Here is a 56,177-nt window from a genome sequence, read left to right as displayed (position 1 = left end):
GAGGCGGTTTTGATCTTTTCGGGGTCAACGTCTTTCAGGAGGTCGGGATCGTCGGCGTAGACGGAGATGAGGGCTGAGCCTTTTTCGACGGCGTCGTTCTGCTTGGCCACGAACCAGTCGGGCACTTCCTTAAACACGTCGAGATCAGCGTGGGTATAGCGGATTTTGCTGAATTTTTCGTCGCTGTAATTGATGCTGACGTCTCTGGCGCCAGCTTTGTAGGCTTCTTCGGCCAGGGCTCTGGCGAACTCGCTGCACTCGATGGGGGAATTGACGACCAGGTTCTGGTCCTTTTGAATGTTGACGCCGATGCGGACAGCCAGTTTAGCCAGCTTTTGTAAATTTTCTTTCTGCATGATTATCTCCTTTATAGATAGTAGGGTTTTTCACCATAGAGTAAATTCTGTAAAAAATCGAGGGTATCGGCATCGGGCATGGTTTTGTTGGAAAGCTCCTTGTCAAAAACCATGAGCTGCCGGGTTCTGGTGTTGTAGAAGGGCCAGAACATCATATTTTTGTATTCGCCGCCGGTATTGGGATTGCCGGTTTTCATAAAATTGGTCCAGTGGGTCTGCATCTGGTCGGACAGGATGCTGATTTTGCTGATCCGCATTTTTCCGATGGCGTTGCCGAAAACAAAGGGCAGCTCCAGGGAGTGGGCGGTGTCGAGTCCGACGATTTTAAGGATTGCGGGATCGTAGTTAAAGTTGTAAAAAAACACATTGCGCCCGGCGTCGGCAAAGTAATCGGCGATGATGCGCATGCCCAGAATAAAGCCGGTATGGGTAAAGATGGCTTCGAGCTGGCGTTCGGCTTTGCGCTCGTCCTCGATGGGGAAGCGTTCAAACACAGCTGGGGCGTTGTCGGCGCCGAAGAGATCATAGATCATCATCTGGTAGGAGCCGAAGTTGTTGTTGCTCTTGAAGAACAGGGTGGCCTCGTTGGTGTTGTAGCCGATGAGCAGATCGACGGCGTTGTAGTCGCCGTTTTTCAGGGCCTGCATGGGGTCTTTTGGCAGGATGACGCCGTCGAATACGGGCCAGAAGGAAAAGCGCAGGGGCAGGGCGCGGTCGGCCTTGATCATGGACAGGTAGGCCATGGCCTCTGCCGGGGCTTCCCGGAGTTTTTCAAGCCCCTCTGGGCTGTCGTCTGCGCCGAAGATCTGGGCAAAGTCTTTTCCCATGGCAATGGATTTTGCAAGGTTGCCTTTGGCCCGGGTGCAGAAGGCTCCGATGGACAGGATGGAGCCGCTCTCGACGATGGCCCGGTGGAACAGGCCCTTGGCCAGCGGGCTGAGCAGCAGGCCGGTTACACTGAAAGCGCCGGCGGATTCGCCGCCCAGGGTGATGTTTTCGGGATCGCCGCCGAAGGCTTCGATGTTTTCCCGCACCCACTTCAGCGCCTGGATCTGGTCGAGGAGGCCGAAGTTGCCCGCGCTGCCGGATTCCTCTTCCATGGCCCCAAGGGTTAAAAAGCCGAAGGCGCCGAGGCGGTAGTTAAAGGTAACGACCACCACGCCCCGCTCGGCCATATTGGTGCCGTCGAACATGAGCTCGGAGCCGGAGCCGGTGGCAAAGCCGCCGCCGTGGACGTAGACGTAAACGGGGCGTTTTTCCCCAGGCGCGGTGGCCGGGGTCCAGACGTTGAGGTACAGGCAGTCCTCGCTTTTTCCGATGGCGCTGTACATGGGCGGGAGATCGGCCAGAATGCCGCCGAACTGGAGGCATTTATCGCTGAATTCAAAGCATTCGCGCGGGCTGATCCAGGCCGGGGCGGGCTCTGGCGGCCGGAACCGCAGGGGGCCCACCGGCGGTTTGGCAAAGGGAATGCCCTTGTAGCTGGTGACGTTTTTTCGGAAAACGCCGGTGACGGGGCCGCAGGGCGGATAGATGGTGGGATTGGGGGGCAGGGGGGCTTCTGCGTTGGGGATAATGCTAAAATTCAGATTCATAAGGCCTCCTTTTCGGCTATGATGACAGGGTTTTGGGTGTAATCGCGGTGGTAGCGGTACTGCTTTTCGCAGAACAGGCTGAACAGGTCGGTGGCGCGGGCGTCGAAATCGAAGCAGGCGCGCTGGTCGGGGCTCAGCCTTGTGATATTGGCGCGGGTGTTGGTGATGACGGGCAGGCCGTCCTGCTCGCGGATGGCCTTTAGCAGCGCCCGTCCCTTTTCGTTAAAGCCCAGAACCCGGAGGCAGGGCACGAAGCCGGGGGCTGCGAAACGGCTGAGATCGCGGGCCTCAAAGCCCATGGACAGGTTCATTAAAATTCGCCGTATCCGGCTTTTGGGCGCGCGTTTTGAGGTAAGGGTATCCACAATGCTGTCATAGCTTCCGCTTGCGCCCAGGGCCTTTTTAAGCTTAAATTCGAGGCCTTTCTCCATATAGGGCAGGGTTCTGAAGCGGGCCAGATCCTGGGAGTGGATCTGGCTGAGCAGGGCCTTGGCGTAGCTTTCCTCCCAGGGAACGCGCGCTTCTTTAAGATAGCTTAAGAGCAGGGCGGGGTCGTAGGGGAGCAAGGGTTTTAGCGCCTGGGCGCCAGCGCCGGGGGCGGCCAGCAGCTGCCGGATGGCGGTGGCGCTGGCGTAGCGGCTCTGGGCCTGGGTGTCGTGGTAGGCGTTTCCCTGCCGTTTTATGGTGACGGGCCGGATGGCGCTGTGGGTGCGGCGCAGGGCTTTGAGATATTCTATACCCAGAATATTGTTGGGCTCCCGCAGATAAGATGCGGATTTTTCGCCATCGGTGGCTTTAAAAGCAAGCTCCCTGGCCTTTGGAAAGGCCAGGCCCTGGCCGAGAAAGGCCTTGAGGGCCTCTCTGAAGGCGGGCGTCTCAAAGGCGAGGCTCTGGGCCACTGCGCTCAGTGCCTCGAGGTCGCCGGCCTCGGAGCCAAAGCAGAGGGTGTCGCACACGCCGGTGGCGTTTAAGATTTTGACGGCGCCGGCGGCAAAATACTCGGCGCTCTGGGCGGCGTAGCAGAAGGGGAGCTCGCAGACCAGATCGGCCCCGGACAGCAGGGCGGTGCGGGCGCGCAGCCATTTATCGGCTACGGCAAAGGTGCCCCGCTGGACCACGCTTCCGCTCATGAGCGCCAGGGTATGGGTGCTGCCGGCGGCCTCTTTTCCCGCCTGTATCTGGTAGGCGTGGCCGTTGTGAAAGGGATTGTATTCGCAGATGATGGCCTGGGTTTGCATGCTTTCCTCCAACTGAGCAATAATTTAGCCCAAAAAAACAAAAAAATAATGGCATTATTGGTTTGTTACTGTTATTATATACTAGTGTAGTTCAATTATAAATTGTTTATCTGAAAAAGACAATAAAAGGAGAAAAAATTTAAAAATGAATGTACTTGTTATTAATTGCGGTAGCTCATCACTGAAATATCAGTTGCTGGATATGGACACTGAAACAGTGTTGGCAAAAGGTTTAGCTGAGAGAATCGGTATTGACGGCGCTGTTGTGGTTCACCAGCCGGCTGGTAAAGATAAGGTTAAGTTTGAACAGCCAATGGAAACACACAAGGAAGCTCTGGATATTATTATGGCGGCCCTGGTTGACGCGGACCACGGCGTGATCAAGGATCTTAAGGAAATTGACGCTGTCGGTCACAGAACCGTTCACGGCGCTGAAACTTTTGCGAGCTCTGTTGTTATCAACGATGAAGTGATTAAGAAAATGGAAGACTGCTCTGAGCTGGCGCCGCTTCACAATCCTGCCAACTTAATCGGGATTCGTGCCTGTGAAGAACTGCTACCGGGCGTACCGATGGTCGGCGTGTTTGACACGGCTTTCCACCAGACCATGCCGGCAGAAGCTTATATCTACCCGCTGCCGTATGAAATGTACGAAAAATACAGAATCCGTAAATACGGTTTCCACGGCACCTCCCACCGTTTTGTCAGCCTGACGGCTGCTGAGCTGCTGGGTGAAAACATCGGCAACTTAAAATTAATTTCCTGTCACTTAGGAAACGGCGCGAGTGTGGCTGCGATCCGCTACGGCAAATGTATTGACACTTCCATGGGCTTAACCCCGCTGGCTGGCCTTGAAATGGGTACCCGCTGCGGCGATATTGACCCGGCCATCATTCCTTTCTTATGTGACAAAGGCTATACTGTGGATCAGGTCAACACCATGATGAACAAGGAATCCGGCGTGCTGGGCGTTTCCGGCGTAAGCTCGGACTTCCGTGATGTTGAAGCGGCGGCTGAAGCGGGCAATGAACGCGCTAAGCTGGCCCTGGATATCTTTATCTACCGTGTAAAAACCACCATCGGCGCTTATGTAGCGGCCATGGACGGCGTTGACGGCATTATCTTTACAGCCGGCCTGGGTGAAAACTCTTCCAAGGACCGCGCAGCGGTCTGCAGCGGCTTAAAATACCTGGGCATCCAGTTGGACGAAGAAAAGAATAGCAAACGCGGCGAAGCGCTTGTGATCTCGACTCCGGACTCCAGAACCAAGGTAATGGTGATCCCGACCAACGAAGAATTAATGATCGCCCGCGATACCGTTGAATTAGTTGGTTAATCATAAATAAAACAATCACACAGAGATGGCGTGTCGTATGGGCACGCCATCTTAGTGTCCGGAGGCATAAAAATCCCGTATTTTTAAGCTTTCGTCAGCCTTTGAAATTTGTGGCCCGTTTGTAAAGATTTTTACTTGACAAAATGGGCAATCCTATATATAATGAGGATTGCCCATTTGGAGTTATGAAATGATTATTAATGTTTTAAAATTATTAAATGATGAAACCCTGAATTATGAATTTCGTCTGTTTCAGGATGATCTCAAAGGATATGGGGACGATTATGAGGGAAAGCTGGATGAAAACGGCGCTTTGGTGAAGGGCAGCATTAAAAAGCTCGGGGCTACTGAGTTTTTGATGAAGTTTACTTTGACCGGAGTGATTGTTTATCCCTGCGCCCGCTGTCTTACACCCACCCCCGTTAGCAGTGTCTTTGAATTCGAGGATACGATCGAAACGGACCCGGGTACGGAGACCATTGATATGGTGCCCTATGTTGAGGAGTGTCTCTTTATCAACGAGCCGTTTAAGGTTTTGTGTGACGAAGACTGTAAGGGGTTATGTCCAAGTTGTGGAGCAAACTTAAATCAAGAACAATGCAGTTGCGGGGATGACTCGGATATTGATCCGAGGATGGAAGCCCTTAAAAAGCTACTGTAAGATGTGACTTAAACATAGGAGGTGTAAAAGATGGCAGTACCAAAGAGTAAAATTTCTAAATCTAGAAGAGACAAGAGAAGAACACATTACAAACTGAATATCCCTGGTATGAGCGTATGCCCAAAATGTGGTGAAATCAAATTACCACACCGCGTATGCAAATCCTGCGGAACCTATAAAGATGTAAATGTAATGATTGAAGACTAAACAGAGTTCCGACTCTGTTTTTTCTCTATACGGAGTTATTTTTAGGAAGGTGTTAACGTGAATATATTCGTCGATGCAATGGGCGGCGACAACGCGCCGGTCGAGATTGTCAAAGGCGCAGTGGACGCAGTCAAGGAATACGGTGTGGCCCTCACCCTTGTGGGTAAGGAGGACATCGTAAAGCAGGAGCTGGCAAAATATACCTATCCACAGGATAAGATAAAGGTGCTCCACGCGCAGACCGTCATCGGTTTTGACGAGGAGCCGGCAATGGCGATCCGCAGAAAAGAGGATTCCTCACTGGTGGTGGCCTTAAACGCCATGAAGGGCGATCCTGACAGCGTGCTCATTTCAGCGGGCAGCACAGGCGCGCTGCTTTCCGGCGGGCTTCTTAAACTGGGGAGGATCAAGGGGATCAAGCGTCCGGCGCTGGCGGCTGCGCTGCCAAAGGACGGCGGCGTGGTGCTGCTCATTGATACCGGGGCCAATGCAGACTGCAAGTCCGAGTATCTGGAACAGTTCGCCATGCTGGGACATGTCTATTTTGAGAGCGTTTTGGGTAAAAAGAATCCTAAGGTAGGCCTGGTCAACATTGGCTCTGAGGAGGAAAAGGGCAGCATCATGGTCAAGGAAGCTTACCAGCTGCTTAAAAACAGTGACCTGAATTTTGTGGGCAATGTCGAAGCCCGGGATATTCCCACGACCGATGTGGATATACTGGTGTGTGACGGCTTTACAGGCAACATTGTGCTCAAGCTGCTCGAGGGTCTGTCCAGCTACCTGATGAAAGGGATCAAAAAATCCATCATGGGCTCTGCCAAGGGCAAGATCGGCGGGGCGCTCATCAAAAACGACCTGAAACAGTTCAAGAAGCAGTTTGACTCAGACGAAGCCGGCGGAGCACCGTTTTTGGGCGTGAAGGGCGGCATCATCAAGGCCCACGGTAGCAGTGGCGCCTATGCCATCAAAAACGCCATTAACCAGAGCATTAAGTTTATTGACAACGATGTTCTGGGCAAAATCACTGCCAAATTACAGGAAGAAAAGGCAGCTAAGGAACAGGAGAAAGAATAATGGAAGAAAAATTTGCAAAAGTTCAGGAAATTATCGCGGAACAGCTGGAGCTTGATCCGGCAAAGATCACCATGGAGTCCTCTCTGATGGAGGACCTGGAAGCAGACTCTTTGGACGTCATTGAGCTGGTCATGGCCTTTGAGGAAGAATTCGGCGTTAAAATGCCGGATGAAGAGCTCGAAAACATTAAAACCGTTGGTGATATCGTAAACGCACTAAACTAAACAAAAGTCCCTTTGCGGACTTTTCTTTCGTTTTGGCCTGAATTTAACAGGTTTTACTTATATGAAAAGGCTGGCCGCCCGGGGGAAGGCGGCCGCCGCACTAAAAAGTGAGGTGGAAAAGAATGAAGAGAATTGAAGATCGCATTGCTTACACATTTAAGGACAAGGAACTTCTGAAGGTGGCGCTGACCCACAGCTCACATTCAGGAACGACCACGAACAATGAACGCCTGGAGTTTTTGGGGGATGCAGTATTGGAACTGATTATCAGCGAGTATTTGTATAAATACAACAAGCTTTCCGAGGGAAAGATGACGAAAATCCGCTCCAATATTGTATGTGCCGAATCCTTGTCCCAGGCCGCCTCTGACCTGAATCTGGGGGAATATATGCTCCTCGGCAAGGGGGAAATTGTAACCGGGGGCAGAAAACGCAAATCCAATCTGGCCAACGCCTTTGAGGCAGTGATGGGCGCGGTATTTTTAGACAGCGACTATGACACCACCAAAAAGGTCGTGCTGGGAACCCTTGAAAAAAACATCGAGCTGGCCCTGAGCGGCGGGCTCATCAAGGATTACAAAACCGAGCTTCAGGAGCAGATCCAGAAGCACAGTGACAACGCCATCGAGTATGTGCTGGAAAAATCCGAGGGGCCGGAGCACAACAAGACCTTTTTCATCGACCTGACCTTTAACGGCGTGGTCGTGAGCAAGGGGACCGGTAAGAGTAAGAAAGAAGCCGAGCAGAACGCGGCGAAAAACTATCTGTTTAAAGACAAAAAGAGTGAATAAAAAGAGGAGGTGTGCGGTTGTACCTGAAAAAACTGGCCCTGGCCGGGTTTAAATCATTTGCGGAGCCCGTAGAGCTGGAATTTTCCAAGGGGGTGTCGGCCATTGTCGGCCCCAACGGCAGCGGGAAGAGTAATATAACCGACGCGATCCGCTGGGTGCTGGGTGAACAGAGCACCAAGTCCCTGAGGGGTAAGAAGATGGAGGATGTTATCTTCTCCGGAACTGAGAAAAAGAAACCCCTCAACTACGCAGAGGTTACCCTGACCTTAGACAATACCAGCGGCTTTACCCTGGACAATCTGGACGAGATTGTCATCACCAGGCGGCTTTTCCGCTCCGGCGAGAGCGAATACCGCATGAACCAGAAAAGCTGCAAGCTCAAGGATATCCATGAGCTGTTTATGGACACCGGCCTTGGCAAAAATGGGTATTCCCTTATCAGCCAGGGCGGGATTGAGAATATTATCGGCGCCAGCCCCCAGGAGCTTCGCGGCATTGTGGAGGAGGCTGTCGGCATTGTCAACTACAAGACCAAGAAGCAGGAGGCCGAGAAAAAGCTTGAGAACACCCAGAATAACCTGGAGCGCCTGAAGGACATCCTGGAAGAAATTGAAAAACAGCTGAAGCCCTTAAAAGCCCAGTCCGAAAAGGCCAAGGAGTACCTGGAGCTGCGGGAGGCCCTTAAAAAGGTCGACCTCATGGTGTTCTACCACAACATGAAGGACGCCTCAGAGCAGCTGGCCGCCTACGAGAAGCAGCTGGCCGAGGTCCGGTTCCAGATTTTTGAGATCGAGAAAAAGACCGAGGAAAAGGACCGCGCCTTCCAGAACGCCCGGGGCAATATCCGGGGCATTACCGAGCAGGCCGACGCCATGGCAGAGGCCCTGGAGCAGCTGAAAAAGCGCATTGGTGAGTGCGAGCGTGAGCTCCTCATAACCCAGGGCAAAAGCGAGAACGAGTCCGCCAACGCCGAGCGGCTTACCCAGGACCTGAACGCCCACCTGGACGAGCACGGCCGCTTCCAGGCCGAGTATGATGAGCTGACCGCCTCCCGCGACGCGGCGGCCCAGGCCTACGAGGCCGAGAACGCCGACCTGCAGAAGCTGGTGGACGAGAAAAGCCGGCACCAGGCCGAGCTGGAAGCCGAAAAGCTGAAGCAGGCCGAGGGCGTGAGCCTGAGGGAAGAACGGGAGCAGCAGCGGGCTGTGCTGAACGATACCCTGCTGGACCTGAAAACCCGACTGGCTGGCTTTACCACCAAGAAAAGCTTTCACGAGGACCAGCTGAAGCGCGTGAGCGCAGAGCAGGAGCGCAGCAGCCAGCTGCTCTCCGATACCCTGCTGGAGGCCGAGCAGAACGAGCGCACCCGCGCCCGTCTGGCGGCAGAGACCGAGAGCCTCAGAAATCAGACCGAGGAGGCTGAGAAAAAAGCCCAGGGCCTGAAAAATGACTACAGCGTGCTGGAAAATAATTACAAGGTTAACCTTTCCCAGCGCGATTATCTCAAGAGCGTCCAGAAAAATTACAGCGACTACTTCCCGAGCATCCGGACCATCATGAACTCCCGGGAGCACCTGGGCGATATGATCAACAAGGTCTACGGCCCGGTCGGAGAGCTCCTGTCCATCCCTGACCGCTTTACCATGGCTGTGGACGTGGCCCTGGGGGCCAAAAGCCAGAACATTGTGGTGGAGGACGTGACCACTGCCAACCAGTGCATCAATATTTTGAAGAAACAGCGGGCAGGCCGGGCGACCTTTTTGCCCCTGGACAACCTGCGCTATGGCCGAGTAGAGGCCAGGGATCTAGAGATCCTGTCCCGCACGCCGGGCTTTGAGGGCATCGCTTCCGAGCTGGTAGAGTACGGACCCCGGTTTAAGCGGGTCATCGAGAGCCTGCTGGGCCGCATTGTGGTGGCCGCCGATTTTAACGCCGGGCGGGCCATCCAGAAAGCCATATTCGGCAAATATACGGTGGTGACCCTGGAGGGCGAAATCTTTTACCCCGGCGGCGCCATCGTGGGGGGGTACACCAAGAGCGGCAAGCAGTCGCCCCTGTTTAAAAAGGCCGAGATCGAAAAGCTGGAAGTCGAGATGAAACGGCAGGACAGCGAAAAACTCAAGATCAAGGCCGCCTACCGCGAGGCCTTTAAGGCCTATGAGGCCCTGAAAGAGGCCGCCAAAAAGGCCGAGCTGCGCCTGAACAGCGTGGAGCAGGAGCACTGGAAAATTACCCAGAACCTGGAGACCACCAAAAAGCGCATGGCCGAGAGCGACCGCATTTTTAAAAGCCTGCAGGACGATGCGGGAAGCTCGCTTGAAAATGAAAAGCGCCTGCGGGAAACGGTGGCTCAGAAGGAGGCCGAGCTGGCCGCTCTGGAGGCGGAAATGGAGCAGGACGATACCGGCAGCGCCGAGTACATCGAGGTGGTCCGCGGGGCCATCGAGGGCCTGAACCGCAAAATCTCCGAGGGGCGGATCAAGCTGGCCCGGGACAATGAGGGCATCCGCTCCCTGGAGCAGCAGATGGCCATGATCCACAGCCAGATCGAGACCTGCATCAGCCGTGAGAAAAAGGTCGAGAGTGAGATCCGGGCCTGCCGCGAGAGCAGCGCCCTGCACCGCACCCGCTGTGAGGTCCTGAAGGTCGAGACCGAGGAGCTGCAGGCAGCCGTGGATGAAAAGCGCGCGGCCTTAGAGAGCTTCTCCACCGAGACGCGAGAGCAGACCGCCATCAGCGAGGCTCTGGAGCAGGAGATCAAGGACCTGAACCATCAGCTCATCCTGCAGAATGAGACAAAGAACAACGCCGAGATGGCAAAGAATAAGCTGGAGATGCAGATGACCCACTGGGAAGAAAATATCTTCGAGAGCTATGACATGAACTTTGTCATGGTGGGGGACATCTACGAGGCCCTGAGCCAGGAGGACCTGGACCTGAGCCCCGAGAACCAGCGCAGCTTAAAGGGCCGCATGGCCGCCATGGGCAATGTGAACGTGGGGGCCATCGAGGAATATTTAGAGCTGAACGAGCGCTACGGCTTTATGAGCGCCCAGTACAAGGACCTGACCAAGGCCAAGGGCGAGCTGGAGCGCATTATTGACAGCCTGTACGAATCCATGGAGCGGCAGTTTGCAAAGCAGTTCGCCGAGCTCCAGAAGAAATTCACCCGGATCTTCGGCATCCTCTTTGAGGGCGGCAAGGCCCACATCGAGTATACCGACCCCGAAAACGTGCTGGAAAGCGGCATTGAGCTGGTGGCCCAGCCGCCAGGCAAGAACCTGCGCCACATTTCCCTGCTGTCAGGGGGCGAGAAATCCATGATCGCCATCGCGCTGCTGTTCTCCTTCCTGGAGCTGAACCCGTCGCCCTTCTGCGTCATCGACGAGATCGACGCCGCTTTGGACGACCATAACATCTACCGGTTCACTAGCTATTTAGAGCATATTGCCACCGACAACCAGTTTATTATCATCACCCACCGTAAGAGCACCTTGGAGGCCTGCGACGCCATATACGGCGTTTCCATGGCCAAAAATGGGATCTCCAAGCTGGTGGCGGTAAGGCTGTCGGATTATATTGAGCCGGGAGCTTAACAAAATGGAAAATTTTAGAATATCAATCGAATTGGCAAAGCCAATTCGCACCTGAATTTTCCATTTTTAATTTTTAATTTAGAAAACGAGGTGTGAAATGTCAGAACTGACCCTTTATGAGCGGATGTGCCAAAAGCTCAAAAAGACAAAAGATAGCTTTATACAGAAGGTCGAGAACGTTGTGTACTACGGCGACCTCGACGATGATTTTTTCGATGAGCTGGAGGAAACCTTTATCCTTTCCGACCTGGGCATCGAAACCGCCACCAAGATCACCGAAACCCTGCGTGAGCAGATCAAGGAGACCAAGACCAAGGCCAAGCAGGACGTCATGGATCTGCTCAGGCAGATCATGACCGAGATGGTCGAGGTGGAAAAACACCAGACCGAATTACCAGTGATCATGCTGGTGGTGGGCGTCAACGGTGTGGGCAAAACCACCACCATCGCCAAGCTGGCCCAGAAGTACAAGGACCAGGGCAAAAAGGTCATGGTGGCCGCGGCCGACACCTTCAGAGCCGCCGCGGCCGAACAGCTGGACGTGTGGGCTGACCGCGTGGGTGTGGACATTATCAAGAGTGTGCAAGGAGCGGACCCTTCATCCGTCGTCTTTGACGCCATCGGCGCCGCACGGGCCCGGGGCGCAGATATCCTGCTCTGCGACACTGCCGGGCGCCTGCACAACAAGGTTAACCTGATGAAAGAGCTTGAAAAGATCACCCGGGTCGTAGAACGGGAGGGGCAGGGCTTTAGCGTGCATAACCTGCTGGTGCTCGACGCGACCACAGGCCAGAACGCACTGAACCAGGCCAAAACCTTCAACGACGCCGTACACTTGGACGGCATTGTCATGACCAAAATGGACGGTACCGCCAAGGGCGGCGTGGCCATTGCCATCATCGACGAGCTTCAGGTGCCCATCGAGTATGTGGGCATCGGGGAAAAGCCCGAAGACCTCATTGATTTTGACGCCGGCGAATTTGTGCGCATGCTGTATGAGGGCGGCGGACAGAATGAAGAAATGGAAGATTAAAACTGGAAAGTGGAAAGCTAAGGTCCAAAAACCTTTCGGTTGCTTAACCTGTCAAGTTTTTTTCTTGACAAAGGCGAAAAAGGCTTGACAAGCCGATCGAAAAACCTTAAAATAGGTAAGTGCGTAAAGGGAAGAGACTTTACGCGCTGTTGAAGGTGCTTATGGAAAAGAACGTATTAGAGCGGTTACTCTTTGATTTTTACGGAGAATTGCTGACAGACAAGCAGAAAATGATCATGGATTATTATTATAACGATGATTATAATCTGGCCGAAATCGGCGATGTGGTTCATGTCACAAGGCAGGGCGTCTACGACGTGGTCAAGCGTTCCAAAGCGCAGATGCAGGCCTACGAGGACAAGCTGAAGCTGGTTGAGCGGTTTTTAAAAAGCCAGGAGCTCATCGACGGTGTGATCCTCGAGCTGGAAGCGCTTCTCAAGACCGAGCTGGTCGCAGAGCATCCGGCTCTGGGCAGTGAGCTGACAGCCATCAAAGAGAAAATGAACAGAATTAGCGAAGATTATTAGGTGATATCATGATTTTTGAAGGCTTGAATGAAAAATTTCAAAACATCTTCTCAAACTTAAAACGCAAGGGCAAGCTGAGCGAAGAGGACATTAAGGCTGCCAGCCGCGAAATCAAGCTGGCGCTTTTGGAAGCCGACGTCAACTTCAAGGTTGTCAAACAGTTCACAAAGGCTGTGAGCGAGCGCGCCGTGGGCGAGGAGGTCTTAAAATCTCTGACCCCGGGACAGCAGTTCATTAAAATCGTCAACGACGAGATGACCAAGCTGCTGGGCGGTGAGCTCCAGAAAATGGAATTTGTGGAGCAGGGCATCAACATCTTTATGATGGTGGGGCTCCAGGGGGCGGGTAAAACCACCACCGCGGCCAAAATCGCGAACCTTCTGCGCAAGGAAAAGAAGTTTAAACCACTGCTGGTGGCCTGTGACGTCTACCGTCCCGCGGCCATCGACCAGTTAGAAATACTGGGCAAGGAGCTGGACATTCCCGTTTACCTAAACAAGGACGAGAAGGATCCCAGAGTCATTGCCAAAAAGGCCCTGGAATTTGCCGAGACTGAGGGTTACAACCTGATGATCATTGATACCGCCGGGCGCCTCCAGATCGACGAAACCCTGATGAACGAGCTGGTAGACCTCAAGGAGCTGCTCGAACCAACCGAGATCCTGTTGGTGGTCGATGGCATGACCGGTCAGGAATCCGTGAATGTGGCCGACGAATTTAACAGGCAGCTGGAAATTACCGGCGTTGTTTTAACCAAACTGGATGGGGATACCCGTGGCGGGGCGGCGCTGTCTGTCACCTACACCACTGGGAAAACCATCAAATACATCGGGACCGGCGAAAAGCTGACCGATATTGAGCTTTTTTACCCCGACCGCATGGCCAACCGGATTCTGGGCATGGGCGATGTCCTGTCACTCATTGACAAGGCACAGAACATGATCGACGAGGAAAAGGCCAGAGCGCTCGAGGAAAAGCTGAGAACCCAGGAATTTGACCTCAACGATTTTCTGGACCAGATGCAGCAGCTCCAGGAGCTGGGCTCCATCGGCGATCTGATGGAAATGATGCCCGGGGTCAACAAAAAAATGCTGAAGGGCATGAACATGGACGCCGCCGAGGGACAGACCAAACAGACCGAGGCCATTATCCGTTCCATGACGCCCGAGGAAAGGCTGAAGCCCGGAATTATTAACGGTAGCCGCAGGAAGCGCATCGCGCTCGGCAGCGGCACCACAGTCTCCGACGTCAACCGGATGCTCAAAGGCTTTGAGCAGACCAAAAAGATGATGAAGCAGATGGGCGCCATGCAGGGCAAGGCCAAAAAAGGACGGTTCAAGCTACCGTTTATGTAAGCTTTTATTATAAATTAATTTAGCAATTTCACAGAAAGGGGGAAATAAAATGGCAGTTAAAATCAGATTAAAAAGAATGGGTAAAAAGAAAAAACCTTTCTATAGAGTCGTCGTTGCGGACATCCGCGCACCAAGAGATGGTAAATTCATCGAAGAAGTAGGTTTCTACAATCCATGCGTAGAACCCGCAGAATTAAAACTGAACGCTGAAGCCATCAAAGGCTGGTTAGCCAATGGTGCAAAACCGACCGACACGGTTCAGGCATTACTGAAAAAAGAAAATATTATTGGATAGTCCAGGAGAGTGGTAATGAAAAAGCTTGTAGAAATCATTGCTAAAGCGCTGGTCGATCATCCGGACGCAGTCGTCGTCAACGAAATTGACAAGGAACAGAGCATTGTTCTGGAGCTCAAAGTCGCCGACGAGGACATGGGTAAGGTGATTGGCAAGCAGGGCCGCATTGCCAAGGCAATCCGTACGGTCCTCAAAGCAGCGGCTACAAAAGACGATAAACGCGTTGTACTGGAAATTGTTCAATAGACATGGAAAAACGGGATTGTTCAAAGCCGAACGATCCCTTTTTTTAATCGTATTTTAATTTGGAGGAAATGATGAAAAAAGAAACCATGGTGATCGGTAAAATCCTGGGCGCCCACGGCATCCGCGGTGAGCTCAAGGTTTACCCCCTGACCGATGATCCCGGCCGGTTTTACGGGCTGGACACCGTCTATGTGCAGGACGGGCAGAAGCAGGAGTGCTGCGAGGTAGAGCTGGTGCGCCTGCACAAGGGCAACGTGCTCCTGACCCTGAAAGGCGTGAGCGACCGCAACCAGAGCGAAAAGCTCATCGGCCGCACCGTTGCTGTAGACCGTGAGGACGCAGTGGCTCTGGAGGAGGACGAATACTTCATTGAGGACCTCATCGGCCTGGACGTTACAGACACAGACGGCGCGCCCGTCGGCGTCGTAAAGGACGTGATCCAGACCGCCGGCAGTGTGGACAATATTGAGATCAAAACCCCGGAAAAGCTGGTCTATGTGCCGGCGCGCAAAGTCTATTTCCTGAAGGTGGATTTTGAGAATAAACGTATCACCGCCGACATTCCAGAGGAACTGATGAACCTATGAAATACTATTTCCTGACCCTGTTCCCGGGCCTCATTCACCAGTATTTCGGGGACAGCATGATGAAACGGGCTGTGGACAGCGGCGTGGTGGACTACGAGGTCATCGATATCCGGGACTACTCGGGCAACAAGCATAAAAAAGTGGACGATTACCCCTACGGCGGCGGAGCGGGCATGGTCATGGCTGCCCCGCCCATCGCTGCGGCCCTTAAAAGCATCGAGGGCGGCGCCCATTATCCGGTTATCCACCTGAGCCCAGGCGGCAGGACCTTCACCCAGCAGGAGGGCGAGGCCCTGTCAGAGGCAGAGGGGCTGATCTTTATCTGCGGCCACTACGAGGGCATTGACGAGCGCTTTATCCAGGCCTATGTCACCGACGAATACTCCATCGGCGACTACGTGCTCACCGGCGGCGAGCTGCCGGCTCTCACCATGGCCGACTGCATCGCCAGGCACCTGCCCGGCTTCCTCGGCAATAACGAGAGCCTGAGCGAGGAATCCTTTGAGAACGACCTGCTGGAGTACCCCCAGTACACAAGGCCGCCGGTGTTTGAGGGCCGCGAGGTGCCCCCGGTGCTGCTCTCCGGCAACCACAAAGCCATCGCGGACTGGCGGCACGAACAAGCCGTCGAAAAGACAAGGATCCGGCGTCCGGATTTGTATGAGAAGTGGAAGCGGAAGAAGTAAAAGAAAGCGTCCGGGTGCTGGTGAGTACGCTCTAAAACCGCGGCAGTTGGCTGAAAGAGCCGGTCATTTTTCGCGCCTATAAATCATCGGCGTGTAGCGGATACCGTTGGTTAGCTGTTCGGGAGCAGTGGGGGTGAAGCCTAGGCACCTGTAAATGGGGACAGCGTAGGGGGAAGCGTTGACCGTGATGGGGCAGTGCGGTACCTCCCGGGCAAGGCAGTCAAAAAGCTGACGTCCGACACCTTGGCCCTGCCATCTTTCATCCACAAAGAAAAGGCTGATGTGGCGCCGAGCCGGGTCCAGCGCAATGAGACCTGTGAGAACGCTGCCCTCAAAAGCACCCAGCATATCCAGGGCGCCGATGGCCCGGCTGTCCCGAATAAAGGCTTTAAAATGCTGTGTGCCCGCCGCGCTGTAATCCGGAGCCTCGAATTTTAAAAAGGTGGTCCATACCAGCTCCATTGCCGTGTTTTTTTCGTGATATTTCAAGGGTTTTATCTGCATTGCACCCACTCCTTCCCAATTTTTTGCCAGTTTAACAAACGTCGTCTCGATTGTCAAGAAAAGATCTTTTTAGTGCTAAAAACCTATCCTGCCCTACTACAGCGAGTGCTATGTCCACGACGAGATTACCAGATTTTCCGCCATAAAATTTCAAAAACAGCTTGCCAAATATTTTGTCTTAGGGTATACTATCATAGTATGCGAAATCAAGAGATGGTCCTCTGTATGGGCTTCATATACGAACATCAAAAAACGAACTGAAGGAGGCTGTGAGATGGATATTATCAAAAAAATCGAACAGGAAAACATGAAAGCAGAAAAACCGGAATTTAACGTAGGGGACACCGTAAAGGTCCACGTACGCGTTATTGAAGGTAAGCGTGAAAGAATTCAGATTTTTGAAGGCGTTGTACTGAAAAAACAGCACGGCGGTGTCAAAGAAACCTTTACCGTAAGAAAGATTTCTTCCGGCGTAGGCGTCGAAAGAACCTTCCCGGTACACTCACCAAAAATTGAAAAAGTTGAAGTTACCAGACGTGGTAAGGTCAGAAGAGCAAAACTCAACTACCTGCGCGACAGAGTTGGTAAAGCAGCAAAAGTCAAAGAAAGACGGTAAAAACGAGAGGGGGCCTGTAGGCCCCTTATTTTGTATGTAAAGGAAGTGATTCTGTGAGTCAGAATGAAAACCGCAAAGTGAAAAAGGAACATTCCGAAGCCAGAGAGTGGATACAGTCCATCATCATTGCTGTGGTGCTGGCCTTCGTCATCAAGATGTTTCTCTTTGATTTTGTACTGGTGCAGGGAAGCTCCATGCACCCCACGCTGGAAAACGGCGACCGCCTCATCATCAATAAAATTGAGTACCGCCTGGGCGAGCCCGATTACGGCGACATCGTGATCTTAAATTATTCAAGCAGCGTGGAATACGTCAAGCGTGTTATCGCCAAGGGCGGCGATACCATCGCCATCAAGGACCAGGTCGTTTACGTTAACGGGGAGCCCATTGATGAGCCCTATGTCAACACCGACCCTTATGGCGATTTTCCAGAGGTAACGGTGCCCGAGGGCACCTATTTTGTCATGGGCGACAACCGGGCCAACAGCTCCGACAGCCGCTTCACAAGCCTGGGCTTTGTGGACCGCAAGGACATCGTGGGCCACGTGTTCTTTAGGTTCTGGCCCTTTGACAAGTTTGGATCGGTGAGCTGATATGGAAAAGAACGATGCAATCCAGTGGTACCCGGGCCATATGGCCAAGGCCAGCCGCCAGATCCGCGAGAAGCTCAAGCTCATCGACATCGTGGTGGAGGTGCTGGACGCCCGCCTGCCCATCGCCAGCAAGAACCCCGATATCGACCAGTACACCGAGCATAAAAGGCACCTGGTGCTTCTGAACAAGGCCGACCTGGCCGACCCCGACCAGAACCAGAAATGGGCCGACTACCTGAAGGGCAGAGACGGCGTGGACGAGGTCATGCTCTACAACGCCTTCGACCAGAAGAAAAAGCCCGAGCTGGTCGCTAAGCTCAGAAGCCTGAACCCCAAGGATAAAAAGCAGCTCAAATGCCTGATCTGCGGGATTCCCAACGTGGGCAAGAGCACCATCATCAACTCCCTGATCGGTAAGAAAAAGACCCAGATCGGCAACAAGCCTGGAGTGACTAAAGGCCAGCAGTGGCTCACCGCGCCCGACGGCCTCATGCTGCTCGATACACCGGGTATCCTCTGGCCTAAGTTCGAGGACCCCGCGGTCGGCGTTCACCTGGCCTGGATCGGCTCCATCAAAGACACCATTTTTGAAAAAGAAAACATCGCCGCCGACCTGCTCAAATTCCTGGTCGAGCACTACCCGCAGGACGTAGCCGCCCTGTATAAAATCGACCTTGAAGACAAGCGCCTGCCCGAAATCTTCGACGCGGTCGCAAAGAGCCGGGGGCTCCTTCTGCGCGGGGGCGAGTACGACTACTTCAGGACCAGTGAAATGCTCCTGAATGATTTTAAAAACGGAAAGGTTGGGAGAATCACAATTGACCAGCGTTAACCCAGAACAAATTGCAAGCATGCCGGCCAAGGCTGTCAGAGAACTGTGCCAGAGCGTGGATATAGACGACTATCCCGCCCTGGCACAGGTGCTTTCACAGGACAGCCGCGCCGCTGTTAAAAAGCAGGGACAGAGCTTAGAGCGCCAATACGAAAAGCGCTGCGCCGCTGTTCGGAAAACCGCCCAGATGAAGGCTGTCGAGGAAGGTTTTTACGGCGAGGGCTTCCAGAGGATCGGCGGCAGCGATGAGGTGGGACGCGGCCCGCTGGCAGGCCCGGTGGTATGTGCGGCCGTTATCCTGCCCAGGGACTCCGCCATTCTGCATGTAGATGACTCCAAAAAGCTCTCCGCCAAAATGCGCGAAGCCCTGGATGTGCAGATCCGCGCCGAGGCTCTGTCCGTCGCCATTGGCCTGCGTACTCCGGAGCAGATTGACGCCCTGAACATCCTTGAGGCAACCAAAAGCGCCATGAGCGAGGCTGTCAGCCAGCTGGACCCCCAGCCCGACCTCATGCTCATCGACGCCCTCACCATTGAGACACAGGCCGAAGTAAGAGGGATTGTCCACGGCGACGCCACCTGCTATTCCATCGCCGCGGCCAGTATTGTGGCCAAGGTATACCGGGATAAGCTCATGCACGCGTACCACGAGCAGTATCCCGAATACGGCTTTGACCGAAATGTGGGATACGGCACCGCCGAGCACATTGCCGCCATCAAAAAGTACGGACTTACCCCTATACACCGGCGGTCGTTTGTTAAGAATTTTTTGTAGGGCAGAGCAGGGAAAACAGCGTGAAGAAATACAATAAGCAAAAGGGCGACCGCGGTGAGGCCATCGCGGCCCAGTATCTTAAAGAAAAAGGTCATGTTCTCCGGGCGCGCAATTACCGCAAGGCGACCGGGGAGATCGACCTGATCAGCCAGGCTGGGGAGACAGTGGTCTTTACAGAGGTCAAGCTGCGGACTACCGATGCCTACGGCACCCCGGCCCAGGCGGTGGACTACCGCAGGCAGCAGCGTATGATCAAGACCGCGCTGTGGTATTTGCAGGAGAACAGCCTCTTTGACTGGAATGTGCGCTTCGACGTGGTGGAGATTTCAGGCGCCCCAGACAGTGGGTACAGCGTGAATCATATTGAGAACGCGTTTTTAATGGAAAATTGAAAATAAGCGGTTAAAAAAGTTGAAAGGCAGCAGCAAAATTAATACAAGAGGCTGTTTCAAGTGGAAGGTTGAAGGTGGAATGTGGAAGGTTAATGAACGCTTTTGCTAAAGCAAAAACGGTTAAAATGGCGGCCGTAGGCCGCTTCCAATCAAATTCGCAAAGCGAATTTGCACCTGAACTTTCCACTATCCACTTTCAACTTTCAACTAAACAAGCCTCTTTTTAACACTTTGCCTCCTAATGATAAGGTTTTTTGATAGCAAAAAAGCGGTCTAAGACCGCTTTTTTCACTTCCCGTCATCTGCGGAAATCAGGAAAGTGTTGCCGGAATAGGTGCCCTTAGTCTCCTTGTTCTGGAGCTTGAGATAATCGATGTGCATGGGTTCATAGTCGAATTTTTCCACAATGGCGTCGATGAGCTCGTAGATGTCGGAGATTTCATCCTCAGAAGGACGTTCGGCGAAAATATTGGCCTTTTCGATAAGCTTATCCTTCAAGGCATCTAAAACTTCTGCATCACTAAGAATTTTGTAATCACAGCTTCGGCCGCTTTCTCGAATGATATCAGGGATTTTGTCTCGTACTAATTTGTTATATTCGTGTTTCATATCATCACCTCGTTATTATTATATCCTATTTGGGGTATATTTAAAACAGATCATCCCCAAAAACGCAATATTTTCTCTTTTAACCGTCCCCAAAAAGGCATATAATTAAGATAAGACGAAGAAAACAACAGGAGTTTTTATGATACAGATCTATTTTGGCGTTTTAGTAGCGGCCGCTATGATGCTGGTGGGCGGCTACATATTTGTCACCTTAAACAAAAAATATCCAAAAAGCATCGGTCTTTTGCTGGGCCTGTCCGGCGGTTTTCTGCTGGGCATTATCTTTTTCGGAATTATCCCCGAGGCTCACGAGATATTAGAAGAGGCCTTTGACACTCCACTGTGGGTTATGGCAGCGGCCCTGACCGGCGGAGCCCTGTTTATTATCCTGTTTGAGAAAATGATCCCGGTTCAGCACCACCATGACCTGGTGCCCGGCGAGCGGGAACACCATGGGCATCACCAGCTGGTCTATATTATTCTGGCGGCTTTTGGGTTTCATAGTCTCTTCGAGCTGCTGTCCATTCTGGTTGCAGGAAATGCAGATCCGGTTCTTGCCTGGTTCATGATCCTTGTTATCGGCCTGCACAATATTCCCATTGGCTTTGTCATCATCGCCCAGCTTGAAACCCTCGAATGCAGCCAGAAAAAGTGCCTTCTGCTCATCGGCGGCCTGGCGGTAGCCGAGGCACTGCTGGCCATTGTGTGCTATTTAATATTAATGCCATTTATTACAACCGCATTTCAGGGAGTGCTTCTCGCCATGACAGGCGGCATCATGCTCTACCTGGTTTTCGACGAGCTGCTTCCCAAAATTTACCAGGACGAGGAACAGCACCATGTCAATTATATGATTATTCTGGGCGTACTGCTCATGTATGTCTTTCTTCAGCTCGCGGGACATTAAGAATCCCAGAGCGGCAGCGCCTTTTTATTAAGCGTAAAAAAGAGGAGCCGGAGGAGGGGCTTGCCCCTTTTTATCTGTCGGGATGAAAGACAAAGCACTGGCGGTTTCGCCGCAACCCAATTTTTTAAAATCTGAGCCATCATGGCTCTTTTTTCTTGTTCTAAAAAAAATAAAATGCAAATTTAACAAGTGTTTATCAGGGTTTCAGCGGAATAGCTTTTGAATTTCTGAAAAACAAGCGTTTACAAATCCGGGTTTATGATATACAATCTTGAAAAAGATTATTTATGAGCTATAGGAGGTTGTAAGTATGAGCAAGTATATTTTGGTTATGGACCAGGGAACCACTGGTTCAAGGGGGATTGTTTACAACGAACAGGGGAAGGCCATCGCGCTGGATTACGAAGAATACGAACAGTTTTTTCCGCAGTCCGGATGGTGGGACCAGAGCGGTCTGACCGTCTGGAATGTGACTTTGAAAACCGCGCGCAACGCCATTAAAAAGGCTGGCCTGGAAGGAAAAGACATCGCAGCCATCGGCATCACCAACCAGCGTGAAACCACCACTCTGTGGGATAAGAACACTGGCGTGCCTGTGCACAATTCCATCGTCTGGGGCTGCCGCCGTACCACCGAAATCTGCCAGGGTCTGATCGAAAAAGGCTGCAACGACATGGTCAATAAGAAGACGGGTCTTGTAATCGACCCCACCTACTCGGCTACCAAGATCCGCTGGGTCTTAGACAATGTTCCGGCCGCCCAAGAAAAAGCTGAAAACGGAGACCTGCTCTTCGGCACCATTGATTCCTGGCTGCTGTGGAACCTGACAAAGGGTAAGGTACACGCCACCGATTACTCCAATGCTGCCAGAACCATGGTCTTTAATTCCTATGAACTGAAATGGGACGACGAGCTTATGGACATGCTGGATCTGCCCTGGAAGATCTTCCCAGAAGTCAAGGAATCCGTAGGGCTTTTCGGCTATGCCGATCCTGAATGGTTTGGCGCAGAAATCCCAATCACCGGTATTGCCGGTGACCAGTCCGCAGCCCTGTTTGGACAGGCCTGTTTTGAAGAAGGAACCGCGAAAAATACTTACGGCACCAGCGCAGTGCCGCTTATGTTTACCGGCGACAAAGCACCGGAAACCGAAAAAGGCCTGCTGACCGTTGCCTGGGGTAAGGACGGCAAGGTAAAATATTCCATGGGCGCCAGCATCCTTATCGCCGGACAGGTTATTCAGTGGCTGCGCGATAAGGTCAATATCTGCGAAAAGGCAGCGGACACCGAAGCCATGGCCGAAAGCATTCCGGACAATGGCGGCCTGTATTTTGTACCTGCCTTCACCGGGCTGGGCGCGCCGCACTGGAACATGAACGCCCGCGGCATGATGATCGGCATCACCGCCGCCACCACCAAGGAACAGATGGCCCGCGCGGCCCTCGAGTCCATGGCCTACCAGACTCGTGACCTGCTCGAAGAAATGGAACGGAACTCCGGCGTCAAGCTCAAAGAGCTCAAAGTTGACGGCGGCGCTGCCCAGAACGATTTCCTCATGCAGTTTCAGGCCGATATCCTGAACTGTAACGTTATAAGACCAAAGGATATTGAAACCACCGCCCTTGGCGCTTGTTACCTTGCCGGCCTCGGCTGCGGCATCTTCGAAAACGAAGACCAGATCAAAGCCCTGTGGGAAGCCGACCGCGTCTTCACCCCGCAGATGGACGAAGCGACAAGAGAAGCCCTGTACAGCCAGTGGTGCAAAGCCGTCGAAAAATCAAAAGACTGGTTATAAAAAAAGCCCTTCGGGGCTTTTTTTAGGTAGAAGGTTGAAAGGTGAAGGTGGAAAGTTTGGTACAAATATGCTCTGCACATTTGATCAGATGTGGCCTGTGGCCGCAGTTTAAATCGTTTTTGCGTCAGCTAAAGCGCGCATTAACTTTCCACTTTCCACCTTCCACCTTCAACTTTTTCCTTGACGTTTATTTTTTTCTGTGATAATATTTAGACAATTGGTGAGTGACTATGAGTAAAATTGACTTTGGAAAATTTCAAATGATCCCGTCCATCAGACGGCTTAATGATTTAGAGGTGGCCCTCAAAAGTTCGAGGGAGATCGTCCTCCTGACCGAAGCCAATATCGCCAATCTGCAGTCCCTGGTGGAGATGGTCCACCGGAGCGGCAAGGACGCCTGGGTAAACCTGGAGCTTCTCGGAGGCTTTGGACGTGACCAGGTGGGCATGAAGCTGCTGAAAAACTATTACAGGGTGGACGGCGTGATGTCGACCGACAGCACCAAGCTCGGCATGGCCAAGCGGTGTGGCCTGGTAACAGTGCAGCGTTTCTTCATTGTCGATTCAAGGGGCTTTGATACCAGCCTGAGGATTCTGGAATCCGCCAAGGTCGACGCAGCCGAAGTGCTGCCCGCCGTAGCGGCCCTCGGTTTTATAGACGAGCTGAAACGGGTATCCCGGATTCCGCTGTTGGCAGGAGGCTTTATCCAGACCGCTGAGATGATCGAAAAGGTACAGCATGCCGGTTTCGCAGGGATCACCATTAGCAAAAAGGCTTTCTGGTAAACTTTTAAAAACAAAATAGTAATGCATGGATGGTTTTTGGTGAGTCCTGCTTAATAGACACACAGTGCACAAGGGGTGTAAGACTGTGGGTTTATTAAGCGGGACTTTTTTTCGTATTATTTTGGGGGACCGGGCCTGCAGATAGGCCCGGAAAATTGTGAACCATCGGCTAAAAGCCGAAAATATAGATCCATGAAAGGGGTTAAAAACAATGGGAAAATATTTACTTGGTTTAGACAACGGGGGGACAATGACAAAGGCGGCGCTGTACGACCTGAACGGTAAGGAAATCGCGGTTTCCAGCCGGAAAACAGAAATGTACCAGCCAGCGCCTGGTTTTACCGAAAGAGATTGTGAAGAAATGTGGGCCGCCAATGTCGGCGCGATCCGCGCAGTGCTGGAACAGTCCGGCATCAGCGGTGAAGAAGTATTGGGCGTGGCCGCCACCGGCCACGGCAACGGCATGTACCTTATGGGCTATGACGGGAGAGCGCCCTACAACGGGATGATCTCAACCGACTCCAGAGGCAAGCAGTACGCCATTGACTGGATGAAGGACGGCACCTTTGAAAAAATCCTGCCAAAGACCATGCAGTCAGTATGGGCCGGCCAGCCGACCACACTGCTCCGTTGGTTCATGGATAACCGTCCGGATGTACTGGAAAATACCCAGTGGATTTTCATGTGCAAGGACTATATCCGCTATAAGCTGACCGGCGAAGCCTACGGCGAAATCGCCGATATGTCGGGCTCCAGCCTCATGAATGTCCGCGATGTGTGCTACGACAAGGACCTGCTGGCCGATATGGGTCTCGAAAGCATTTATGACAAGCTGCCGCCGCTCAAGTATTCCGGCGAAATCTGCGGCTATATCACCGAGGACGTGGCAGGGCTGACAGGCTTAAAGGCTGGAACACCAGTGGCCGGCGGCTGTATGGACATCCATGCCTCCGCCATGGCTGTGGGCATCACCGATGAAGAAAAAATGTGTGTGGTAGCAGGTACCTGGAGCATTAATGAGTACATCAGCAAAAAGCCAGTGGTGGATAAGGATCTGTTTATGACCTCAATCTACACCATGCCGGGCTACTGGATGATCCTGGAAGGCAGCCCGACCTCTGCCAGCAACCTCGAATGGTTCCTGGCAGAAATCCTGAAGGACGTGAACCTGGGCGACAAGGACATTTACGAATATTCCAACAAGTGTGTAGACGGCATCGGCGACCAGGACTGCGGCGTGGTATTCCTGCCCTTCCTGTTCGGCAGCAATGTTAACATTAACGCCAAGGGCGCCTTTATCGGGCTGCAATCCTGGCACACCCGCGAAAACCTGCTGCGCGCTGTCTACGAAGGCATTGTCTTCTGCCACAAATACCACATCGAAAAGCTGCTCAAGTTCAGAGACCAGCCCAAGATGATCCGTATGGCCGGCGGCGTCGCCAAATCCGAAATCTGGGTTCAGATGTTTGCTGATATCCTTCAGGTGCCTATTGAAGTGGCCAGAAGCCAGGAGCTCGGCGCTTTAGGCTCAGCCATCTGCGCCGGTATCGCGACTGGAACCTTTGATTCCTTCCAGTCCGCGTCCGAGTCCATGGTCGACATTATGTACACCGCCGAACCAAACCCGGAAAAATTCGCCGAGTATGACAAAAAATACGCGCGGTACAAAAAAGTCATCGAAGCCCTTGACCCGATCTGGGACGAGTATTGAAGCTGAATCCGGTTTCTGAAAGAAACCGGTAGGACGAAGGAGTGTGAGCGGTCGTCCGGCAATGAAGCAAATGCAGATAATCCAGAAATGCTCCAAGTTTGAAATAAAAATTTCTGGATTATCTGTAAACAATTGAAAGGGGGATGGCGTGCCGGTCCGGCACACCACCCCTCACAGAAAAAAGTTGAAAACTGAAAATGGAAAAGGACAGCACCAAGCCGTCCGTTTTCCACTTTCAATTTCCAATTGACAAAAAAGGGGTGCAAAAATGGATTTAAAATTAAAAGGAAAAAACGCAGTGGTCACCGGAGCCTCCAGGGGTGTGGGACGGGCCATTGCACTGGGACTGGCAAAGGAAGGGGTTAACCTCGTCATCTGCGCCAGCCGTATGGGAGCTACCATCGAAGAAGTGGCAAAGGAAGCAGAAAGCTACGGTGTCAAAGCGACCGCGCTGGCGGCGGATCTCGGGTCCTCTGAGAGCACGCTGGCCTTTATGCAGGAAGCCGAACGGCTTCTGGGCGATCTGGACATTCTGGTCAACAACGCAGGCATCTGGCTCCAGGGCTGGTGCCAGGAAATCCCGCTTGAGGACTGGCAGCGTTCACTGGATGTCAACCTGACTGGGCCATTTTTAACCTCTCAGTATTTTGCAAAATCCAATCTGGGCAAGGGGCGTCCGGGCAGGATTATCAACATCAATTCCCAGGCTGCTTTTAACGGCTCCACCACCGGCCATGCCCACTACGCGGCCAGCAAGGCCGGCATGGTCGCCCTGACCATCTCCATGGCCAGAGAGCTTTCCCCCAGGGGGATCACGGTTAACGGCATTGCCTTAGGTATCGTCGCCACCGACATGACAAAGGAATCCCGCGAGAACAAGCCCGGCTACTACGAAAGCCGTATCCCTCTGGGCCGTGTGGCCGAGCCCGAGGACATCGCAAACATTGTCGTGTTCATGGCCTCAGAGCCAGCCGGGTACCTGACGGGGACCACGCTGGACGCCACTGGCGGCATGCTTATGCGGTAAAAACCGGCCAGAGACCGCCATCGCTGCGTTGTTGCCTGAACGGGTGCGGTTACATATGCGCAATATGCGCCCTTGCCCTTATCCGGCAGACGCCTTGCGCTTACGGCCTCTGACGCAGTTTTGGGCTCTGGCATTATTTAATTGGTTAAACGAGTATTAAAGAGTATAGTTAAGGAGTTTGCAATGAAAAATTACGATGTAATCATTATCGGCGGGGGCATCACCGGTACCGGGATCGCCCACGAGCTGGCAAAGTATGATGTGAAAACAGCCCTGATGGAGCGGGGAATGGATGTGGGTATTGGCGCCACCAAGGGAAACGGTGGCGTCGTCCACCCGGGGTACGACCCGCATCCGGGCACCCTGAAGGCCAAGCTGAACCCGGCAGGCGCCAGAATGTACCCGAAGCTCTCCAAGGAACTGGGCTTTGACCTGCGCCATACCGGCACCCTGGTCGTCGCATATTCCGACGCCGACCTGAAAAAGGTGGACGAGCTTTTGGACAACGCCAAAGTCAATGGGGTTGACCAGGTAGAAAAAATCAACGGCGAGCAGCTCAGAAACCGCGAGCCGTTCATGAACCCGGCAGCAGTGGGGGCGCTGCTGGCCCACACCACCACCATGATCGACCCCTTCGAGGTCGCCATCGCCTTTGCCGACAACGCCAAGGATAACGGCACCGACATTCTGACAAACCATGAGGTTCTGGGCATTACCAAGGATGAGGACGGCCTCTTTACCGTGCGCACCTCAGCCGGAGATTACAGAACCCGCTACGTGGTCGACGCCGCCGGTGTCCACGCCGACGATGTGGCCGCCCTGGCAGGCATTCATGAGTACCGCGTGCAGGGCCGTCACGGCAATATCTGTGTGCTGGACAAGGAGCTCTCTACCCCCATCAGCACGGTTATGTTCCCGTGCCCAAGCCCGGAAACCAAAGGCCTGGCCCTGATCCCGACCGTCTCTGGCAACACCCTCATCGGTTCCACTGCCACCATGAAGGACGACAAAGAAGATGTGACCAACGACGCCGAGGGCATTAATGAATTGATCGCTGGCGCCAGACATCTGGTGCCGGATATTGACATCAGCAAAATTATCCGTACCTTTGCCGGCCAGCGCCCTGTAGCGCTGGACAACGGCAACGACTTTTACATCGCAGAGTCCGAGACCGTGCCAGGCTTCATCCATGCAGCCGGTATTCAGTCACCCGGAGCTGCCTCCTCACCGGCCATTGCCGAGTATGTCCGCGATCTGCTGGCAGACGCAGGCCTTGAGCTCAAAAAACGTGAGGGCTACAACCCTTACCGTGAGCCCGCGCCGGATTTCAGCAAGCTTTCCGTTGAAGAACAGGACGCGCTCATCCGAAAAGACCCGGCCTATGGCCGTATCGTCTGCCGCTGCGAAACGGTGACCGAGGGCGAAATCGTCGCTGCCATTCACGAGGGCGTGGGCGCTAAGACAGTCGAGGCGGTTAAGCGCCGGACCAGAGCCGGTATGGGACGCTGCCAGAGCGGCTTCTGCCAGTACCGCGTCATGCAGATTTTAGCCAGAGAGCTGGGGATTCCAGAAGAAGAAGTCCACTTCGAGGAAAAAGCTTCGCAGGTACTGTTTGGAAAACTGAAGGGTTAAGGAGAGTAGAGCAATGAAAATTTTAGATTATGATGTCGTCATTATCGGCGGCGGCCCTGCGGGTCTGGGCGCTGCAGTTAAAGCAAAGGAAAACGGCGCCCGGGTAGCGGTCATCGAGAGAAACGATGAGCTGGGCGGTATCTTAAACCAGTGTATTCACAGCGGTTTCGGTCTTCAGTACTTTAAAGAGGAGCTGACAGGGCCGGAATATGCCGAGCTGTTTATCAATAAAGCCAAAGAAGCCGGTATTGACTGCTATTTAAAGACCATGGTCCTGGATATTACAGAAGACCGCAAGGTCACAGCGATCAATGAAGAAGGCACAGTCATTTTCAATGCGGGAGCCGTGGTTTTAGCCATGGGCTGCCGCGAGCGAACAAGAGGGGCAATTAAGATCCCGGGATCAAGACCGGCCGGTGTTTTTACGGCAGGCCTGGCTCAGCGCTATGTGAATATGGAAAACTTTAAACCGGGCAGCAGGGTTGTCATTCTGGGCTCCGGCGATATCGGCCTCATCATGGCCAGACGCCTGACCCTGGAGGGCATCGACGTTGTGGGCGTGTACGAGCTGATGCCGTACCCCAACGGCCTGTACCGTAATATTAAAAATTGTCTGGACGATTTTGATATTCCGCTGCACCTGTCCACCACGGTTACCAAAATCAACGGCAGTGACCGGGTCGAATCCATTGAGGTCACTAAGGTTGACGAAAACCTTCAGCCAGTAGAGGGGACTGAAGAAACCATAGAGTGCGATACACTTTTACTGTCCATTGGTCTGATCCCGGAAAATGAGTTGTCAAAAAAAGCGGGCGTTCTGCTGAACCCGGTTACGAACGGCCCGTTGGTCGACGACTCGCTTGAAACAAACGTCGCCGGTATTTTTGCCTGCGGTAATGTGCTCCATGTCCACGACCTCGTCGACAATGTTACCATGGAGGCAGAGGAGGCCGGCGCGAGCGCTGCCCGTTACGCCAAGGCGGCCAAGGCGAAGGAAGGAGACGCCCTCGCTGTCAAGCCGGAAGGACTTGTGCGTTACACTGTGCCTTCAAAAATTTATAAAGGTGAAAATGACCATGTCATTGTCAAGTTCCGCGTGGGCCGCCCAGTGGACAATGCCAGAGCCGTAATCACAAGCGGCGGCGAGGTAGTCTTTGAGAGCAGGAAAGCCCGGAAGTTTATCCCGAGCATCATGGAAGAAATCAAGCTGAAAGCAGAGCAGCTGGAGGCGCTTACAGAGCCCCTGGTAGTGACTGTAAAGGAGGCGTAAAAATATGAAAGAAGTAACAATGTGCTGCACAACCTGCCCGTCTGGCTGCGCCCTGGTGGTGACCGTGGACGGTGACAAGGTCGTAAAGGTTGAAGGAAACACCTGCAAACGCGGGATCAAATTTGCCGAAAAGGAACTGGTAGCGCCTGAAAGAATGCTCACCAGCACCATTCTGGTGCGCTGCGGCGGCCAGGAATGCCTGATCCCCATCAAGTCGAAGGAGCCCATGCCAAAGGATAAAATGCTGGACGCCATGACCGCTATCAAAGCGGTGCGCCTGGATCACCCGGTTAAAATGGGCGAGGTCATTATCCCGAACATCGCGGACTGCGGCGTCGATATTGTCGCCTGTAAGTCTATGGAAGGGCAGGCCTGAAGATGTTAGTAACCCTGAATGAAATCATGAAGGACGCCTACGCCAAAAAGTACGCGGTGGGGGCCTTCAATACCGTTAATCTCGCCAGCATCCGCGCGGTGCTGGACGCGGCCGAAAAGCTGGATGCGCCGGTTATTTTACAGCACGCCCAGATCCATGAGAGCGTTGCGCCCCTCAAGGTCATCGGGCCCGTCATGCTGGAAATGGCCAGGGCCGCCCAGGTGCCCGTCTGTGTGCATCTGGACCACGGCGAAGACATCGACTATCTGCTCTCCGCCATGGAAATGGGCTTTACCTCAGTCATGTTTGACGGATCGGCCCTGCCCTATGATGAAAATGTGGCAGGAACCCGCGCAGTGGTACAGGCCGCTGCCAATTATAATGTCTCTGTCGAGGCAGAGCTGGGACGCGTCCTTCGGCCAGAGGGCGGCGGAGAACCCTCCGAGGAGGAAGCAGACCTCACGCCAGAGGACTGCTACACCAAGCCCGGGGAAGCCCTAGCCTTTGTGGAGGCTACAGGCATCGACGCCCTGGCCATCGCTTTCGGCACAGCCCACGGCGTGTACGAAGCCGAGCCAAAGCTGGATTTTAACCGCATTGCGGAAATCCGCAGGGCTGTGAACATGCCCCTGGTCATGCACGGCGGCTCCGGCGTTGGCGACGTCGACTTCAGAGAGGCCATTAAAAACGGCGTCACCAAGGTCAACTACTTTACCTATATGTCTTTAGCCGGCGGTGACGCCGTCAAGGCCTTTTTAAAGGAAAACGCGGCCCGGGCCGAGATTCGTTACGACGAGCTGGCCGAAGCCGCCAGGATCGCAATGCAGGCCCATGTCGAGCATGCCATTGGGATCTTTACAAAACAAGCCTAATCCAAATCATTGTTAGTATAAACCCTGTGAAAGCCGCCGGCGCATCCTCCCCGATCAGTCCGGCGGCTTTTACGCAGGCTTCTTTAAGAATTCTTTACTTTACAGGGCAAGGGCGTTCCGGTATAATTAAAGAGATATTAATCTTCTTTGTTTTCAACAAAGAGCTTTTTCAATCAGTTTAAGGAGGTTGAATATGAAAGCAAGCGGAAAAACCTTTATCAAGGTTACAGCAATTATTCTTATTATTTTAGGCGCCTTTTCTGCTTTAACCGGGGCACTGTCCATGGCTGGCAGCAGCATGATGGGCTCTGTGGCAAACGACCCGGCTGTACAGGACGCCCTCGCACAGGCAGGCTCATCGGTTTCTACAGACGAGCTCGCGCGTATGGCCATGATCAGCGGCGGCATGCTGCTGGGAATGGGGATCTTGTATCTGGTCGTTGGCATCTTAGGCGTTATCTTTGCCAAGAACACCGGAAAAGCCAAGCTTTTAATGGTTCTCGGCGGGATCGTAGCCGTTCTGGCCATTGTCAGCACCGTGATCAATATTATTAACGGCGCCAGCATGAGCGGCGTTTTTATGGACCTGGCCTTTATCGTGCTCGCCGGCCTGTACTTCCTGGGCGCCAAGCTCAATAACGATGACGCCAAAGCCGAAATGGCCGCCGCGCAAGCCATAGAAACAGTCGAAGTCGAAATCATTGAGGACGACCAGGACGAAGAAAAGTAGAACCAGGGAAAAAATGATTAAAAGCATCCGTGAGGGTGCTTTTTTATTTTTGGAACTTAAAATTCATTTTGAAAGTTAAATTTTCAAGATATTTCACAAGAAAATTAATTTTTTAAATAGTTATATTAATATTGTTAAAATAATAATTGACAATATTGATTTTTAGGTTTATATTATAGATATCAAAGAGAGAAGGTGATGTGATGTACCAGGTAATTAGCCGATGCCCTGTGTGCGGCGGCAGGCTTAAAGCCGTTAAGCTCCAGTGCGAAAATTGCGATACCGCCATCGAAAATGATTTCTGCCTGAGCAAATTCGATTATCTTTCCGCAGAGGATCTGTTTTTCGCCGAGACCTTTCTGGTCTGCCGGGGTAATATCAAGGAAGTGGAAAAACGACTGAAGATTTCCTACCCGACTGTCCGCTCCCGTCTGGACGGGATCATCGAGAAGCTTGGCGGAAAACCCGAGAGTCCGCCGTCGGTTTCCGAAGCGCGGAAAAAAGAGATACTGGACGCTCTGGAAAACGGAGAGATCACGCCCGAGGAAGCGCTGGAACAGATGAAGGAAACCGAGTAGCAGAGACAAGGCAAAGCAGGCATTAAAATTTGAACGCAGACCCGGACAGGGCTGCAGAAAAGAGGAATAACAATGGAAGAAAAAATGAGAATATTAAAAATGGTAGAAGAAGGCAAAATTTCTGCCGAGCAGGCAGTGGGCCTGTTAGACGCGCTGGGCCAGGCAGTCCCGGCCGAAGTCCCGGCAGAAGCCCCGGCAGGCGGCTGGGTCGAACCGGTGAGCGCCCCAGGAGGAGGCTACGATGATAAAATGCTGCGGGTGGTGGTGGACACCCCGGAGGGGGACAAGGTGAACGTACAGCTTCCAGTTAAAATTGTACAGCAGATGCTCAAGGTTACCGGGAAACTGCCAATCCAGTGGGAAGGCTCTGAGAAAATTGACCTGGAAGCCCTGACCACCGCCATTCTGGAATGTATTGATAATGAAACCCTGGGGACCATTGTGGATGTGAGCGCATCCGACGGCTCAACCGTTAAAGTCTACATCGGCTGACCCAGGAGGAAGAATCTATGCGCGTTATAGTGCACGAAGGCAGCCTGAGGCTGCGGCTGCCCATTCCGCTGCGGCTGGCCTCGCTGGCCGTTAATCTGGTACCGGAGGCGGCCTTTGTCAAAATGCGGGAATCGGTTCCCGAGCCCTTTCGGGAACTGCTCACAAAGGATTATTTTAAGATGGTCGTGCGGGACTGTGTCTCTGTTTTAAGGCAGTATAAGGGCCTCGAGATCGTCCATGTCGAGGCTGAGGACGGCACCTATGTCTCCATCCGTATCTGATGGGTGGGGACAGGGCCGGGATAAATATTTACCCTCGATAAAACGATTGCAAAATGCTATACTAAAGCAAAAGCTGCTTTAGTATTTTTTTTTTTGGAAAGAGGTGTGAACAATGAAACAGGAAATTCACCGTATACGGGGCGGCCTGCTGGCCATTATATTTATCCTGCTGTACGCGGCGATTGAGGCTTTTTATGCCGTATATCTTAGCGCGGCAAATCAAAGCTTTTCAGAGAACGGCGGTGTGGTGGCAGTGCCCATCTATCTCCGGGCCATGTTCTGGGTGTACCTGGTGCTCTTAGGCGGATTGGTCGGCGGCATTGCCAATGATTTTAAACGCCGTAAAGCCCATTTGTCGGTTTTCAACCTGACCGTGGGTATTGTGATGGTGGCTCTGGGCGCGTCCCTCACCACCCTTATCGCTGTCGTCCCTCTGCGGGCTTCCCTCGCCAATGCTTCCAGCGGTCTTTTCCTTTTCGGCGGGGTATTTTTGTATAAGGGGCTGCGCAGCGCCCCCAACCCTGAGCCGGTCTCCAAAAAAATCATGAACCTGATCCTGGCCATTATTCTGATCCTGCTCTTTGTCGTTGCTTACGATCAGCTCCAGGCCTATATGACAGGGGCCATGGCAGCTGTGAGCATGGAGGAAAGAGTCGGGGTAACGGGCAGAGCCCTTGTGTACTACAATTTTCTGGTTACGCCGCTGCTGACCCTGCTCATGGCCGCTGGCGCCTGCTTTGTTGCCTGGTTCCGCATGCCGCGGCCAGCCTTTGACGTGAGGCATCTGCTTTTTGCCCTGGTCTGTCTGGTGCTTTACGGAGGAACAGTTTATATGATACTGGACGGACAGTTTTTTGATTCAATGACGAAAAGCCTGCCAGATCTGTATAAAATTGAAATTGTAAAGAGCGCCTGCGTGTCACTGTCCGTCACCCTGCCTGTATTTTCGGGGCTCTACCTCCTCAAGGCTTTTTTAAGGGGTTCGCCAGAGGTCTGGATTAAAAAAGGCGGCAGGAGCAGTAAAAAGAAATAAGCTAAAAGCCCCGAATGACAAAAAATTCCACGTAATTTCTCGCTTTTTTTAAAAAACCAGCGGATAGTATGTTATAATAAGGGATAAGTAAACATTGACAATTGTTTAACTAAGAGCAATTCCAAATGGGAGGGAAAAATGAGTTTTATTAAAGAATATGCTGAAAAACTGGTAACGGCAGAAGAAGCGGTCAAGGTTGTAAAATCCGGCGACTGGCTGGATTACGGCTGGTGCTCCGCCACAGCAAGAGAGCTGGACAAGGCACTGGCAGCCCATGTGGTCGAAAACGACCTGGTTGACCTCAAAATTCGCGGCGGTATCCTGATGTGGGTGCCCGAGATTTTTAAAATTGAAAACCCGGCAGACCATATCACTTGGAATTCCTGGCACATGAGCGGCGTCGAAAGAAAAGCCATTGCCCAGGGCTTCGCTTACTACACACCAATCCGTTACTCCGAAATGCCGAGATACTACAGAGATTCCAAGCAGGATGTGGACGTGGCCATGTTCCAGGTCGCACCGATGGATGATCACGGTTATTTCAACTTCGGCCCCAATGCCTCACACATGATGGCAATGTGCGAACGTGCAAAAACAATCATCGTTGAAGTCAATAAAAATATGCCGAGATGCCTTGGCGGCTTTGAAGAAGCCATCCACATCTCTCAGGTTGATAATATCGTCGAAGGCCCCAATCCCCTCATGGCAGAGCTGGGCGCCGGCGGTCCTGCAACCGACGTTGATAAAAGAGTCGCTGAGCTGATTGTAGAAGAAATTCCCAACGGCGCATGCCTCCAGCTTGGTATCGGGGGAATGCCAAACGCTGTCGGGTCACTCATCGCCGAATCCGACCTGAAGGATCTGGGCGTTCATACCGAAATGTACGTCGACGCCTTTGTCGATATTGCAAAAGCCGGCAAAATCAACGGCTCCAAGAAAAACATCGACCGCTTCCGCCAGACCTATGCCTTTGGCGCAGGTACCCAGAAGCTGTATGACTACATCCACGACAATCCGCAGTGCATGAGCGCGCCGGTAGATTATACCAACGATATCCGCTCTATTTCTGCCATTGATAATTTCATGTCCATCAACAACGCTGTTGACGTTGACCTTTTTGGTCAGGTCAGCTCAGAATCCTCCGGGATCAAGCACATCAGCGGCGCCGGCGGACAGCTCGACTTTGTGCTGGGCGCTTACCTGTCAAACGGCGGAAAGAGCTTTATCTGCTGCTCCTCCACCTTTATGACCAGAGACGGCGAAATGAAATCCCGTATCGTACCGACCCTGCAGCCAGGCTCCGTTGTTACCGACACCCGCGCGAACATCCACTACCTGGTAACCGAATACGGCAAGGTCAACCTCAAGGGCCTGTCCACCTGGGAAAAATGTGACGCCATCATTTCCGTCGCCCACCCGGATTTCCGCGACGAGCTCATCGCAGAAGCCGAAAAAATGCACATCTGGAGAAGAACCAACAAGGATAACTAAAACATTTAAGGACCAGCCTAAACCGGCTGGTCTTTTTTTGTGGATGCCCGCATTGCCGGCGTCCGATATGGATGAATTTGATCCCGGTGTTTAAGAAAGCTTTAATGTATGTAAAAAGATGCAGTATCCGCAAGCCCGCTAAGACAGCGGCCTATGATGAACAGAAATATTTCCTTGTTAAACAGATAACTAACAAAAGAAACTTTTATCTGAAATTCCTTGATTTTAATGGATTAACCGACTATAATAATAGACACAGCCAAAGCGCATATTGACAGATAAAGAGAAAAGTTCATTTGTATGGCGATTGCCAGTACGGCGGAGGCAGATGATCAAATTTGTCCCGCGTGATGTTGGAATGTTAGGAGCCTTTAATTTAAAATGAAAACGGATAATACAATCAAGAAGGAATATGCAACCTGGGAAGAATTTCAAGACAGGCTTGAGCATGATATGGCAGTGATGAATAACGTGGAAAAAACCAGGAAAAGCAGGGTCACCATTATTTTTAAAACCGCTGTTGTCAACGGGCAAACCGGAAAAATCGAAGTCAGCTTTAAAAAATAGAAAGACAGAAAATATACAAAGAAGCCAGGAGCCATGCTGCCAGGGCTGAAGCATACCTGCCAGAAAATCTAAACGCAAAAGAGATGAAGTGCCAAAAGGGCGCCTCATCTCTTTTTTGTTTCAGGGCCTGGCAGAATCGGCCAGGTTTTTATAGGCAGTTCCCCAGTCCACCATAGAGTCGAGAATGGGCTTCAGGCTGTAGCCGGTCTGGGTCAGGGTATATTCGACCCTTGGGGGCACCTCGGGGTAGACAGTGCGGGTGAGCAGGCCGCAGGCCTCCATATCCCTCAGGTTAGAGGTCAGCACCTTCTGGGTAATGGTCCCGATGGATTTTTTAAGCTCACTGAAACGGCGGGTGCCGTCCATCAAGTCCCGCAAAATTAAAACCTTCCATTTACTGCCGATGAGCATCAGCGTGGTTTCGACAGGACAGGCCGGAAGAGGTCGGTCGTTCATTTTTTCACCAGCTTTCCTTGGATTAACCGCTTGGTATCTTAATGATACTTGCATAGAAAAGTATATCAGCTTTTGGATAAGATTTCAACCCTGGTATCCTTCAGGAAACCAGGCTACTATTTTGTGCCTGCTTCACAAAGGGTCCTCTGTGCATTACAATACAGGAAAGAAGAAAGGAGCCAATATAAACCGAAACGAGTAAATGCTTTGGCTGATCACCGCTCTGCGGCCAGAATATAACAATATCAAAATTCTGGAGACAGGGGAAGAAAGGTGGCGCCTGTGCAGGAGGGGCTGTACCTTTGGCAGGGCGATATCACCACCCTTCAGGCCGACGCCATTGTGAATGCGGCCAACAGTCAGCTGCTAGGCTGCTTTGTACCCAGCTACAGATGTATCGATAACGTCATCCACACCTACGCCAGCGTCCAGCTGCGCCAGGCCTGCCACGAGCTTATGGTTCGGCAGGAGACGCCATAACCCACCGGAGCAGCTAAAATCACCCCGGGTTATAACCTTCCCGCGGATTGGGTGCTCCACACTGTCGGCCCCATTGTCAGCGGCGGGCTGACAGATGGACAATGCTACCAGGCCTGTCTGGCGCTGGCTGATGAAAAGGGCTTGCGCAGCCTGGCTTTTTGCTGTATCTCTACTGGGGAATTTGATTTCCCACCGGAAAAAGCCGCCGCCATTGCTGTGGAGACAGTAAAAGCGTTTATGCAGGGTGCCAGGAGCCTGAAAAAAGTTGTATTTAACGTCTATAAGGGCGAGAATTTGAAAATCTACCAGTCTCTGCTGAAAAAATGATGGATAGGTTAGCAGGATGGGCAGCTGTGTGTCGTTCAGCATGGCGCTGCACAGCCAGCACATGGTCCAGATTGATGATGTAGAGCCGATGGCTGTGTAAAAGCTGGTCATCATCCAAAGTCTCCGGCATGTCCTGTCCGTGAGTACCTATGACGAGGTGGCCGGCGCGGCCAGAGAACTGGGGCCTGGGGTCATCGAGTACCCAGACCGGCAGTTTGACCACTGCGAAATCTGGAACTGAGAATAAAAAAGAAGTCTCGTGGTTTTTGAGACTTCTTTTTGGTCTATTCTGGGTTGTCGTTCACGGCTCCGCGCCGCAGAAAAGCCCATTTGGTTTCTGCGGTAATGACACCAAGAAAAATAACAACACAGCCGATGGCCATCATCAGCGTAAAATGATCCCCCAGCAGAATGATGGAGAAGATACTGCCAAAGACGGATTCCAGGCTCATGAGAATGGCCGCATGGGTCGAGCTGGTGTACTTCTGGGCCACTGTCTGAAGCAGGAATGCCAGGAAGGTACTGAACAGGCCCAAATAGACGGCGTTGAGCCAGCCTGCGGGCGAGATGTCAGTGGTCAGCTCGCCGGAAAAAATGACATAGACCAGCGATGCCAGCGCTGTAAAGCCCAGCTGGATAACCGTCAGGGCTATGGGGTCGTGATCCTTTGAGAACACTCCCACCGAGACGATATGGCAGGCAAACAGGAAGGCGCACAGCAGGGTAAGGCCGTCACCCGCGCCAAAGCTGAAGCCTGTGCTGAAATCTGTGGTCAGCAGGGTAATGCCCAGCAGCATGATAAAGGCAGCGGCAAAATTGTAACGGTCAGGACGATGCTTTTTAACGGCCCAGAAGATAAAGGGTACCATCACCACATTGGTGGCGGTCAGGAACGCCTGCTTACCAGCCTGGATAAACTGCAGGCCAATGGTCTGGGCCGCGAAGGCTGTAAACAGAAAGAACCCGATAATGCACCCGGCCTTAAGCGTGTCCTTCGAAATGCCTCTGAGATGCTTGAAAAAGACAATAAACGCTATTAAAAAGGCCACTGTAAAACGGATCGCCATCACCATCATGGGAGTGGTGGCGGCAATGGCGTTTTTGGAGGCTACAAAGCCTGTCCCCCAGACAACCGCCACTACCAGCAGCCCAAGATCCGCCATCAGGCCTGTTTTCTTTGTTTTGTCCATGAAAAGCTCCTTTCTGAGATATAAGGTCTATTATAATAAAAATACATTTAAAGTACAAGTATAAGTAAAATTTTAAAATTCACGGTTCCTGCCTTTTACTATTTTGTAAAATCGTATATAATGGATATAAATAATTATGTACACGTCAGGTGAAAAATGAAATATATTTTAGTAAGACACGTAGAAACCTTCGGCAACGCAGAACACCGTCTAAACGGCCATACCGAATCCGATTATACGGACTTCGGGGTTAAGATGAAGGAAATGCTGGTGGATGAGCTGGTCGCTCTGAACACAAAAATTCCCTTTGATGAAATTTATGTCAGCCCTATTTCGCGGGCATACAAAATTGGGGAGGCAGTGGCAGAACGTCTGGACAGGTCTTTTACCCCGGACGACCGCCTCAAGGAATTTAACTTTGGTATTTTTGACGGACTGACTGCCGACGAGGCCATCGCGCTGGACAAAAAGATGTGGGATCGCTGGATGGACGACTACAACCATGTTACCCTGCCCGGGGGCGAGAACTATACTGAATATCACAACCGCATGAGCGCTTTTTTAGCCGAGTATGCCGAGGCCCACGCGGATAAAAATGTGCTCATCATCGCCCACGGCGGCACGGTGCACAGTCTGCTGGTTAATCTGCTGGACCTGCCGCTTCAGTCGAAATGGCATTTTAATATCAAGCTTGGCAGCATTACTGTGGTGGACTGCCCAGAGGGTTTTGGCATGCTGGAGGCACTTTACACACCAGATTATGACAGTATTAAACTAAATCCGTAAAATATCAGGAGGTTCATTTGGAAGAAATTACAAAGGACATTATGATTGAATCGCCGGAGACCCTATCTAAGGTTTTCGGTAAATATGACGAAAATATCAAGCTCATCGAGGGGCGTCTGAAGGTAGACGTCCTGGTGCGCGACAGTGCGCTCAAAATCCGCGGCGAGGGCAGGCGGGTAGATGCGGCGGTAAGGGTCATTGAGGAAATGATCCGCACCATCGGAAGCCAAGGCGGCATAACAAAAGATAATACGGAGTATATCCTTACACTTCAGTCAAAGGGGTTGGAGAAGGAATACAGCGCCCTGAATGATGACATTATCTGCTATACCATGCGGGGCAAGCCTATCCGCAGCAAAACCCTGGGGCAGAAGCGCTATATTGACGCCATCCGCCATAACGACATCGTTTTTGGCATTGGCCCGGCAGGCACAGGCAAAACCTATCTGGCCATGGCCATGGCGATCACGGCTTTTAAAAACGGTGAGGTGGATCGCCTGATCCTGACCCGTCCGGCGGTGGAGGCTGGTGAAAAGCTGGGCTTCCTGCCTGGTGATTTGCAGGATAAGGTAGACCCTTATCTGCGTCCGCTGTACGATGCGCTTTTTGAAATCATGGGCGCTGAGGCCTTTGAAAAGAATATGGAAAAAGGGCTTATCGAGGTGGCACCGCTGGCCTACATGCGCGGACGTACACTCGAAAATGCCTACATTATATTGGATGAAGCCCAGAACACCACGCCAGAGCAGATGAAAATGTTTCTGACCCGTTTTGGCCAGGGCTCTAAAATCGTGGTGACCGGGGATATTACCCAGATTGACCTGCCCGGCGGCAAGCGCTCCGGCCTTAAGGAGGTCCGCAGGATTCTGCGCGGCATTCCGGACATTGCCTTTATCGAGTTCTCACAGGACGATGTGGTGCGCCACCGTCTGGTTCAGCGCATCATCGAGGCCTATGACCGGAATGATAAGGCGAGAGAAAAGAAGCAGGAGCTTGAACTGGCTGAACAGCCAGATTAAGATGGTCAGGCCTTAAGAAGGAGGAGAGAAAAATTGCCATTAGAACTGGATTTGGAAATTGACAACCGGAGCGGGGTCGAGCTCGACGCATCGGTTTATGAAAAGGTTGAGGAATACATTATAATCACGCTTCAGCAGGAGAATGTTCTGGTGCCCTGTGAGATAAGCTTTTCGCTGGTGATACCTGAGGAAATCCAGGAGCTCAACGCCGAGTACCGAAACATTGATAAGGAAACCGACGTGCTGTCCTTTCCCATGCTGGAGTTCCCTGAGGATGAGGATATGCTCACCTATGAGACGGGAATCCCGGTTATGCTGGGGGACATCGTGATTTCAACCACGCGGGCAGCGGAGCAGGCAGAGGCGTACGGGCACAGCCTGGAGCGGGAAATTTGCTACCTGAGTGTGCACAGCGTGCTGCACCTGCTGGGCTACGACCATATGGAAGAGGACGAAAAAAGAGTGATGCGCGCCCGGGAAAAGGCCATTATGGGCGACGACTGACCATTTTTCAGTTAAGGGGGAGAGGAAAATGCGCCGACGTTTAACAAGCAGTTTTGGGTACGCATTTGAGGGTATTAAATATGTATTAAAGACCCAGCCCAACATGAAGATACACAGTGTGATCGGCCTGTTTGCCATTTTGGCCGGCTTCTTTTTCAAATTATCGGAGGCCGAATGGCTGGCCATTGTCATTGTCATTGGCTTTGTACTTATTTTAGAGGTGGTTAATACTGCTGTCGAAACACTGGTGGACCTCTACACCGAGGAATACCACCATCTGGCCAAGGTCTCCAAGGATACAGCGGCCGGTGCGGTGCTGCTCATGGCCATTGTGTCTGTGGTGGTGGGGCTGATCATTTTTCTGCCAAAGATCTGGGATATGATCGCACCACTTATCTTTAAGTAAAACAAAAGTAAAGGAAAATTTATGCAGGAAACAAAAAATACAGAACAACCATTTAAATCAGGCTTTATCAGTATCATCGGCCGCCCCAATGTGGGCAAGTCCACGCTGCTTAACAGCATCATGGGGGAAAAGCTGGTCATCACGGCCAACAAGCCTCAGACCACCAGAAACGCCATCCGCTGCATCCACACCGACGCGGACAGCCAGATGGTCTTTATCGATACGCCGGGCATGCACAAGCCAAAGAACAAGCTGGGAGCCTTTATGTTAAAGTCTGCCGAGGATACGATCTCCGACGTGGATGTGGTGCTCTTTCTGGTGGAGCCTGAGGACAGGATTGGCCCGGGTGACCAGTACATTCTGGATAAGCTTGCAGGCAGCCGGACACCGGTGCTCCTGATCATCAACAAGATTGACACAGTGCCTAAGGAGGAACTGCTTAAGACCATTGCGGCCTATCAAGATTACACCTTCCTGGACAGTATTATCCCTGTTTCGGCCTGGAACGGTGATGGGGTACAGGAGCTTCTGGCAGCCATTAAAAAGCATCTGGAGCCGGGCCCCATGTACTTTCCGCCGGATATGGTGGTGGACCAGTCCGAACGCTTTATCGTGGGCGAGCTGATCCGCGAAAAGGTTTTGCACCTGCTCAAGGATGAGGTGCCCCACGGCGTGGCGGTTGAGGTCACAAAAATGAAGGCGCGGGAGGATAAGAACATCATCGACATCGACGCCACTATTTTCTGTGAGCGCAAAACCCACAAGGGGATTCTGATTGGAAAGCAGGGCTCCATGCTCAAAAAGATTGGAACTTACGCCAGAAAGGATATTGAATTCTTTCTGAAAACACCGGTTAACCTTCAGCTCTGGGTCAAGGTAAGGGCAGACTGGCGTGAGAAAACCTATGACCTCAAGGATCTGGGATATACTGAGTAGCTTATGGCACTGGTAAAGACGAAGGGCATCGTGATCCGAGAGCAGCCCTTTCAGGAGCAGGACAAGATCATCACTCTTTTCACGGAGGAGGAGGGAAAGATCAAGGCCATCGCCAAGGGGGTAAGGCGGAACCGCAGCCCGCTGGTGGCAGCGACCCAGCTCTTTGCCTACAGCGAGTTTGTCTATTATCCCGGCAAAAATTTTGCCAATATCAATCAGGCCAGCCTTATACAGTCTTTTTATCCGCTGCGCAATGATCTGATGAAGATGTCTCTGGCTTCCTATGTTTTAGAGCTGTTGGACGCCTTTTATGATTACTACCAGGGGAATAAGGCTGTACTGCGGCTGGTGAATTTCATCCTGTTTTATCTATCGGAGGATAAGAGTCAGAGCAATGAGGCGCTGGTGGCAGCTCTTCAGCTCAAGCTGACGGAGGTGCACGGCATACGTCCGGTTTTTGACACCTGCGCGCTCTGCGGCAGCACCGAACATTTAACACATTTCAGTATTGAAAATAACGGCGTTTTATGCGAAAATTGTCATCGGACAGAAGGCTATAGCTACCGGCTTACCCCGGAGGTGCTCTCGGAGATGGTCTATCTCCTCGTCACCCCCATTAAGGCGATAAGACAGCGGGCGTTTGACCCGGCGGTGGTGCGGCGCATCATGGACATGATGAACCACTATATTTCCTACCAGCTGGCGAAAAACCTCAAAACCTATGACTTCTACCGGGACTTAAATTTATAAGGAGGAACAACATTATGGGAAAATACCGTATGGCACATACCATGATCCGTGTAATGGATCTTGAAAAATCACTGGCATTCTATCAGGATGCACTGGGCTTTAAGGAAGTCCGCAGAAAGGATAAACCGGAAGGTAAGTTTACCCTGGTATACCTGGGCGACGGCCAGACCGATTTCACCCTGGAGCTTACCTACAACTACGACCCTGAAAAGCCTTATGTCATTGGCGATGGCTATGGACATCTGGCGGTAGAGGTCGAAGACCTGGAAGCCAGCCATGAAGAGCACAAAGCCAAAGGCTACGACGTCACCGACCTCAGCGGCCTGGACAACGGCGTTAAAAGCTACTATTTCATCAAGGATCCAGACGGGTATAAAATTGAGATTATCCGCCTGAAATAAGCGAAGAGCACAGAAAAAAGCCCCCGGCTTGCCGGGAGCTTTTTTATTGCAGCTTGCCGCCTTACATGATCAGGCTGAGAATAAACATTTCCAGCTCGGTCTCTGTTACCTCAAGATTGCTTTCGATCATGGGACGGTATTCTTCGGGGTAGCTCTCAACAATTTCTCTGTCCAACTGTGTTAATTGATCTTTCATGTTTCACCTCAATACTGTCCGTACTCACGGACAAAATTCAATACAGCTTTCAGCTTATCCGGGTCAGCATCATGAAAATCCAGGGCGGATTTATTCAGCCCAAAGTAAAATCGGCCGTTTTTCATACCGATATCCATGAGCTCGCGGGCTTTGTCAATGCACTCCTCGGTGGAGTAATCTGAAAAATAGTTCAGCGGATAGGAGCAGCTCAGCATATGGTCCTGGCCAAGAGTGGCAGTCGCCTGTTCAAAATCCTGGTATTCCACGGCAATGACGATTTTATCTTTGGGCAGTTCCTGATAAAAATCGAAGAACCGGCCGTCGCGGTAGTCGCCCTGGAAGTTGACATAAAGGGTAATGCCTTTGGCAGTCAGCATTTCGCACAGCTTTTTAAAGGTGGGCCAGTAAAAACGTTCAAACTGCTTCTGGTTGATCATCGGCGGAAGATGTGACCAGGTACAGGCCAGCGGGAAGCCGCTTTCATCCGCCATGCTGGTGGCTTCGACATAGCGGGCCATGACGTTTAGCAGCGCGTCGCAGGCGGCTTCAACATCGTCCTTTCTCCGCCGCAGGTCCATGGAAATCTGGGTAATGCCCCGCAGATGGTCGGCCAGAAGGTCGAAGGGAGCGTAGAACATGGTGCCATAGTAGAGCAGAGCGTCATTAGCTATGGTTTTCTCAAAAATCTGATCATAGAAGTGGTGGACCTGATTCTTTTCATAGAGCAGCGCCTTGGCAAAGGCCATGGTGCTGTAAGGGGCTTCGCGCCCCAGTTCGGTGTACATCCGGGGCAGCACGCGGGATGCGATGCAGTGGATGGGGTCTTCGATAAGCTCGGGGTATTCCTCCGGAAGCAGTGAGGTTACCTCTGGATGCTGCATATAGCCGTTGACACGGTTCTGAACCCATACTTTTGATCCTAACAGGGCGTTTTTCTGTGGCGGCAGGAAAACCACGCTCTGGGTCAGGTCGATGTCAAAGTCCTTCATGACCTGTTCATAACCTTTGATGAAGCCGTCGTAATCCCAAAAGGAACGAATACAGTCCTGCTTTGTGTATTCACAGATATAGGTGGGCTCAAAGTCCATCATAATGGGAACATAGTCCATTTTTTCGCCGCGAACACCGCGCATAAAGTTATCCAGCTTTGCCTGAACATTTTCCATTTTATTTTGTTCTCCCTTATTTTTTACAGATTTAAACAAAATGTGCACATATTTTGAATACGTTCAATATACACCTTTTTTTAAAATTTGTCAACGTTCAAAATTCGTTCCTTTATTTTTTTTATGGTGGATGCTATAATAAAATAAAAAACGTGGAGGAGCCATGGCAAACTATAAAAATGGTCTCGAGACAAAGGAGAGCCTTTACCAGAGCGCCAAAAAGATTTTTTACCAGAAGGGCTATGATAAGACAACAGTCAAGGACATCATCACCGATGCCCGGACAAAGCAGGGGCTTTTGAACTACTATTTTGGGGCGAAAGAGAACCTGGCAGTTCAGATTTATAAAGACTTTTGCAACGATGTTGTTTTCTGTGTGGATGAGCGGAAGGCTGAGCTGGGCAGTATGCCCCGGGGACTGCTGTTCGATATGATCGGCTATCGGGCATATTTTAAGGCGTTGTTTACAGATGCTTCTGTCACACGGTTTTATGCGGAGGTTTCAAAACTACCGCTGTTTGCAAGAAGCATGCTGGATCTGCGGGACTATTTCTTTAATCTGGAGCTTGAGGGTGAGGCATACATGGGTATTAACCCCAGGCTGAAGGAACGCAGGTATTTTGAGTATCTGAAATCACTGACGGTTGGAATGGAAATTCAGGTTTTCAGGGATGTGCTTGAAAAGCAGATTGATCTGGAGCTCCAGGATGCTGTCGACTGGTTCTTCTTTGACTACTATAGTTTTCTTTTCACTGATGGGGATTACATCCATGAAAATATCGAAAAGTCGAGGAAGGTTGTCAGCCGTTTTACCTTTGAGATCAGCCCGGTATTTGAAATCAGTTTATCGGTGCGGCCAGACGCGAAGCTTTAGTAAGGGCTGGATGATAAAGTTAGGTGAGTCAAAGTATACCTATAAGGGGTATAGGTATAAGGAGCACTGATGGTTTTCAAATAAATGCAACAGAGGTATTGACAAAACAGGCTTACAAGCATATAATAAATGTAAATTCGGCATTGTTATTATTGTCCTGTGGTTGTCCATCGGCCTCACGATGGTTTGAGCACAATTGGGTGAAAATCCCAAACGGTCCCGCCGCTGTAAGACGAAAGTCAAGTCAGATTGCTGACCATAGGATTTTAAGCTGCATTTGGTTACGAGAGATAACTGAATGTAAGGACGAGGCTGTGTGTATCTTTGGCACACCCATTTCGTACTTTCATCGCTTATCTTTTTTGATGAGCGATTTTTTTATGGGAAAGTACATTGGGAACAAGTTTGAGGAGGTAGAAAATGACAAAGAGACAAAAACAAGTTGTGACCATGCTTGGTGCATGGGCGTTGGTCTTCGGCATTGTGCCCGCGGCAAACGCAATGCACATCATGGAAGGTTATTTACCAGTTGGCTACTGTATTATGTGGGGTGTTTTATGTATACCTTTTCTTGCAGCTGGCTTTTTCTCCATTAAAAAGACTCTGACAGGCAACAGAAGGGCGATCACCTTACTTGCGATGGCGGGCGCATTTATCTTCGTGATCTCATCTCTAAAGATTCCATCCGTTACGGGCAGCTGCTCGCACATGACAGGTACAGGCCTGGGTGCCATTTTATTCGGACCCAGCGCAGTCAGTATTCTGGGTATTATTGTATTATTATTCCAGGCAATCCTTCTGGCTCATGGTGGTCTCACGACCCTCGGTGCCAACACCTTTTCCATGGCCATCGCAGGTCCATTTGTATCCTTTGGGATCTACAAGCTGTGCCAGAAAATGAAGGTAAACCGCAAAATCGGCGTGTTTCTGGCAGCTTGCATCGGCGACTTGTTTACCTACTGTGTCACCAGTATTCAGCTGGCCTTTGCCTATCCTTCAGAAACAGGCGGCGTGGCAGCTTCTGCTGTTAAGTTCCTGGGTGTGTTTGCCCCTACACAGCTGCCGCTGGCCATCATCGAAGGGATTTTAACGGTTATTATTGTCATTGCTCTGGAAACCTATGCGAGCCCAGAGTTAAAATCAATTGGATTTTTAGCAGCGGAGGAAGCGTAAGATGAGCAAAAATAAAAAACTAGTTATTGTTCTGCTGGTAATCGTCGCACTTTTGGTGGTCGTTCCGCTTTTTGCCCTTCAGGGCGCAGAGTTTGGCGGTTCCGATGATGCGGGAAGCACTATGATCGAAGAAATTCAGGGCGGCGAATATGAGCCTTGGTTTACACCAGTGCTCGAAACACTGATCAACGGTGAACTGCCGGGTGAGGTTGAATCACTGATCTTCTGTCTCCAGACCGGTATCGGCGTTGGCATTCTGGCCTTTTTCATGGGCCGTCTGGTAGAGCGCAAAAAGCTCGGCAAAGAAGATTCAGAGCTGTAATCGCATTTCCGGGGGTAGGGCAACCTGCCCTCTTTTTATGATTAAGAGTAAAAAATTCCTTAGAGTAAAGGAGCTTGTTCGTGAAGGTATTTTTAGTAGCACTTGCAGTTCTGTGTGTATGTGGCCTGGTATATTGGCTGCGCCACCGGGAGTGCGCCCACAGACACGGCGGACATCATAGCCATTCCCACGGTGGGGCGGTTTTTTCCATTGATGTGCTCGCCTACAATTCAAAGATCAACGGCTGGAATCCCGGCTTTAAGGTAGGGTTTTCCCTGCTGCTTCTGCTCATCTGTGTCATTGCCAATAACCTTTATGTATCGGTTCTGGTTATTTTGATCACGGCCTATGTTACAGTGGTCATGGGCGGTGTGCATTTTAGAGATTACCTGAGCTTTCTGAGAGTGCCGGTGGCGTTTCTTATACTTGGGAGTATTGCTATCCTTTTTAATTTTTCAAGTGAGCCTCTTGGCCTCTGGTTCCTTAACTGCCATTTCTTTTATGTTTATATTTCCCACGACAGCCTCATGACAACGCTGTATTTATGGGGAAAGGCTTTTGGCGCAGTCAGCGCCATGTATATGATGTCTCTGTCCACCCCATCTACCGAGGTCTTTGGGGTTTTACGCCGCGTGCATGTCCCCAAGCTTGTTATTGAGCTGATGAACATGATCTATCGGTATATTTTTATTCTGATGGATACCCAGGTCAAAATGAAAAATTCGGCGGAGTCGCGGCTGGGTTACTGCGACTTTAAGACTGCGGTTTATTCCTTTGGTCACTCCATGAGTAATCTTTTTGTGGTTTCCATGAAGCGTGCCAGCCAGTATTATGACGCCATGGAGGCCCGGTGCTATGATGGCGATCTGCTGTTTTTAGAGGCTGAGAAGCCCCTTCGCAGAGAACAGTTAATGGCGGCGGCGCTGGTTGTGCTGCTGTTGGCAGCTGTTTGGATTTTAAAATTCTAGGAGAAGGCAACATGAAAGAAACAATCATTGAAATAAAAAATCTAAAGTACGCATACACTGGGGATAAGCCGGCCCTTCGGGGCATTGATGTGACCATCGGAAAGGGCGAGCGTATTGCGGTTATCGGCTCTAACGGGGCAGGAAAGTCGACTTTTTTCCTGAACCTTAATGGTGTGCTCACACCGGACAGCGGTGAAATTTACTTTAAAGGTCAGAAGCTCACCCGGGATAAGAAGGATCTGAATACGCTGCGGAAGTCCATCGGGATCGTTTTTCAGGATGCGGACAATCAGATCATTGCCTCGACGGTCATGGGGGAGGTCTCCTTTGGTCCTATGAATCTCAAGCTTCCCAGGGAAGAGGTGGTCCGCCGGGTTGATGAAGCTCTGGAATATATGAATATTACGGATTTTAAGGACCGACCGCCCCATTATCTGAGCGGTGGAGAAAAAAAGCGGATCACCATTGCCGACATCATTGCCATGCACTCCGAGGTCATTGTCTTTGATGAGCCCACCGCGGCCCTGGACCCGCTGAATGCGGAAATGCTGGAGGAGGTGCTTGAGAAGCTGGCTGCTCAGGAAAAAACCATGCTGATCTCCACCCACGATGTCGATTTTGCCTATCGCTGGGCAGAGCGCGCCCTGGTATTCTGTGACGGGCAGATTATCGCTGACGCCCCACCGGTCGAAATTTTCAGCGATGCGGAAATCCTGAAACGGGCCAACCTGAAAAAGCCCATGATGCTGGAGGTTTACGACGCCATGGTGGCAAAAGGGATGCTCCCGGATGACCAGGCCTATCCGAAGGATGTGGCGGCGTTTAAACACCTGCTGGAGGCCTAAAGGGCAGCAGCCAAAGCAGAAAATGTACAGAAGAACCAGCCCTGAATGTGCTGGTTCTTTTTTGTCATCAATTTAGCCTGTCGTGGTTGTTTTTTATGAGTATGCTATGTTATACTAAAAAAGATTACAATACCAGTGAGGCGGAAATGATTGAACAATTAATTACTGCTTTTGTAGAGCTTGACGAGGAGCTCGTCAATAAATTGACTAAACGGGCGCTGCGGAGCGGCATAAAGCCCTATGAAATTATCGAGGCGGTCAATTTTGCGCTTGGCGAAATCGGGAAGGGATTTGAGACAGGGGAGGCAACGCTTTCAGACCTGATGATGTCTGGCATTCTCTATGAGCAGATCATCAACTCAAAAGAGATGCATCTTTATGACCAGATTGAGCGGACCAACAGCTCTGGCCTGATTCTCTTGGGGACCATAGAGTCGGACATTCATGATATCGGAAAGTCGATTTTTAAAAGTGGGGCGATTATTTCAGGCTTCAAGATCATTGACCTGGGAGTAGATGTCTCCTCCGATATTTTTATAAAGAATATCATCAAGTATCAGCCAGATATTTTGGGAATCAGCGTTGTCCTGACCAGCGCCGTGGACTACATTAAGCGGACCATTGACGTTATAAGAGGCGAAGGGCTGAGGCAGAATTTGAAGATTATTCTCGGGGGCAGTTTCATTGATGATGAGATTGTCCGATGCTGCGGGGCAGATGGTTATGCAAATAATATTTTGGATGGTGTAAAGCTGTGTCAACGATGGATGGAAGAAAGAGCCAATCGGTAAAGTATCAGCAGATTGCTGACGATATCCGCTTAAAAATACTGGGTGGGATCTATGCCCGGAATGAGATGCTCCCATCAGAAAAAAAGCTGGGTGAGAAGTATGGTGCGAGCCGGCTGACCATCAGAAACACGCTTAATCTGTTGGAGAATGAGGGCTATATCTATACGAAGGCGGGAAAGGGCTCCTTTGTCAAGGGTGTGTCCACTGATCTGTACCGGATTGATATGGACATTAACAGCATTCTCAACGGCGGGTATGACCGGGTGGAGCTGATTAAGGCTAAAATGATCAAGCCTGATATCGACCTGGTTTATGAGCTCAAGGTTTCAAGGGAGAGTAAGATTGTTTTTATGGACTGGCATATTTTTAGGGATGAGTTAATTATTGGGTATGACAGGCGCTTTATCCCTTATTTCAGAGGCCTTCCCATTGATGAGAAGGATTTGACCTACACGGGCCTGAAGGATATGATCAAGGGCTCTCAGACGGATTTCAGAGAGGAGATTGTCATTAACGGCATTATTCCTGAGGCGTGGCTGAAGGAAAAAATGGATATTGACAGTAAAAATACAGACTCGGTACTCTTAGTGGAGCGAAAAATCTATGATGACCGGGGAACCCCCACTGGTCTGGACCGTTTGTATTTAAATGCGGATGAGAGCTGTATCAAAGGAGTTTTTAGTGTATGAGTAATGAACAACTGTTTACAACCTATCAGGTTGTCTACGAGGATTTAAAGGATAAAATTCTGGATAAAACGTTTCAGCCCGGGGAAAAGCTGCCCTCCTTCAGTGAACTGTGTGAGCTCTATAATGTGAGTAATATAACAGTCCGCAAAAGTATTGAACTGCTGCGTCAAAACGGCTATGTCCACTCTAGGCCGAGAGTCGGTAATTTTGTAAATGAAATCAAAAATGAGGTATACGCCCTGCGTTATAACCAGAGAACCTCTATGAAGCATGAGCCAAAAGATGTAAAAGTCCTCTCGGTCGATTCGGTCGATCTCGAGGAGATGAAGCAGTACACTAAGGTACGGCCAAACCGTCGTGCAAAGTGTATTAAAATCGCCCGTATACACTGTTTTGGACAGCTGCCTGTTATGTATGAGCTGATTTTCATCCTGCACAATCCACGTCTCAATATCCATTCATTTAATGAGGAGCGCTGGATCAATGACGGTATCGGCGTTATTAACAATTATGACATCAATAAAAAATTTTATTTGTCTGTCGATAACCACTGCAAGACGGTAAAGGATAAGCTCTATCTGGAGGAGGAGGACAGTATGTTCCGAATCCTTATTGAGTATTACACTAAGCAGAACCGGTTTGCTGGTATCTCTGTAAGCTTTGCCAGCTGTGACGATATCGATTTTCGGATTTCGTAAAAATTTGTAAATTTTCTTGACAACGCATACAAAAGATGTTAATCTTATTTCAGAAATTACTATTAGTGTAATTCAATTGAGTATAACATGTTATATATATTTGAATAAAAAGGAGATGGTTTTCTAAAAGGATTATTTTTTTATAGCAATTGAGTATAACATGATATTTATAATATCTTGACAAATTAAGTTGATTGATGATTAAAATTTAGGGGAGAATCATGAAATTAAATTATTCAATTGGAACAGACGAAGAGGTGCAGCGTATTCACGAGACAAGTCTGAAGATCTTATCTGAGGTGGGCGTGTCCTTTCGGTGTGAAGCGGCATTTGATATTTTCAGAAAACACGGGGCCAGGGTTGAGAACGGAATTGTCCATATGGATGAAAAGCTTGTTGAGAGGGCACTGTCCACTTTGCCAAAGACCTATGACTGGTATGACCGGCTGGGGAACAAGATTACCATCGGCAATAAGATTACGCATAATGCGCCGTCCTATGGACCGATGTATGTCTGCCAGAATGGGAAGTACGAGCTGTCGAACCATAAACATCTGGTCAATTTTCACAAGCTGCATGAGACAAGTAAGGTCATTGATATCTCAAACCCGAATGTCATTGACGTGTCCTATGTTCATGGAGAGGCAAGGGAAAAGTACCGTTTGGGCATTGCCCTGAAATACTGCCAGAAGCCTCTGATGGGTCTGGTGGAAGGCAAAGCTGTCGCGACAGAGAGCCTTGAGACAATGTGCCGTTTTTATGGACTGGAGGATGTCAGAAGACAGATCATCGCAACCGGGCTTATCGACACGATGGGGCCGATGCAGATGTCCACAGCAATGTCTGAGGCTCTGATCACATACGCCGAGCTGGGGCAGGCGGTAATTATCTGCGCGGGGCAGACCTTTGGCGTTACCACGCCGCAGTCCATGGCCGGTGTCTATGCTCTGGGCAATGCGATGATTCTGGCAGCTATGGTTTTAGCGCAGCTTGCTCATCCTGGCACGCCGGTTGTCTACTGCGGGAAGTTTGACTCGTCGGATATGCGGCTGCGTTCGGCAGCGGCCTATGGGGGAATAGAGGCCATGCTTGCTTGCGCCACCTCCAGAAGAATGGCTGACTTTTACGGTGTGCCGCTGCACAGCGGCACGAGCAATACGGATTCTAAGCTTATGGATTACCAGGCAGGGGCTGAGTCATTTATGAATCTTTTGACCGCTTATCTGCTGAAGGTTGAATGCCAGGTACATGCCTGCGGATTGCTGGACTCTATGAACTCCATCGGCTATGAGAAGTTTATTCTGGACGAAGAAAAAATAGAATCTTTGAAGCATCTGATAAAGGGGTATGAGATTGATGACTCGACGATTATGTTTGATTCGATTTTAAGGACAGGGCCGACGGGACAGCATTTTAAAAGAACTCAGAAGTCCTACCGGAGAGATTTTATTATGCCAAAGCTTTCGATCCGTGACAACCACAACAGCTGGATGCAGGCAGGTTGTCCATCTGCTGAGTCGCTGGCCACAAAGGAATGGCTGCGGCGGCTGGAGGAATACACAATGCCTGAGATGTCCGGGGAGCAGGCAAAAATTCTTGACACGCTCATCCCCGAAGAATACCGTTAATACTGGACTTACCGGGCGGCCGGATGACCCTGGCCGCCTGATAAGCACCGGTTTGTTAAATTAAAAAGGAGTAAAAAATGAAAAATTCTAAGTTAAAAAGCATCCTTCAGTTTATTGTACTCTGTGCAGGGGGAAATGCAATTTTTTATGTTATTTTTATGCGAAGCAGCTTCTATGAAGCCTTTCTGGAAGCCTTCACAATGACAAATGAGCAGTTTGGCGTTTTATTCAGCTGCTATGCCTGGGTAGCAGTCGCAACCTATTTTCTGGGAGGGATTGTGGCCGATAAGGTCTCCACAAAGGTGCTGATGGTCATATCTTTTGCGGGAACCGGCTTGCTCAATATCTGGTTTGGCACCTTTCCGAAATACGAGACGGCGTTGTTAATCTATGCGCTGATGGGCGTCACAACAACTTTGACCTTCTGGGCTGCACTGTTGAAGGCAACAAGACAGTTTGGACAGAGTGTAGGAAGTGAGAGTAAGGCCTTTGGCGGGCTGGAAGCCGGTAAAGCGATTTTTGAAGTCATATTCGGGACATTGGCGGTGTTTCTGTTTACAAAATTTGCCGTTATGTCGGCGGGACTCCGCTTTGTCATCTTTATGTACGGTGGCATTCTCATTCTTCTGGCGATCATCTCTCTGTTTGTTTTTGATAACGGTACGGGTGACGAAGCTGTCATTAGTGAGGAAAGCCCCTTTAAGCTGCTTCTCCAATGTTTGAAAAATGTGGATATCTGGATTTGTGCTCTGATGGGAGCCGGAGCCTATGCAATCGGGAGTACCCTGGGTTCATATTGCGGTGACATTGTCGGCTCAAACTATGGCGCCACTGTCGCTGTTATGGGGTATGTTGGGGTTATGACCGCTTATTTCAAACCCTTTGGCGGATTGGGCGCCGGCTGGTTTGGCGATAAATTTGGACCGAGTGCGGTTCTGTTAATCCTGAGTATTGTTCTGACAGGCTTTGCCGTTGTTTTCGCCTTCCTGCCAACAGGTCCGGAATATATCTGGCTGTTCTTAGTCCTTTTCGCAGTCGAAATTGTGTGTACTGGCGCTTTTAGAAGCCAGAAATACGCAACTATCAAGGAGGCGCGGGTGCCCATGTCTTTATCTGGGACAGCTTTTGGTTTTATGGCCACTATTATTTACGCGTCAGACGCTTTCCTGCCACCAGTGATCGGCCGTTTCCTGGATACCTATGACTCCGTTACTGCTTATCGCTACACCATGCTGATTCTGGCAGGATTTGGACTGTTGTCTGTTGTATTGTGTCTGATTTTCAGATATCGCAATAAAAACAATATTAAAGAGATTTTAGTTGAGGAGAAAGAAGCCAAAAGTCTTCGCAAAGAGGCCAAACAAAAAAGCGCCCGGGCCTGAATCCATGTGTTAGAAAAAAACAGTGGATTTTAATTAAAGGGAGTTAATCATGAAAAGGCAAAGGATCAGAAGTGTTTTGCAGTTTATAGTATTGTGCTCCGGCGGAAACGCGATCTATTATGTGGTTTACATGCGGAGCAGTTATTACAATGCTTTTCTAGAAGCTTTCACGATGACGAATGAGCAGTTCGGTGTTTTATTCAGCTGTTATGCATGGGTAGCAACTTTGACATACTTTCTGGGTGGCATTGTGGCTGATAAATTTTCACCGCGAAAACTTCTGACAATTTCTTTTCTGGGAACAGGTCTGCTGAACCTCTGGTTTGGCACCTTTCCACCCTACAATGTGGCAATTGTGATCTATGCGTTGCTGGGGATCACTACAACACTCACCTTTTGGGCCGCTTTAATTAAAGCGACAAGACAGTTTGGACGAAATGTAGGCAGTGAAAGCAAAGCGTATGGAGGACGTGAGGCAGGGGCTTCGTTTTTTGAGGTGCTTGTCGGAACCTTTGCGGCTTGGATGTTTACACACTTTGTATCGCTATCTATGGGGCTGCGCTTTGTTATATTTTTATATGGCGGTATCCTCATATTTCTGGCTGCGGCGTCTTGGTTTGTCTTTACAGACGACCTGGAAAACGATGAGAGTATTAATGATGAGAAGCCCTGGAAAATCATATTGCAGTGCCTGAAAAATGCCGATATCTGGCTCATTGCCATCATCGCTCTTGGAGGCTATACAATCGGAAGCACTATTGGGTCTTACGGCAGCTCCATTGCCCATCTGAATTTTGGGGCTTCTGTATCATCTATGGCTTTTATCGGCATGCTGACTGCCTATTTTAAGCCGGTTGGGGCTCTGGCCTCTGGTTTCTTTGGTGACCGGTTGGGCGCCAGCAAATCAATGTTGTGGCTGGTCATTCTGCTGATTATCTGCGCACTGGCGATCGGCTATATACCAAACAGCAGGGCAAGCCTGTATCTGTTTATCATTGTATTTATTATTGAGATCATACTGACGGGCGCGGTCAGAGGTCAGCTCTACGCGCCGCTGAACGAAGCGGATATTCCGATGAAGTTTTCGGGGACCGCCATCGGTCTTATCTCCACAGTCGCTTATGCGTCCGATGCTTTTTTACCGCCAGTGATTGGCAAGCTGTTAGACACTTATCCTTCAGGCATGGCTTACCGGTATGTAATGCTGATGCAGGCAGGCTTTGGCATTATGGCGGTTGCCGCGCTGATAATATTTATGAAGCGTAACAGGGGACGTATACGGCTGTTGGCAGAGGAAGAACAGAAAAAGAGAAAGAACAATTAACTTAACAACGAGGAGACAAGAGAATGAAGTTAAACTATTCAATAGGAACAGACCAGGAAATTGAGAGAATTCACGAGGAGAGCCTGAAAATTTTATCGGAGGTCGGCGTGGTTTTTCACTGCGAGGAGGCCATTGATATTTTCAGGAATTATGGCGCGAAGGTCGAGAATGATATTGTCTACATCGACAAAAAAATGGTCGATGAAGCCCTTGCGTCAGTACCGCGTACCTTTGACTGGTATGGGCGTGACGGTGATAAGATCACTGTGGGTGATGGAAAAACAAAAAATGTTCCAGCCTATGGGCCCATTTATGTCTTAAAGGAAGGCAGATATGAAAAGGCAAGCCATGAGCATCTGGTAAATTTTCACAAACTCCATGAAACCAGTAAAATAATGGATGTGTCAAATCCAAATGTCATTGACGTATCTTACATTCCGCCAGATATCAGGGAAAAATACCGTCTTGGAGTAGCTCTTGAGTACTGTACCAAACCGATGATGGGACTGGTTGAGGGAAAAGAGGTAGCAGAAGAAAGTCTTGAAATGATGCGCCGTTTTTATGGTGTGGAACACCTGAGTGATAAGATCATCGCTGCCGGTTTAATTGACACAATGGGACCGATGCGTCTCTCAACTTCGATGGCGGAGGCTCTGATCACCTACTCGCGCAGCGGGCAGGCGCTGATTATCTGCAGCGGACAGACCCTCGGTATTACTGCACCGCAGTCGATGGCGGGCACCTTCATCTTAGGTAATGCCATGATCCTGGCATCCATTGTGCTGTCACAGATTGTGCGGCCGGGGACACCGGTAGTCTATTGCGGAAAGTTTGATTCCGCCGACATGCGTCTGTCCTCCGGGGCGGCCTACGGAGGTATTGAAAGCCTTTGGAGCGCGGCGACCTCGGCTCGGATGGCCCGTTATTATCATGTACCTTTACACACCGGCGCAGGCAATACAGACTCCAAACTCATGGACTACCAGGCCGGTGCAGAGACCTTTATGAACCTGTTTTCAGCCTACGCACTGGATACGGATTGCCTTGTGCACGCCTGCGGTACGCTGGACTCCTTTAATTCCATTGGCTATGAAAAATATATCTTAGACGAAGAAAAGATTGAATCACTGGAGCATCTGAAGCAGGGGTACGAGGTTAATGAAAAAACTGTGATGTTTGACTCCATCAAAA

Annotated in this window: 64 protein-coding genes, 1 pseudogene and 1 riboswitch (2 of these 66 running past the window's edge); of the genes and pseudogenes, 56 read left to right on the top strand and 9 right to left on the bottom strand. The window is 50.9% G+C overall.

Annotated features, from left to right (window positions below):
- The 3 genes in view from BUC22_RS16720 to BUC22_RS16710 are tightly spaced (at most 11 nt apart) and all read right to left on the bottom strand, a layout consistent with a single transcriptional unit that may run on beyond the window.
- A protein-coding gene (locus tag BUC22_RS16720) for an aminopeptidase (RefSeq protein ID WP_013381197.1) crosses the window boundary here: on the bottom strand, window positions 1-356 show its 5' portion. 874 nt of this gene lie to the left of the window's left edge; 356 of the gene's 1,230 nt are visible here — the first part of the coding sequence; it begins with the start codon at window positions 354-356; the stop codon falls past the left edge of the window.
- 11 nt (window positions 357-367) lie between these two features.
- Window positions 368-1,951, bottom strand: coding sequence for a carboxylesterase/lipase family protein (locus BUC22_RS16715; protein ID WP_013381196.1), 1,584 nt, complete (start codon window positions 1,949-1,951; stop codon window positions 368-370).
- Window positions 1,948-3,189: a tRNA(Met) cytidine acetate ligase gene (locus BUC22_RS16710; RefSeq protein WP_013381195.1), complete on the bottom strand. Its 1,242-nt coding sequence runs from the start codon at window positions 3,187-3,189 to the stop codon at window positions 1,948-1,950. The genes BUC22_RS16715 and BUC22_RS16710 overlap by 4 nt, the downstream gene beginning before the upstream one ends.
- A 145-nt stretch (window positions 3,190-3,334) precedes the next feature.
- On the opposite strand from BUC22_RS16710, the gene BUC22_RS16705 reads away from it, so the two are divergent.
- The 14 genes from BUC22_RS16705 to trmD all read left to right on the top strand — a co-directional run bounded on the left by BUC22_RS16705 (window position 3,335) and on the right by trmD (window position 15,807).
- Entirely contained in the window at window positions 3,335-4,525 is a 1,191-nt protein-coding gene (locus BUC22_RS16705; RefSeq protein ID WP_013381194.1) for an acetate/propionate family kinase, read from the top strand.
- Window positions 4,526-4,715: 190 nt separating this feature from the next.
- Window positions 4,716-5,186 (top strand): YceD family protein, encoded by a 471-nt coding sequence (locus BUC22_RS16700; RefSeq protein WP_013381193.1) that lies wholly within the window; start codon window positions 4,716-4,718, stop codon window positions 5,184-5,186.
- 30 nt (window positions 5,187-5,216) lie between these two features.
- A complete protein-coding gene (gene rpmF, locus BUC22_RS16695) occupies window positions 5,217-5,393 on the top strand; it encodes a 50S ribosomal protein L32 (protein WP_013381192.1) in 177 nt (58 codons plus the stop codon).
- A 57-nt stretch (window positions 5,394-5,450) separates the two neighbouring features.
- Complete coding sequence (plsX, locus tag BUC22_RS16690) at window positions 5,451-6,467, top strand: phosphate acyltransferase PlsX (RefSeq protein WP_013381191.1); 1,017 nt, start codon at window positions 5,451-5,453, stop codon at window positions 6,465-6,467.
- Complete coding sequence (acpP, locus tag BUC22_RS16685; RefSeq protein ID WP_013381190.1) at window positions 6,467-6,691, top strand: acyl carrier protein; 225 nt, start codon at window positions 6,467-6,469, stop codon at window positions 6,689-6,691. Before plsX ends, acpP begins: the two co-directional genes overlap by 1 nt.
- 122 nt (window positions 6,692-6,813) lie before the next feature.
- Window positions 6,814-7,482, top strand: a complete 669-nt coding sequence (gene rnc / locus BUC22_RS16680; RefSeq protein ID WP_013381188.1) for a ribonuclease III — start codon at window positions 6,814-6,816, stop codon at window positions 7,480-7,482.
- Window positions 7,483-7,499: 17 nt separating this feature from the next.
- Entirely contained in the window at window positions 7,500-11,078 is a 3,579-nt protein-coding gene (gene smc / locus BUC22_RS16675) for a chromosome segregation protein SMC (protein WP_013381187.1), read from the top strand.
- Window positions 11,079-11,175: 97 nt separating this feature from the next.
- Window positions 11,176-12,111 carry a signal recognition particle-docking protein FtsY gene (gene ftsY / locus BUC22_RS16670; protein WP_013381186.1) on the top strand — a complete coding sequence of 312 codons (936 nt, stop codon included), beginning with the start codon at window positions 11,176-11,178 and terminating at the stop codon, window positions 12,109-12,111.
- A gap of 161 nt (window positions 12,112-12,272) precedes the next feature.
- Window positions 12,273-12,638: a YlxM family DNA-binding protein gene (gene ylxM / locus BUC22_RS16665; protein ID WP_041689894.1), complete on the top strand. Its 366-nt coding sequence runs from the start codon at window positions 12,273-12,275 to the stop codon at window positions 12,636-12,638.
- Between the two features lie 8 nt (window positions 12,639-12,646).
- Window positions 12,647-13,993, top strand: a complete 1,347-nt coding sequence (gene ffh, locus BUC22_RS16660) for a signal recognition particle protein (protein WP_013381183.1) — start codon at window positions 12,647-12,649, stop codon at window positions 13,991-13,993.
- A 49-nt stretch (window positions 13,994-14,042) separates the two neighbouring features.
- Window positions 14,043-14,288 carry a 30S ribosomal protein S16 gene (gene rpsP, locus BUC22_RS16655; protein WP_013381182.1) on the top strand — a complete coding sequence of 82 codons (246 nt, stop codon included), beginning with the start codon at window positions 14,043-14,045 and terminating at the stop codon, window positions 14,286-14,288.
- A gap of 15 nt (window positions 14,289-14,303) precedes the next feature.
- Entirely contained in the window at window positions 14,304-14,534 is a 231-nt protein-coding gene (locus BUC22_RS16650) for a KH domain-containing protein (RefSeq protein ID WP_013381181.1), read from the top strand.
- 71 nt (window positions 14,535-14,605) lie between these two features.
- A complete protein-coding gene (gene rimM, locus BUC22_RS16645; protein WP_013381180.1) occupies window positions 14,606-15,121 on the top strand; it encodes a ribosome maturation factor RimM in 516 nt (171 codons plus the stop codon).
- Window positions 15,118-15,807, top strand: coding sequence for a tRNA (guanosine(37)-N1)-methyltransferase TrmD (trmD, locus tag BUC22_RS16640; RefSeq protein ID WP_013381179.1), 690 nt, complete (start codon window positions 15,118-15,120; stop codon window positions 15,805-15,807). Before rimM ends, trmD begins: the two co-directional genes overlap by 4 nt.
- Before the next feature lie 63 nt (window positions 15,808-15,870).
- Here the strand turns inward: trmD and BUC22_RS16635 are convergent, their stop codons facing one another.
- A complete protein-coding gene (locus BUC22_RS16635) occupies window positions 15,871-16,311 on the bottom strand; it encodes a GNAT family N-acetyltransferase (protein ID WP_013381178.1) in 441 nt (146 codons plus the stop codon).
- Between the two features lie 274 nt (window positions 16,312-16,585).
- Between BUC22_RS16635 and rplS the strand changes: the two genes are divergently transcribed.
- From rplS to BUC22_RS16610, 5 genes are read left to right on the top strand one after another with little or no spacing between them, the layout of a single operon-like run.
- Window positions 16,586-16,927 carry a 50S ribosomal protein L19 gene (gene rplS / locus BUC22_RS16630; protein ID WP_013381177.1) on the top strand — a complete coding sequence of 114 codons (342 nt, stop codon included), beginning with the start codon at window positions 16,586-16,588 and terminating at the stop codon, window positions 16,925-16,927.
- Between the two features lie 53 nt (window positions 16,928-16,980).
- The gene (gene lepB, locus BUC22_RS16625) at window positions 16,981-17,520 is read left to right on the top strand and encodes a signal peptidase I (protein WP_013381176.1); all 540 of its coding nucleotides are present in this window, start codon (window positions 16,981-16,983) and stop codon (window positions 17,518-17,520) included.
- A gap of 1 nt (window position 17,521) precedes the next feature.
- The gene (gene ylqF, locus BUC22_RS16620) at window positions 17,522-18,352 is read left to right on the top strand and encodes a ribosome biogenesis GTPase YlqF (RefSeq protein ID WP_013381175.1); all 831 of its coding nucleotides are present in this window, start codon (window positions 17,522-17,524) and stop codon (window positions 18,350-18,352) included.
- Window positions 18,339-19,127 (top strand): ribonuclease HII, encoded by a 789-nt coding sequence (locus BUC22_RS16615; RefSeq protein ID WP_013381174.1) that lies wholly within the window; start codon window positions 18,339-18,341, stop codon window positions 19,125-19,127. Before ylqF ends, BUC22_RS16615 begins: the two co-directional genes overlap by 14 nt.
- Before the next feature lie 20 nt (window positions 19,128-19,147).
- Window positions 19,148-19,519, top strand: a complete 372-nt coding sequence (locus BUC22_RS16610; protein WP_013381173.1) for a YraN family protein — start codon at window positions 19,148-19,150, stop codon at window positions 19,517-19,519.
- Between the two features lie 288 nt (window positions 19,520-19,807).
- Here BUC22_RS16610 and BUC22_RS16605 read toward each other — a convergent pair whose 3' ends face one another.
- Entirely contained in the window at window positions 19,808-20,128 is a 321-nt protein-coding gene (locus BUC22_RS16605; RefSeq protein ID WP_013381172.1) for a nucleoside triphosphate pyrophosphohydrolase, read from the bottom strand.
- A gap of 139 nt (window positions 20,129-20,267) precedes the next feature.
- Here BUC22_RS16605 and BUC22_RS16600 point away from each other — a divergent pair, with 139 nt between their 5' ends.
- The 16 genes from BUC22_RS16600 to BUC22_RS16525 all read left to right on the top strand — a co-directional run bounded on the left by BUC22_RS16600 (window position 20,268) and on the right by BUC22_RS16525 (window position 35,675).
- Window positions 20,268-21,035: a ZIP family metal transporter gene (locus BUC22_RS16600; protein ID WP_013381171.1), complete on the top strand. Its 768-nt coding sequence runs from the start codon at window positions 20,268-20,270 to the stop codon at window positions 21,033-21,035.
- Between the two features lie 310 nt (window positions 21,036-21,345).
- Window positions 21,346-22,830: a glycerol kinase GlpK gene (gene glpK / locus BUC22_RS16595; RefSeq protein ID WP_013381169.1), complete on the top strand. Its 1,485-nt coding sequence runs from the start codon at window positions 21,346-21,348 to the stop codon at window positions 22,828-22,830.
- Window positions 22,831-23,060: 230 nt separating this feature from the next.
- On the top strand, window positions 23,061-23,615 hold the full coding sequence (locus tag BUC22_RS16590) for a glycerol-3-phosphate responsive antiterminator (protein ID WP_013381168.1): 555 nt from the start codon (window positions 23,061-23,063) through the stop codon (window positions 23,613-23,615).
- Window positions 23,616-23,826: 211 nt separating this feature from the next.
- Window positions 23,827-25,326, top strand: a complete 1,500-nt coding sequence (locus BUC22_RS16585) for an FGGY-family carbohydrate kinase (RefSeq protein WP_013381167.1) — start codon at window positions 23,827-23,829, stop codon at window positions 25,324-25,326.
- A gap of 268 nt (window positions 25,327-25,594) precedes the next feature.
- Window positions 25,595-26,353, top strand: a complete 759-nt coding sequence (locus BUC22_RS16580; protein ID WP_013381166.1) for an SDR family NAD(P)-dependent oxidoreductase — start codon at window positions 25,595-25,597, stop codon at window positions 26,351-26,353.
- Between the two features lie 183 nt (window positions 26,354-26,536).
- Window positions 26,537-27,985: an NAD(P)/FAD-dependent oxidoreductase gene (locus BUC22_RS16575; RefSeq protein ID WP_013381165.1), complete on the top strand. Its 1,449-nt coding sequence runs from the start codon at window positions 26,537-26,539 to the stop codon at window positions 27,983-27,985.
- Window positions 27,986-27,998: 13 nt separating this feature from the next.
- Complete coding sequence (locus BUC22_RS16570; protein WP_013381164.1) at window positions 27,999-29,255, top strand: NAD(P)/FAD-dependent oxidoreductase; 1,257 nt, start codon at window positions 27,999-28,001, stop codon at window positions 29,253-29,255.
- A 4-nt stretch (window positions 29,256-29,259) separates the two neighbouring features.
- A complete protein-coding gene (locus BUC22_RS16565) occupies window positions 29,260-29,631 on the top strand; it encodes a DUF1667 domain-containing protein (RefSeq protein WP_013381163.1) in 372 nt (123 codons plus the stop codon).
- A 2-nt stretch (window positions 29,632-29,633) separates the two neighbouring features.
- Window positions 29,634-30,503 carry a class II fructose-bisphosphate aldolase gene (locus BUC22_RS16560; protein ID WP_013381162.1) on the top strand — a complete coding sequence of 290 codons (870 nt, stop codon included), beginning with the start codon at window positions 29,634-29,636 and terminating at the stop codon, window positions 30,501-30,503.
- Window positions 30,504-30,696: 193 nt separating this feature from the next.
- Entirely contained in the window at window positions 30,697-31,233 is a 537-nt protein-coding gene (locus BUC22_RS16555) for a hypothetical protein (RefSeq protein WP_013381160.1), read from the top strand.
- A gap of 203 nt (window positions 31,234-31,436) precedes the next feature.
- A complete protein-coding gene (locus tag BUC22_RS16550; protein ID WP_013381159.1) occupies window positions 31,437-31,811 on the top strand; it encodes a DUF2089 domain-containing protein in 375 nt (124 codons plus the stop codon).
- Window positions 31,812-31,883: 72 nt separating this feature from the next.
- Window positions 31,884-32,303, top strand: a complete 420-nt coding sequence (locus BUC22_RS16545) for an SHOCT-like domain-containing protein (protein ID WP_013381158.1) — start codon at window positions 31,884-31,886, stop codon at window positions 32,301-32,303.
- Between the two features lie 17 nt (window positions 32,304-32,320).
- Window positions 32,321-32,584 (top strand): hypothetical protein, encoded by a 264-nt coding sequence (locus BUC22_RS16540; protein ID WP_013381157.1) that lies wholly within the window; start codon window positions 32,321-32,323, stop codon window positions 32,582-32,584.
- A 112-nt stretch (window positions 32,585-32,696) separates the two neighbouring features.
- Entirely contained in the window at window positions 32,697-33,617 is a 921-nt protein-coding gene (locus BUC22_RS16535) for a hypothetical protein (protein ID WP_013381156.1), read from the top strand.
- A gap of 138 nt (window positions 33,618-33,755) precedes the next feature.
- Entirely contained in the window at window positions 33,756-35,108 is a 1,353-nt protein-coding gene (locus BUC22_RS16530) for a butyryl-CoA:acetate CoA-transferase (protein ID WP_013381155.1), read from the top strand.
- A 381-nt stretch (window positions 35,109-35,489) separates the two neighbouring features.
- The gene (locus BUC22_RS16525; protein ID WP_013381153.1) at window positions 35,490-35,675 is read left to right on the top strand and encodes a hypothetical protein; all 186 of its coding nucleotides are present in this window, start codon (window positions 35,490-35,492) and stop codon (window positions 35,673-35,675) included.
- Window positions 35,676-35,795: 120 nt separating this feature from the next.
- On the opposite strand, the gene BUC22_RS16520 is transcribed toward BUC22_RS16525, so the two are convergent.
- Window positions 35,796-36,131, bottom strand: coding sequence for a winged helix-turn-helix transcriptional regulator (locus tag BUC22_RS16520; protein ID WP_013381152.1), 336 nt, complete (start codon window positions 36,129-36,131; stop codon window positions 35,796-35,798).
- 273 nt (window positions 36,132-36,404) lie between these two features.
- Here BUC22_RS16520 and BUC22_RS22355 point away from each other — a divergent pair, with 273 nt between their 5' ends.
- Together BUC22_RS22355 and BUC22_RS22350 are read left to right on the top strand one after the other, a co-directional pair.
- Window positions 36,405-36,611 (top strand): macro domain-containing protein, encoded by a 207-nt coding sequence (locus tag BUC22_RS22355; RefSeq protein WP_013381151.1) that lies wholly within the window; start codon window positions 36,405-36,407, stop codon window positions 36,609-36,611.
- A 12-nt stretch (window positions 36,612-36,623) separates the two neighbouring features.
- A pseudogene (locus BUC22_RS22350) lies at window positions 36,624-36,938 on the top strand (macro domain-containing protein); the annotation flags it as partial.
- Between the two features lie 284 nt (window positions 36,939-37,222).
- Here the strand turns inward: BUC22_RS22350 and BUC22_RS16505 are convergent.
- Complete coding sequence (locus tag BUC22_RS16505) at window positions 37,223-38,128, bottom strand: DMT family transporter (RefSeq protein ID WP_013381149.1); 906 nt, start codon at window positions 38,126-38,128, stop codon at window positions 37,223-37,225.
- A 156-nt stretch (window positions 38,129-38,284) separates the two neighbouring features.
- Here BUC22_RS16505 and BUC22_RS16500 point away from each other — a divergent pair, with 156 nt between their 5' ends.
- The 7 genes from BUC22_RS16500 to gloA are packed head-to-tail and all read left to right on the top strand — an operon-like array spanning window position 38,285 to window position 42,930.
- Window positions 38,285-38,914, top strand: coding sequence for a histidine phosphatase family protein (locus BUC22_RS16500; protein WP_013381148.1), 630 nt, complete (start codon window positions 38,285-38,287; stop codon window positions 38,912-38,914).
- 17 nt (window positions 38,915-38,931) lie between these two features.
- Entirely contained in the window at window positions 38,932-39,933 is a 1,002-nt protein-coding gene (locus BUC22_RS16495; RefSeq protein WP_013381147.1) for a PhoH family protein, read from the top strand.
- Between the two features lie 33 nt (window positions 39,934-39,966).
- The gene (ybeY, locus tag BUC22_RS16490; protein WP_013381146.1) at window positions 39,967-40,437 is read left to right on the top strand and encodes an rRNA maturation RNase YbeY; all 471 of its coding nucleotides are present in this window, start codon (window positions 39,967-39,969) and stop codon (window positions 40,435-40,437) included.
- A gap of 28 nt (window positions 40,438-40,465) precedes the next feature.
- On the top strand, window positions 40,466-40,843 hold the full coding sequence (locus tag BUC22_RS16485) for a diacylglycerol kinase family protein (RefSeq protein ID WP_013381145.1): 378 nt from the start codon (window positions 40,466-40,468) through the stop codon (window positions 40,841-40,843).
- Between the two features lie 21 nt (window positions 40,844-40,864).
- Window positions 40,865-41,779 (top strand): GTPase Era, encoded by a 915-nt coding sequence (gene era, locus BUC22_RS16480; RefSeq protein ID WP_013381144.1) that lies wholly within the window; start codon window positions 40,865-40,867, stop codon window positions 41,777-41,779.
- 3 nt (window positions 41,780-41,782) lie between these two features.
- Window positions 41,783-42,529: a DNA repair protein RecO gene (gene recO, locus BUC22_RS16475; protein ID WP_013381143.1), complete on the top strand. Its 747-nt coding sequence runs from the start codon at window positions 41,783-41,785 to the stop codon at window positions 42,527-42,529.
- 14 nt (window positions 42,530-42,543) lie between these two features.
- Entirely contained in the window at window positions 42,544-42,930 is a 387-nt protein-coding gene (gene gloA / locus BUC22_RS16470) for a lactoylglutathione lyase (protein ID WP_013381142.1), read from the top strand.
- A 61-nt stretch (window positions 42,931-42,991) separates the two neighbouring features.
- Here gloA and BUC22_RS22485 read toward each other — a convergent pair whose 3' ends face one another.
- On the bottom strand, window positions 42,992-43,126 hold the full coding sequence (locus BUC22_RS22485; protein WP_013381141.1) for a hypothetical protein: 135 nt from the start codon (window positions 43,124-43,126) through the stop codon (window positions 42,992-42,994).
- A gap of 8 nt (window positions 43,127-43,134) precedes the next feature.
- A complete protein-coding gene (locus tag BUC22_RS16465; RefSeq protein WP_041689892.1) occupies window positions 43,135-44,292 on the bottom strand; it encodes a uroporphyrinogen decarboxylase/cobalamine-independent methonine synthase family protein in 1,158 nt (385 codons plus the stop codon).
- A gap of 163 nt (window positions 44,293-44,455) precedes the next feature.
- On the opposite strand from BUC22_RS16465, the gene BUC22_RS16460 reads away from it, so the two are divergent.
- The 12 genes from BUC22_RS16460 to BUC22_RS16405 all read left to right on the top strand — a co-directional run.
- Window positions 44,456-45,166: a TetR/AcrR family transcriptional regulator gene (locus BUC22_RS16460; RefSeq protein ID WP_013381139.1), complete on the top strand. Its 711-nt coding sequence runs from the start codon at window positions 44,456-44,458 to the stop codon at window positions 45,164-45,166.
- Window positions 45,167-45,313: 147 nt separating this feature from the next.
- A riboswitch (cobalamin riboswitch) is annotated at window positions 45,314-45,437 on the top strand.
- A 149-nt stretch (window positions 45,438-45,586) separates the two neighbouring features.
- Window positions 45,587-46,339, top strand: a complete 753-nt coding sequence (locus BUC22_RS16455) for an energy-coupling factor ABC transporter permease (protein WP_013381138.1) — start codon at window positions 45,587-45,589, stop codon at window positions 46,337-46,339.
- A 1-nt stretch (window position 46,340) separates the two neighbouring features.
- The gene (locus BUC22_RS16450; RefSeq protein WP_013381137.1) at window positions 46,341-46,661 is read left to right on the top strand and encodes an energy-coupling factor ABC transporter substrate-binding protein; all 321 of its coding nucleotides are present in this window, start codon (window positions 46,341-46,343) and stop codon (window positions 46,659-46,661) included.
- Between the two features lie 80 nt (window positions 46,662-46,741).
- Window positions 46,742-47,629 carry a cobalt ECF transporter T component CbiQ gene (cbiQ, locus tag BUC22_RS16445; protein WP_013381136.1) on the top strand — a complete coding sequence of 296 codons (888 nt, stop codon included), beginning with the start codon at window positions 46,742-46,744 and terminating at the stop codon, window positions 47,627-47,629.
- 11 nt (window positions 47,630-47,640) lie between these two features.
- Window positions 47,641-48,474, top strand: a complete 834-nt coding sequence (locus BUC22_RS16440; RefSeq protein WP_013381135.1) for an energy-coupling factor ABC transporter ATP-binding protein — start codon at window positions 47,641-47,643, stop codon at window positions 48,472-48,474.
- Window positions 48,475-48,620: 146 nt separating this feature from the next.
- Window positions 48,621-49,265, top strand: coding sequence for a cobalamin B12-binding domain-containing protein (locus BUC22_RS16435; protein ID WP_041689891.1), 645 nt, complete (start codon window positions 48,621-48,623; stop codon window positions 49,263-49,265).
- The gene (locus BUC22_RS16430; RefSeq protein WP_013381133.1) at window positions 49,238-49,954 is read left to right on the top strand and encodes a GntR family transcriptional regulator; all 717 of its coding nucleotides are present in this window, start codon (window positions 49,238-49,240) and stop codon (window positions 49,952-49,954) included. Before BUC22_RS16435 ends, BUC22_RS16430 begins: the two co-directional genes overlap by 28 nt.
- Window positions 49,951-50,652: a GntR family transcriptional regulator gene (locus tag BUC22_RS16425; protein WP_013381132.1), complete on the top strand. Its 702-nt coding sequence runs from the start codon at window positions 49,951-49,953 to the stop codon at window positions 50,650-50,652. Before BUC22_RS16430 ends, BUC22_RS16425 begins: the two co-directional genes overlap by 4 nt.
- Before the next feature lie 221 nt (window positions 50,653-50,873).
- Window positions 50,874-52,280 carry a trimethylamine methyltransferase family protein gene (locus BUC22_RS16420; RefSeq protein WP_073383259.1) on the top strand — a complete coding sequence of 469 codons (1,407 nt, stop codon included), beginning with the start codon at window positions 50,874-50,876 and terminating at the stop codon, window positions 52,278-52,280.
- Between the two features lie 77 nt (window positions 52,281-52,357).
- A complete protein-coding gene (locus BUC22_RS16415) occupies window positions 52,358-53,662 on the top strand; it encodes an MFS transporter (protein ID WP_013381130.1) in 1,305 nt (434 codons plus the stop codon).
- A gap of 49 nt (window positions 53,663-53,711) precedes the next feature.
- Window positions 53,712-54,986, top strand: a complete 1,275-nt coding sequence (locus BUC22_RS16410; protein WP_013381129.1) for an MFS transporter — start codon at window positions 53,712-53,714, stop codon at window positions 54,984-54,986.
- Window positions 54,987-55,009: 23 nt separating this feature from the next.
- Window positions 55,010-56,177 carry the 5' portion of a trimethylamine methyltransferase family protein gene (locus BUC22_RS16405; protein ID WP_013381128.1) on the top strand. The gene runs 239 nt beyond the window's last position, so the window shows 1,168 of its 1,407 coding nt (coding positions 1-1,168); its start codon is at window positions 55,010-55,012; the stop codon falls past the right edge of the window.

Origin of the sequence: Eubacterium callanderi, from assembly GCF_900142645.1 — a bacterium.
Taxonomy (GTDB): Bacteria; Bacillota; Clostridia; order Eubacteriales; family Eubacteriaceae; genus Eubacterium; species Eubacterium callanderi.
Note: the sequence above shows the minus strand (reverse complement) of the source record. Positions and strands in the feature narration are given on the sequence as shown.

Coding starts and splice junctions, on each gene's coding strand:
- BUC22_RS16715 (WP_013381196.1), bottom strand. CDS start 1,951: ATGAATCTGAATTTTAGCATTATCCCCAACGCAGAAGCCCCCCTGCCC.
- BUC22_RS16710 (WP_013381195.1), bottom strand. CDS start 3,189: ATGCAAACCCAGGCCATCATCTGCGAATACAATCCCTTTCACAACGGC.
- BUC22_RS16705 (WP_013381194.1), top strand. CDS start 3,335: ATGAATGTACTTGTTATTAATTGCGGTAGCTCATCACTGAAATATCAG.
- BUC22_RS16700 (WP_013381193.1), top strand. CDS start 4,716: ATGATTATTAATGTTTTAAAATTATTAAATGATGAAACCCTGAATTAT.
- rpmF (WP_013381192.1), top strand. CDS start 5,217: ATGGCAGTACCAAAGAGTAAAATTTCTAAATCTAGAAGAGACAAGAGA.
- acpP (WP_013381190.1), top strand. CDS start 6,467: ATGGAAGAAAAATTTGCAAAAGTTCAGGAAATTATCGCGGAACAGCTG.
- rnc (WP_013381188.1), top strand. CDS start 6,814: ATGAAGAGAATTGAAGATCGCATTGCTTACACATTTAAGGACAAGGAA.
- ftsY (WP_013381186.1), top strand. CDS start 11,176: ATGTCAGAACTGACCCTTTATGAGCGGATGTGCCAAAAGCTCAAAAAG.
- ylxM (WP_041689894.1), top strand. CDS start 12,273: ATGGAAAAGAACGTATTAGAGCGGTTACTCTTTGATTTTTACGGAGAA.
- ffh (WP_013381183.1), top strand. CDS start 12,647: ATGATTTTTGAAGGCTTGAATGAAAAATTTCAAAACATCTTCTCAAAC.
- rpsP (WP_013381182.1), top strand. CDS start 14,043: ATGGCAGTTAAAATCAGATTAAAAAGAATGGGTAAAAAGAAAAAACCT.
- BUC22_RS16650 (WP_013381181.1), top strand. CDS start 14,304: ATGAAAAAGCTTGTAGAAATCATTGCTAAAGCGCTGGTCGATCATCCG.
- rimM (WP_013381180.1), top strand. CDS start 14,606: ATGAAAAAAGAAACCATGGTGATCGGTAAAATCCTGGGCGCCCACGGC.
- trmD (WP_013381179.1), top strand. CDS start 15,118: ATGAAATACTATTTCCTGACCCTGTTCCCGGGCCTCATTCACCAGTAT.
- BUC22_RS16635 (WP_013381178.1), bottom strand. CDS start 16,311: ATGCAGATAAAACCCTTGAAATATCACGAAAAAAACACGGCAATGGAG.
- rplS (WP_013381177.1), top strand. CDS start 16,586: ATGGATATTATCAAAAAAATCGAACAGGAAAACATGAAAGCAGAAAAA.
- ylqF (WP_013381175.1), top strand. CDS start 17,522: ATGGAAAAGAACGATGCAATCCAGTGGTACCCGGGCCATATGGCCAAG.
- BUC22_RS16605 (WP_013381172.1), bottom strand. CDS start 20,128: ATGAAACACGAATATAACAAATTAGTACGAGACAAAATCCCTGATATC.
- BUC22_RS16600 (WP_013381171.1), top strand. CDS start 20,268: ATGATACAGATCTATTTTGGCGTTTTAGTAGCGGCCGCTATGATGCTG.
- glpK (WP_013381169.1), top strand. CDS start 21,346: ATGAGCAAGTATATTTTGGTTATGGACCAGGGAACCACTGGTTCAAGG.
- BUC22_RS16590 (WP_013381168.1), top strand. CDS start 23,061: ATGAGTAAAATTGACTTTGGAAAATTTCAAATGATCCCGTCCATCAGA.
- BUC22_RS16585 (WP_013381167.1), top strand. CDS start 23,827: ATGGGAAAATATTTACTTGGTTTAGACAACGGGGGGACAATGACAAAG.
- BUC22_RS16580 (WP_013381166.1), top strand. CDS start 25,595: ATGGATTTAAAATTAAAAGGAAAAAACGCAGTGGTCACCGGAGCCTCC.
- BUC22_RS16575 (WP_013381165.1), top strand. CDS start 26,537: ATGAAAAATTACGATGTAATCATTATCGGCGGGGGCATCACCGGTACC.
- BUC22_RS16570 (WP_013381164.1), top strand. CDS start 27,999: ATGAAAATTTTAGATTATGATGTCGTCATTATCGGCGGCGGCCCTGCG.
- BUC22_RS16565 (WP_013381163.1), top strand. CDS start 29,260: ATGAAAGAAGTAACAATGTGCTGCACAACCTGCCCGTCTGGCTGCGCC.
- BUC22_RS16560 (WP_013381162.1), top strand. CDS start 29,634: ATGTTAGTAACCCTGAATGAAATCATGAAGGACGCCTACGCCAAAAAG.
- BUC22_RS16555 (WP_013381160.1), top strand. CDS start 30,697: ATGAAAGCAAGCGGAAAAACCTTTATCAAGGTTACAGCAATTATTCTT.
- BUC22_RS16550 (WP_013381159.1), top strand. CDS start 31,437: ATGTACCAGGTAATTAGCCGATGCCCTGTGTGCGGCGGCAGGCTTAAA.
- BUC22_RS16545 (WP_013381158.1), top strand. CDS start 31,884: ATGGAAGAAAAAATGAGAATATTAAAAATGGTAGAAGAAGGCAAAATT.
- BUC22_RS16540 (WP_013381157.1), top strand. CDS start 32,321: ATGCGCGTTATAGTGCACGAAGGCAGCCTGAGGCTGCGGCTGCCCATT.
- BUC22_RS16535 (WP_013381156.1), top strand. CDS start 32,697: ATGAAACAGGAAATTCACCGTATACGGGGCGGCCTGCTGGCCATTATA.
- BUC22_RS16530 (WP_013381155.1), top strand. CDS start 33,756: ATGAGTTTTATTAAAGAATATGCTGAAAAACTGGTAACGGCAGAAGAA.
- BUC22_RS16525 (WP_013381153.1), top strand. CDS start 35,490: ATGAAAACGGATAATACAATCAAGAAGGAATATGCAACCTGGGAAGAA.
- BUC22_RS16520 (WP_013381152.1), bottom strand. CDS start 36,131: ATGAACGACCGACCTCTTCCGGCCTGTCCTGTCGAAACCACGCTGATG.
- BUC22_RS16505 (WP_013381149.1), bottom strand. CDS start 38,128: ATGGACAAAACAAAGAAAACAGGCCTGATGGCGGATCTTGGGCTGCTG.
- BUC22_RS16500 (WP_013381148.1), top strand. CDS start 38,285: ATGAAATATATTTTAGTAAGACACGTAGAAACCTTCGGCAACGCAGAA.
- BUC22_RS16485 (WP_013381145.1), top strand. CDS start 40,466: ATGCGCCGACGTTTAACAAGCAGTTTTGGGTACGCATTTGAGGGTATT.
- era (WP_013381144.1), top strand. CDS start 40,865: ATGCAGGAAACAAAAAATACAGAACAACCATTTAAATCAGGCTTTATC.
- recO (WP_013381143.1), top strand. CDS start 41,783: ATGGCACTGGTAAAGACGAAGGGCATCGTGATCCGAGAGCAGCCCTTT.
- gloA (WP_013381142.1), top strand. CDS start 42,544: ATGGGAAAATACCGTATGGCACATACCATGATCCGTGTAATGGATCTT.
- BUC22_RS22485 (WP_013381141.1), bottom strand. CDS start 43,126: ATGAAAGATCAATTAACACAGTTGGACAGAGAAATTGTTGAGAGCTAC.
- BUC22_RS16465 (WP_041689892.1), bottom strand. CDS start 44,292: ATGGAAAATGTTCAGGCAAAGCTGGATAACTTTATGCGCGGTGTTCGC.
- BUC22_RS16460 (WP_013381139.1), top strand. CDS start 44,456: ATGGCAAACTATAAAAATGGTCTCGAGACAAAGGAGAGCCTTTACCAG.
- BUC22_RS16455 (WP_013381138.1), top strand. CDS start 45,587: ATGACAAAGAGACAAAAACAAGTTGTGACCATGCTTGGTGCATGGGCG.
- BUC22_RS16450 (WP_013381137.1), top strand. CDS start 46,341: ATGAGCAAAAATAAAAAACTAGTTATTGTTCTGCTGGTAATCGTCGCA.
- BUC22_RS16440 (WP_013381135.1), top strand. CDS start 47,641: ATGAAAGAAACAATCATTGAAATAAAAAATCTAAAGTACGCATACACT.
- BUC22_RS16435 (WP_041689891.1), top strand. CDS start 48,621: ATGATTGAACAATTAATTACTGCTTTTGTAGAGCTTGACGAGGAGCTC.
- BUC22_RS16430 (WP_013381133.1), top strand. CDS start 49,238: ATGGATGGAAGAAAGAGCCAATCGGTAAAGTATCAGCAGATTGCTGAC.
- BUC22_RS16425 (WP_013381132.1), top strand. CDS start 49,951: ATGAGTAATGAACAACTGTTTACAACCTATCAGGTTGTCTACGAGGAT.
- BUC22_RS16420 (WP_073383259.1), top strand. CDS start 50,874: ATGAAATTAAATTATTCAATTGGAACAGACGAAGAGGTGCAGCGTATT.
- BUC22_RS16415 (WP_013381130.1), top strand. CDS start 52,358: ATGAAAAATTCTAAGTTAAAAAGCATCCTTCAGTTTATTGTACTCTGT.
- BUC22_RS16410 (WP_013381129.1), top strand. CDS start 53,712: ATGAAAAGGCAAAGGATCAGAAGTGTTTTGCAGTTTATAGTATTGTGC.